Raw genomic sequence first — 53,988 nt, 5'->3', positions numbered from 1 at the left:
CACCTTCGCGATGAACTTCACCTCGTCCATCCCGGGTTCGATGTCGGCAATCCCGTTGACCTCCCCGTCTTTGAGTTCGTGGGCGATGAGCATGGCCGCGGTCTCCTCGTCCGCGAGGCCACCCATCTGCTCGATCTTCTGCTCGACGGCCTCCCGGAACTCCTCCTCGGAGACCTCGTCGGTCTCCAGATCCGCATAGATATCTTCTATCGCGCCCATCTGTCTGTCCAATTGCAGGGCTGGACTCCGTTTAAGCGTTGCCGTCGCCCGCTCACCCCGCTGCTGTCGTGCGTTCTCCGCCGAATCCACGATCTCACCTCTCCGTCCATACCCGGGGCTGGGTCGGTCTCGTATTTAAGGCTACGTCGAGTCCGTGGTCGGAGGTGCCGCGGCGGTCTCGCTGGCATAGGACGCACTCGCAACCGACCGCCCCTCGTGGGTGACCTGTATCTCCGAGGGAAGCTCGCCGTCGACCTCGAAGGTCCCCTCGTAGTCGATGCCGACGAGTGCCTGTGCGGCCATCTCACAGCCCTCGATGTTCGTGGTTTCGACGTCCACGGTCAGCGTCCCCGCCCCCTCGTCGTACTCGACGGAGCCGAGCATGGCGCGCTTGCAGCTGTTGTTCCCGCTGATCGTCCCGTCGACGATCACCTCACCCGCGTCGTCGTCGCGCGTGATGTCGGCCACGTCTCGGTTCTCGCCGGTCTCAGGCCCCTGTGAGGTGAAGGAGAACGTGACGCCGTTCATGCGGCCGCTGCTGCCCCAGGCCTGCGCGCTGCTGCCGTGCCCGTCGGTCGGCGTCTCCTCCTCGGCTCCCGTTCCCTCGTCGGTCGGCGTATCGGAGTCCGGCATCGCCGTTTCGCTCGGATCCTCCGTCCCGTTGCTCGGGTTCTCGGTCCCCTCGGGCTGGCTCCCGGGGCCGTCCTGCGCGCTGGTTTCGGGGTTCGCGTCCGTGCTGTTCTCGCGGTCGCCGGGCTCCTGGACGCAGCCGGCGAGACCGAGTGCGGTCGCGGATGCGGTCACTGTCAGGAAACTGCGTCGTCGCATACCCGTCCCGTCGACCCCCACTAAAAAGGCGATTGCGGAGACTCAAACGGCCGTTTGTCTCACCGGGTGGTGACCGTCCACTCGCCGTCCGCGTCGACCTCGACGACGGCGTCGAACAGCCCGCGAATCGTCGCCAGCGTCTGCTCGTCGTGTGCCTCGGGATCGAGGTGGTAGTGGCCGACGGCACCGGCGGAACTCACCCGCCCGGTGACGACGTGGAGGAACTGGAAGGCCTGCCGCACCTCGACGAACTGCAGGAGGGCGGTCAGCGAGTCGAAACAGAGCCGCTGGCCGCCCGGTCGGTCGGCCGTGAGGTGGTCGCTGAGCGTGACCCCCAGCGCCGTCAGGTCGCCGGCGTGCTCGACGCCCTCCAGCGTCCACTGGCTCGCCTCCGTCTCGACCTCGGACCCCCAGCTACCGACGCTGATCACCGTCCCGTCGGCCGGTGGGGTACCAGTCTCCCGCTCGTAGTCGGCGGCCCACTTCCCCGGCGACTGCGTGTAGGTCACCCCGAGCACTGCCGTCGACGCCGGATCGTCACCGCCCAGCAGGTCCACGCAGACGCCGGCGGCGCCGTCCGGGAACGACGGCGCTAACACCAGAATGTTCGAGGCGTCGGCCACCCGTTCCGAGACCGACACCGCGTCCCGTCCCGCGACCTGTTTGGCCATACCACAATCCCGACTCCCGCTCGCATAAGAATGCTGATTTCCACAAGAAACGGACCTCCGTCCGGCAATCGAGCGAAGGCGATCCGCAACTAAGTGGAGGCGGCCGAATCGTAACCCCTTTATCTGGCACCCCGAAAGAAGAGAGTGAGTCCTGATAGGGTAGTGGACTATCCTCTTGGCTTGCGGAGCCAGGGACCGGAGTTCAAATCTCCGTCAGGACGTTTTCATCGACGCAATAACGGTGAGCGTAGCGAACCGTCCGCGTCGATGAAACGGACGCGCGGAGATTTGAGCAGCGAACGAGCGAAGCGAAGTGAGTGAGTTCAAATCTCCGTCAGAGCGCGTCCGCGCTCTGACGGGCCCCCGCTCGCTGCGTCGCCGGCGCGAAGCGCCGGCTGCTCGAGGGACCGTTGGTCCCTCGGCGCTCGCGGGGACTCCGTCAGGACTCTACTGGCCCTCAGTCACGCGAAATCCCCGATCACGCGGTCGAGACAGCCGCCGTCTTCTTGGAGGTAGGTGTAGTGGTTCCGGACCTTTTCGGTTACGTCGTGGTCGGCGTAGGTGCCGGGGGTCGGACCGCACGCACCGTCGACGCCGAGGGCTGCAGTGCCGAACTCCGCTGGCCGGTAGAGTACAGTTAGCGTACTGTCACCGGCTGTGTGGTAGTTGTAGACGCACTCGGCTCCATCCCGGACTCCGTCTTCCCACCGGCCGCCGTCGGTGACGCTGTCACAGTTGACGGCAGCGCCGAGCAAGGAACACGACTGCACCGTCGCCTCCCGGTCCGCGAGTTCGTCGAGACAGGCGAGCGCGGGTCGGGCACCGAGCGAGTGCGCGACCAGCCGAACGGGGGCGTCCGGGCATTCCGCGCTGAAGGCCTGTACCCAGGCGGCGAGTTCCCGCCCTTTCCGCGCGGCGATCGTCTTGCTCGGGTACCACAGCGGCAGGTTCGCCGGGTACGTGAACCCGACCACCGTGGCGTCGTACCCCAGCGCCTCGACGGCCCCGGCCACGGCGTTGGCCTGTGCGGCCGCGTCGCCGGTCATCCCTTCGAGCCAGCCGTGGACGTACACCACCAGCTCCGACGGGTCCGGCGGGAAGGAGCCGCGAAGCTCCCCGTCGCGTATCATCGGGAACTCCTGCGGTGCGTCCGTCCCCATCGACAGCGCATCGAGCGGTAGCCACGACATGGTCGATCCCCGGGCCGGCGGCCGGAAGCCGCCGTTGTGATACCGTGGGCGACTCGACGTATAGCCCTGTCGCCGCAGAAAAAAGGCTGTCTGAATGCCGGTCAGAACCAGTCGTCGAACTTGTCACCGGGGTCGCCGCCGCCCTGGAACCCCTCCGGGAAGTTCTCGACGACGGTGTCGATACAGCCCCGGTCGGGGTCGTAGTAGAGGCAGTGGCCCCTGACGATTCCGGTCACGTCGATGTCGTTGTAGTTGTCTGGCGTCTCGGCGTCCTCCGGCGCGCCCTTCGCACCGACGGCTTCCGTGCCGAACTCGCCGATCTGGAAGATCTCGTCTAAGATGTTGTCGCCGCTGCTCCAGTAGTTGTTGACCTCCTCGGCCCCGTTGGCCAGCGCATCGCCGAACTCGCCGTCGACGGTCACGGCCTCGCGGGAGATCGCACCCCCGAGGATCTCCAGCGACCGAACCGGCTCCCCACCCATCTCGTTGACGAGTTCGTCCAGCAGTCCGGCACCGGCGCGGGCACCCAGCGAGTGGACGATCAGTCGAACATCGGTGTCCGGGTTCTCCTCCCGATAGCTCTGCAACCACGACGCGAACTCGCGGCCGGACGTCTCCGCGCCGTCCTTCTGGCCCCACCAGTTGGGGCTACTGCTCGGGTAGTTGTACGCGAGCGTCGCGATGTCGGACCCGGCGTCCCGGAGCGCCCGCTGGAGCGTGTACCCCTGATCGGCCGCGCCGCCGGTGAACAACTCCAGCCAGCCGTGGATGTAGACGACGACTTCGTCTTCCCCCTCCGGAACGTCCCCGGTCTCGGACAGGCCGCCGGCACCGATCCCGAGGAATCCCGGATCCCGCTCGACGACCGGGTACTCGTCCGGTGCCTCTTCGAGGTTGAGACCGAACGCACACTGCTCTTCGGCCGCCGACGCGGTTCCGCTCATCGCACCGACACCGACCGCCGCCGTACCGCCCGCGGCGATCCCCCGCAGCACGCTCCGTCTGTCGATCCGTGAACTGCTCCCCCTCTCTCTGTCTGAATGGTCAGACATCACTCCACCCCAGCCACTATCCCCGATTAGTTATTTCCACGTTCATATACGGCAGTTTTTAAGTCTGACTGACGTATTTATAAGCAGGATTCGGTATAAACTGTCCCCCTAACACCTCGGGTATATAAGTAATAGTCACGCCGCGGTCGCCGAGACGACACCGACGCCGATCTCCGCGGGCACCGACCGCCCGAACTGGATCACGAGGGAGACCGGTAGAAGCCCGGTATATTAATTTCGGGCTCTATCTGAGTGTATTTTTACAACCAGCCGTGAATTGTTATAAAAACACGCGTATATCTCACGGCGATTTATATGTGGTGTGCGGGTCACAAACCCTTTCCCCGGAACGGCCCGAGGACCGGGTATGGAGACGGCGCTCCGTGTGGGGATCGCCATCTACAACGCGGGGGACTACCACGAGGCCCACGACGCCTGGGAGGATCACTGGCTCGCGCTCGACACCGGGACCGACGACGAGCGGTTCCTCCACGGCCTCATCCAGTTCACCGCGGCGGTCCACCACGCCACGGAGCGTAACTGGGCGGGCGCGACGGGGCTGGCCGAGAGCGCCGGCGAGTACCTCGCCGACCTCCCGGCCGACTACCGCGGCGTCGACGTGGCCGCCGTCCGGGAGTATCTGCCCGCACTCCGTGCGGATCCCGAACGGATCGAGCGAGGATCCCCGCTCGAACTCACACACGAGGGCGAGGTGGTTCTGCCCGACGATCTGGACTTTCAGGAGAGCGCCACTGCCGCCACGGTCTACGCCGAGGACGGTCCGTTCGACGAGTCGGTCCTCGAACGGGGAATCGAGTACGCTCGAACCGATCTGGACGCGGGCGAGGGCACCAGCCCCTTCGTCACCTTCGTCATGGACTTCGCCCGGGACGGGACGAATCGCGGAATCGTCTACCAGCGGCTCTCGGAACGCGTCGAACGGCGACAGCGGCGAGAAACGGACGTGGACGGGCTCTTCTAGCGCTCGTAGTCGGCGACGTGTTCGTCGCCGTCCCACTCCGCACTGTTGTCCTGTGGGTCGTAGCCCAGCGCTTCCTTCGCTCGCTCCAGCGAGTAGTACTTGCGGTCGTTGTCCGAAATCCCGTAGACGATCTCGAACTCGTAGTCGGCTTCCAGCGTGCGCTCGTGGAGGTGGGCGCAGTCGGGGTAAGAGAGCCACATGGCCTGGCCACGCTCGTAGTCGATCGGCGGGTGGCCCTCGGTGAGGTTGCCGATCCGGACGTTACAGACTTTGATCCCGTGTTCGTCGTGGTAGTACCGGCCGAGGACCTCGCCGGTGGCTTTCGAGACGCCGTAGAGGTTGCCGGGCCGGGGGAGTTCGGTCCCGTCGAGTCGGTAGTCGTCGTGGGGGCGGTACATCTCGGGGGTGCGCTCGTCGGTCTCGAACGCGCCGACGGCGTGGTTCGAGGAGGCGTAGACGAACCGTTCGACGCCGGCCTCGACCGCTGCCTCGTACATCTTCTGGGTCCCGTCGATGTTGTTCGACAGGACGCTCTTCCAGGGTGCGGATGGCCGCGGGTCGCCGGCGAGGTGGATGATCGCCCCCACGCCGTCGACGGCCTCCCGGACCGTCTCCTCGTCGATCACGTCACCGACGAGATACTCGTGGTCGGGCTCTTCGTCCGGCGGATTGTGATAGAGGAGCCGCCAGTCGTAGGCCTCGCCGAGGCCCTGCAGAATCGCCTCGCCGACGCGCCCGCCAGCACCCGTGAGTAAAACCGGGTCGTCCATTCGAGTAAACCTCAGCGACGGCGCGAGTAAGTAAGATGCGGTTCGTTACCTCTCAATACAGTAACTTTTTGTGGCTACTGCTGAAATCTGGATTCGAACTCGTGCCCCGACGAATCGCGCTTCTCGCCGTCGTCGGTTGTGTCCTGCTGGCCGGTTGTGGTGGGGCCGGGAATTCGACGCCGACCGAGCTGACCGACGAGTCGGAACGGGAGCTGGCCATCGATGCGCCGGCGATCACACCGGGCGAGACGGGGACGCTCACGATCGACGTGACGAACGCGAGCACGCTCCGCGTCGAGCCGATCGCCTCTGACTCGGTTAGCATCGACTACGGAAACGCGTCCCACTCGCCGCCACCCGAAACCACGTGGACGACGTACCCCCCGTCCTGGTCGTGGAACGGCACGACCGTCACGACGACACTCCCGGTCGTCGCGAACGCGGACGCTGATCGGGGTACCTACGATATCACGATCCACGCCAGAATCGACGGCGAGCAGCGAAACCGGACGGTGGCCGTAACCGTCGAATAGGTTACTGCACCGGGCGGGCGAAGGCCAGCGTCCCGCTGATGTTGTCGATGTAGACCTGCACCACGTCGCCCTCGCTCGTGCCGGGGACGAAGATGCGGTACTTGCCTTTCTCGGCGACGCCGTCGCCTTTGCGCCCCATCCCGGTGATCTTTACCTGGTAGGTCTCGCCCTCTTCGAGGGTGGCGGTGTTGCTCTGACTCGACGATTTCGTCGAGCGCTTGTCGACCGGGCGGAAGGCACCGCAGGCCTCACACCGGAGCATCTGCGTCCGGTCCTCGGTGGTGAGTTTGGTGTCGGGCAGGCCACACTCCGAACAGATCACGTACTCCTCGGCGTAGGCGTCGAGCACGGCCTCGAAGTCGGCGGCGGAGAAGGTGCCGTTGTAGCGGCTCCGGTCGCCGTCGAAGTCGCCGTTGGTCCCGAACTCCCGCTGGACGTAGCGGTGGACGTGTTCCGGGTCGCGGGACAGTTCGTCCGCGATGGCTTTGAGGTTCGTCAGCCGGGTGAACGCACCGTCCTCCTGGGCGGCGGGGTCGGGGATCTGGAGTCGCTGCTGGGTCGCTGTTCGCTCGGGCAGCGCCTCGTAGGCGCGGTCGAGCGCGACGTCGTAGTCCATACACTCCGGAGTCGGTCGACACCTAAAGGCGTTCCGTGGTGAACCGTAGCGCGCTCCGCGGGGGCGAGCCAGCAGCCCACGCCCCGGAACACACTTGCCCGTGCCGGTCCCGTGGCCGGTATGGATCCGACCGACGCCCAGACCGCCTGTTTCGAGGCGGGCATCAAGTTCGGCTCGCTGTACCACCAGTTCGCGGGCACGCCGCTGAGTCCGGACAGCGCCGACTCACTCGCCCGCGCCATGGAGGAGGCCATCGAGAACCAGCCCCACTGCGAGGCGGTGACCGTCGAGGTACTGACCGAGGAACTCGACCGGGCTCTCGCGGACGATCCCGCCGACTACACCGAACTCACCGGCCGCTTTCTCGACGTGGAGATCGTGATCGACTACGAGGGGACGGTAGTCCGTACCCGGATGGAGATGGAAGACGGGTATCCCCTGATGCGACTCGTCGAGGTCGAGGGCTGAGCGGCCACAGCCGTGGGGCCGACCCGTCGATCCAACACAAAACCGATGTAGCTGGTGGCTGAAATCCCCGGTATGGCCCTCTATGCAGTCGACGATGTCGGTGACGCGCTCGATGCGACCCGTGCATTCCTCTTCCCCGTCGACCGATCCCGGTGGCTCAGGCTCGCGGTCGTCGCCTTTTTCGTCGCTGGCGGGTTCGGCCTGAACGGCCCGGTCAACGGCGGTTCCTCGATGTCGAGTTCCGGCGGTGAGATCTCGGAACTTCCCGAGCCAATTCCGGAGGACGTGCTGGTCCTGCTCGCGCTGGTCGCCGTCGTCGTCGCCGCGTTCGTCCTCGTTCTCGGGGTGATCGGCTCGATCATGGAGTTCGTCTTCGTCGAATCGCTCCGCAGCGATGCGGTCCACGTCAGGCGGTACGCCCGGCGGTACCTGAGCGCTGGCCTCCGGCTGTTCGCCTTCCGGCTCGTGGTCTTCCTGCTCGCCGCGGGAGCGGTCGTCGGCGTGGTCGCCGTCGCCGGCCCGGCCGGTCCCGTCCTATCGTGGTCCGACGCACAGATCCTCTCGGCCGTCCTGCTGGCGCTGCCGCTGATCCTCGTTCTGTTCCCCCTCGTCGCCCTGATCGACGGGTTCACCGTCGACTTCGTCGTCCCCGTCGTCGTCCTGCAGGACCGGTCGATCATCGGCGGCTGGCGGCGCTTCTGGTCGACGCTCCGGACCAACCTCTGGCAGTACGCCACCTACGTTCTCGTGGCCTTCCTGCTCAACATCGTCATCGGACTGGCCGCGGCGACCGTGATCGGCATCGCCGCTGTCGCGCTGGCTATCCCCTTCCTCGTGGTCGGCGTCGCCGCCTTCTTCGTCGGTGGCGGCACGTTCACGACGGCCGTGATTGCCGTGCTGGCCGTCCTCCTGATCGTCTACGTCTCCCTCGTGCTGGCCGCGGTCGCCCTCGTGCAGGTCCCGCTCCAGACGTTCCTGCGCTACTACACGCTGCTGGTGCTCGGCGACACCGACGACGACCTCGACCTGATCCCCGACCAGCGAACTGCCGTCCGGGAGTGATCGTCGTCCGCTTCGATCCGCTCTAACCCGGGCCCTCGCCGTCCTGCGATTACACTTTCACTTTCGGGCGGGTTTTTATACCCTCTCCCGTCGAATTAGACGATATGGGTCAGACGACTCTGGACGACGACGATCTGTTCGACGAGGCGGCTTCCGAGATGCGCGAGGACGTCGAGGAATCGCTCGGGAAGGCCCGCGAGGCGCTGCCCGAGGGCGACGCCATCTGGGACGTCGACGCCGACAACACGCTGGGCGTCCTCAACGGCCTGCGGTCGGCGCTCGACCCCGGCGAGGCCGAGGACCACCTCACCGACGCCAAAAAGTGGTACACGATGGGCGAACGCGCCGACGCCTTCGAGGACGCCGACGACCTCGCCGAGGAGATCGAGACGCTCGACGAGGTCTTCGCCGACATCGAGGACGCCCACGAGCAAGTCAGCGACCTCGCTAGCACCGTCCCGGAACTGCGCGGCGCGCTCGACGACGCCCACGCCGCTGCCGAGGACGACGCGGAGGGAGACGCCGAGGCCGAGGCGGACGCCGAAGCCGAGGAAGCCGAAGCCGCCGATTAGCGGTGGTCCGGCAGTTCGAGATCGCGGTCCGCCACTCGCTCCAGTAGCGCCGACAGCGCCGTCGCCGCGTCGTCGACCAGTCGCTCGCCGAGTTCTGGGTCCCCCTCGCGGGGGTCCCCGACCGTCCCGTTCTCGCTGAACTCCGCGCTGTCGTAGGCCAGATTGACACCACTGTGCCACTCGCCCCAGCCGTCGGCACCGCCCGCGGCAGCCTCGTCCAGTCGATCCTCCCGGACCAGTTCCGGATGAAGATAGGCCAGCGCGCTCGTTTCGAGGGGGCCGCCGTGGCCCATCGTCACCTCGTCGGGATCGACGGCATCGAACCAGGTGAAGGCGGTCGCGTACCCGTCGGTGTGGCGGGTGACGCGAGCGCAGGTCTCCCGGAGCGCGGCGACGTTGCCGCCGTGGCCGTTGACGACGACGACTCGTTGCCAGCCGTGGGACTGCAGGCTCTCGACGGTCTCGCGCACGTAGTCCCGGAAGGTGTCCTCGCTCACCCACAGCGTCCCGGTGAACTGGCGGTGTTCCTCGGCGACGCCCACCGGGATCGGGGGTGCCACCACGACGGACTCGTCGGTCTCGCTCTCGTAGCGGTCCGCGCCACGCTCGGCGACGGCTTCGGCGGTGAGAACGTCCGTCCCAAGCGGTGCGTGGGGGCCGTGCTGTTCGGTGCTGCCGACCGGGAGGACGGCGAGGTCGGCGTCGGCGGCGTCGGCGTCGGTCCAGGTGGCCTCGGCGAGGTGCATTACCGGTGTCCTCGGACGGCGGGCACGTAAGCGCCCCGGCGCGGGCGGGCGCACCGTCGCGAGCCACAAACCTATACCCGCCGGCGCTCGCAGGGGCGCGTATGCAACCACTCTGGATCGGGGGCGGCGTCGCGGCCGTGGTCGTTCTCCTGCTGGTGATCGTCCTCCTCCGGCGGTGGCGCTCGTCCTCGGGCGCACGCGAGTCGAAACGAGCACACGAGGCCGCACAGGAACGGGACCCGCCGGTCGAACTGGGCGAGACCTACGAGTTCGGAATCACCGAGTTCACCGACCACCACTCCGGCGACCGGGTCGCCGTCGGCAAGGTCGAAGGGTTCGTCCTGTTCACCGAGGACGTGCCCGACTCGACCTCGGAGGGTGACGTGATCCGCGCGAAAGTCCTCTCGTTCAACAAGGGGAAGACGTCCGCCGACGCGACGTTCGTCGAGCGAGTCTAGAGGGCCGTTAGTCGTCGTCGGCATCCGTCTTCGCCCGTCGTTCGGTCGCCCGCTCGACGAACTCTTCTGGAAGCTCCTCGATCTCGCCGGCCTGCACCGCCCAGAGGTTGGCGTACAGTCCGTTCTCGCCCAGCAGTTCCTCGTGCGTCCCGCGTTCGACGATCCGGCCGTCCTCGACCACGACGATCCGGTCGGCGTCCTTGATCGTCGAGAGCCGGTGGGCGATGGCGAAGGTCGTGCGATCCTCGGCGAGGCGGTCCAGCGAGCGCTGGATCAACATCTCGGTCTCGGTGTCCACGTCGCTGGTCGCCTCGTCCAGCACGAGTATCTCGGGGTCTTTGAGGATCGCCCGCGCGATGGCGATGCGCTGGCGCTGCCCGCCCGAGAGCTTCACGCCGCGCTCGCCCACCTCGGTGTCGTAGCCCTCCGGCAGGTTCGTGATGAACTCGTGGGCTTCGGCGCGTTTGGCGGCCTCGATCACGTCCTCCCGTTCGGCGTCGAAGGTGCCGTACTGGATGTTCTCGGCGACGGTGCCGTAGAAGAGGAACGTCTCCTGGCTGACGTACCCGATATTCTCCCGAAGGCTCCTGATCGTCACGTCCCGCACGTCCTGGCCGTCGACGCGGATGGTCCCCTCGTCCACGTCGTACATCCGCATCAGGAGCTTGAGGACCGTGGATTTGCCCGCGCCTGTCGGCCCGACCAGCGCGAACGTCTCGCCGCCGTCGACCTCGAAGGACACGTCTTCCAGCACCGGTTTGTCCTCGCTCTCGTAGGCGAAACTCACGTCCTCGTACTCGACGCGGCCCTCGCCGAGTTGGAGGTCCTTGGCGTCGGGTTCCTCGGCGATGCGGGCGGGGGTGTCCATCAGGCCGAAGATGCGCTCGGCGGAGGCGCGGGCCCGCTGGTACATGTTGATGATCTGCCCGAACTGGGCCATCGGCCAGATGAACCGCTGGTTGAGCAGGATGAAGGTGACGAACTCGCCGACGTACAGCGGCCCGGTGAAAAACCAGGGGGCCTGCCCGGTCTGCTCGAACACGAGGACCCAGTAGCCGCCGACGGCGAAGGTCAGGATGAAGCCGATCCCGGAGATGATCCGCAGGCCGGGGAAGAACTTGATCCGGGTGTCGATGGCGTCCCAGTTGGCGTCGAAGTAGTCCCGCGAGACATCCTCGACCCGATCCGACTCGTAGGGCTCGGTGTTTGCGCTCTTGATCACCTGGATCCCGCCGAGGTTGTTCTCGAGGCGGGAGTTGACCTGCCCCACCGAGGAGCGGACCTCGGCGTACTTGGGCTGGATCGTCTTGATGAACCGGTAGGTGAAGAAGGCGATCAGGGGGACGGGGACCAGCGCGATGACGGCGAGTTGCCAGTTGATCCAGAAGAGGATGGCGGCGATGCCGAGGACCATCACCCCGAGCCGGAACGCGGAGTTCATCCCGTCGTTGAGGAAGTTCTCTAACCGATTCACGTCGTTCGAGAGGATCGACATCATCTCGCCGGTCTGCTTGTCGGCGAAGAAATCCATGTCCAGCCGCTGCATCTTGTCGTACGTGTCGGTGCGGATGTCGTGCTGGATCTGCTGGGCGAAGCCGTTCCAGCCCCAGTTGCGCACCCAGTGGAAGGTCGCGCCGATGAAGAACGCGCCGGCGATGAGGCCCACCGTCAGGAGGAGCTGGCCGTCGCGTGTCGCCGGGATCCAGGCGTCGGGGACCAGCAGCAGGGTGAAGGACTTGTCGCCGCGGAAGACCGCGTCGACCGCCAGTCCCAACAACACCGGCGGGAGGAGGTCGAGGACGCGGGCGACGACGCTGCCGAACAGCCCGACGGCGAACCACAGCCGGTTCTCGCGGCCGTACTCGGCGAACAGCCGTCGCATCGGGTTCTCGGCTCGCTCCCGGGCCTCCTCGAACGGGTCGTCCTCGGTCTCGGCAGCACCGATATCCATCACCAGCGTAACGTGCCGGCTCCGCAAAAGCCCCTCGCTTGGCGGCGGCCTGCTCCGGCTCTCAGTCCTCGCTGCCGGGATTCGGCGTCGCGTCCGACGTGGCGATCTCGGCCGGTATCGCGACCGTGTCGCCCACGGTGAGACCGGTGCGGTTGGTGTACCCGCGGTTCACCTCCAGCACGTACTGCCCGTCGCCCGGGTAGTGCGTGAGGTTCTCCTCGGCCACGCCCGGCTCGGTGGCGGCGTGGTGGATGGTCGTGATCGTGCCGTTCGGGGCGACGAAGACGATGTCCAGCGGGAAGTCCATGTCCCGCATGACGTACGCCGCGTTCCGCTGGGGCGAGTCGTAGACGAACAGCATCCCCTCGCTCTCGTTCAACCGCTCGGTCTCGCTGAGACCTGTCCACCGCTCGCTCCCGTTGTCCGCGATGGCGACCGATACGGTCCCCAGCACCGTCCCGTTCGCGTCCCGGAGTTCGACCTGTGGTTCCGTCCCATTTGCCTCGTTGTTCGGGTTCGTCGTCGTGTCGGTCACGTCGGTCGTCTCGGTCGGCGTCGCTCCGCTCGGGCCGCCGGTACAGCCCGCGAGGGCGAGCGTTCCCACCACCGCCACGATCAGCAGGGCGTTCCGGACCACGGCGGACTCTCCACGCGAACCGGAATAAATCGTGCGCTCGTCGGGGTCACTCGATCTCATCGGGAATCTCGACGGTGTCGCCCTCGTCGATCCCGGTCTCGTTCGTGTAGCCGCGCGGGACTTCCAGGACGTACTTCCCGCGGCCCTCGTACTTCGTGAGCTCGTCGCCGCTCTCGCCGGGTTCGGTGGCTGCGTGGTGGATCGTCGTGATCGTGCCGTTCGGGGCGAGAAAGAGGATGTCGAGCGGGACGGACATGTTCCGCATGACGTAGGCGCGGGTGTCGACGCCGTCGTGGACGAACAGCATGCCCTCGCCGGGGTCGAGGCTGGCGGTTTCGCTGAGGCCGACGTAGCGTTTGCGGTCGGTGTCGGCGACGCGGACGTCGACGGTGGCGAGCGTCGTGCCGTTGTCGTCCCGGACGGTGAGCGTGGCGTTCTCGTAGTCGCTCGGGTCCAGCGGTGGCGTGAGGAACCCGAACTGGACGACGAGGGCGACGGCGAGGATCAGGAGCAACCCCGCCGTGATCGCGTTGACGGCCCGGGACGGCATGGTCGAGAGGTGTGGGGTCGACGGGGTAAGGCTGTCGACCGAGAGAGTAAGTGTTATTCTTCGGCGTGGGCTTGGGTCGAGTACGGGTTCGTGGTCTAGTCGGTTATGACGCGGCCTTTACAAGGCCGAGGTCGGTGGTTCGAATCCGCCCGAACCCACTTGCTGCTGCGAACGAACCGTGAGCAGCAGCAAGCGTGAGGGCGGTTCGAACCCTGCCAGTCGCGCGCAACGGATTGAGCAACGGGCTCCGGTTCGAATCCGCTCGAATTCCCGGATTATCACCTCCTCTCGTCTTTGTTCTCCGGGCTCTCACAGTCGGCGCTGATCGGACAGACCAAGCAATTCGGTGACCGAGCGGTACACACCGCGGCGGCGAAGTCGAGCATGGCGTGGAGGAAGTCGCTACTGCGTCCCGGCGGCGTGAGGTCGTCTGCGAGGCCTTGGACGCCGCTTTCGTCGGGATCGATGCCGTAGAACCTGGACAGCAACCGCTCGACGTTCGTGTCCACGGCCGCGACGGGTTCGCCGTGAGAATGGACCGAAACCGACCTCGCGGTGTACTCCCCCACCCCGTGGAGCCGCGATAGATCCGAGCGGACTCGCGGTACCCGACCGGAGTGGCGATCGAGCAGCTGCCCCGATATCCGTTCCAAATAGGCCGCGCGCTTCGAGAGGCCCAGCGGAGCGATGCGGTCGCGTATCTCCCCGGATGGCGCGGCGACCATCGCCTCGGGCGACGGGTACCGGGAAACGACGGGAACGTACGCGCCGGCGACCGCGGTCGCCGTCGTGCGCTGGAGCAGGACTTCCGCGATCAAAACCTCGAACACCGACCGCCCTTCCTCGCGCCACGGGAGGTCGTGACGGCCGTTTTCGTCGTACCACTCGAGTAACCGCTCCTGTAACCCCTTTCGACGACTCGTCGGCATAGGTAGTCTCGCGCGTTATGCTTCAAATACGTGTGGCAGGTGGAGGTGTCGGTGGTACGGACTCTTCCGCGGGCGGGAAAACCCGGAACCGCTCGGTCGGGTGGTATCCGCTGCCGGGGTTCCCCGATTCCCCTTCCAGCGCCGCCATCCGACGTCACTCGGCCATGAGTTCACCTGGTGACGGGATCTCTTCGACGTCCCGATTCAGGACGTCGAGGACGTCCGTGGCCCGGAACTCTCGGTATCGCTCTTTGCCGGTCCGTTCCTCGAGCAGTCCGTCCGCCTCGAGACGGTCGACCGCCTTGTTGGCCGCCGGGTACGACATGTCGATCAGTTCCGCCGCCCGAGAGGCGGTGAAAATCGGTTCGACGAAGGCGACGTCGGCGAGTTCTCGGACGGACGGCGCGGCGTCGCTGTACCGCTCTCGGTACTCCGTCCGCAGCCGGAGGAGGAGCTTCGCGCGGCTGAACGCTTCGTCGGCCTGCTCTCGGATTCCGTCGAGGAAGAATTCGAGCCAGGCGTTCCACTCGCCCTCCTCGTTGACTGCCAACAGGAGGTCGGTGTACTCGTCGCGGTTGCGGCGGATGTAGGAGCTGAGATAGAAGAGCGGGTGGACGAGGATATCCGACGCGATCAGCAGCAAGACGATGAGGAGACGCCCCACGCGTCCGTTCCCGTCGACGAACGGGTGGATGGTCTCGAGCTGATAGTGGAGGAGCCCGATATCGACCAGATCGGGGTACTCACCGTCCGACTGCATGTACTCCTCGAAGTTCTCCATCTTCGACTCCGCGGCGCTCGGCTTCGGCGGGACGAACCGGACGTTGGTTCCGTAGCCGTTCTGATTTTCCTCTTCGATCCAGACGTACCTTGAGCGGAACTCCCCTGGACGGGGATCCTCGTCGTCCGTTCGGCCGGACTCCATGAGCGACTCGTGAAGCGACGTAACGAGGTCGAGGGAGAGGTTCCGACGGCTTCGTCCCTCTCGGAGCAGTTCCCTCGTCGCGGCCCGTAACGCCTCGGCGTAGTTCCGGGCTTCCCGGACGTCCTTCGAGTCGGTTCCCTTCCGCAACATGTCCGAGACGGTCACCTGCGTCCCCTCCACCTGCGACGACTGCTCGGCCTCCTTGTAGACGAACAGCCCGAACGCCGCGTCGGGGTCTTCGATCTCGCTCCAGAACCCGTCGAGCCGACCGAGCGAGTGCATCGCCCGGCCGTTCGCCTCGATGACCGCCGGTGACAGCTCTATCGACGGCGGCAGGTTGTTCGGCAGGTAGAACTTCGACGCGGGAAGCGAAGCGCCGGAATCGGCGGACAGGTACTTTCCCGGCGCCGGTGAATCGACGAGGTACCCGTCTTTCATTAGCTCCGCTTCGCACCGTGTTAGTAAATGCTTTTCGCAGATCGTTTAGTTAGATGGCCGTGTCCGAGGCTGAGTAAACGGAGGGTCGGAGAACCTAGACGACTTTGCGTTAAGTGACGGGTCTCCGAAAACCGTTACTGAACGGTGGCGTAAGCGGTCTGCTGAAACGCTGAGGCAGAGAGCTTGAATACCGTATACGACCGACGACGGGCGTCTCGACAGCGAGTGGATCGGGTAACGGCTACGGGGCTCGAATCTGACGGAACCGCCGCTCAGGGCTTGATCCACCAGAGCAGATCGCGCACCATCTGGCGGGCGGTGTCGACGTGAGAGTCGGCGTCGGGGTCGCCGGTGGTGTCGGCGCGCTGGAGCAGGTCGTCGACCTGCTGGGTGCGGTTGCGCGCGGTCGCCTTCGACGGCGTGCCGGTCGAGAGGTCTCTGGAGATGCTCCGCGCTTCCCGGATCCGGTGATCCTGATTCTCCGGATCCTGCTGTTCGACCATGTCGAGGTGCCAGCTCACGTCCGCCATCGCTCGCTCGGTCCGATCGTCACCGGCCGGGCCGTCGGCCGGTCCCGCGCTCGGACCGACGCCAGCGTCGGCGTCCGGCCCGCGGCGGACGCCGCGGCCCTCGACGGATCGCTCGTGGCGCTTGGCGTTCCTGATCGACCGGTCTCCCCCCGGAGCGTCCCTCCGATCCCTCATTACGGATCACTGTCGTGTCCATCGGCAAAGATCCTTCGCTCGGACTGATTTCGGCCGCTCGCGGTGGTAGTCCGTGGTTGGCTGACCCGAACGTCTCTGACCGGACTTTCGAAATCCTTTTTTCTACCACCCGCAACTGTCGGGATGCGCACGACGGCGCGCCGCCTTAGCTCAGACTGGGAGAGCACTCGACTGAAGATCGAGCTGTCCCCCGTTCAAATCGGGGAGGCGGCATTTTCCCGCGAACTACCGAGGGAGCACCGCGACCGAGTCGTGAGCGGTGAAAATGCTCCCGAATCGATTCGAGCCTGGAAGTCACAGCCCCGGAACGGCGAGCGAAGCGAGCCGCACGCCCGGAACGTCTTCCTCTGTTCAAATCGGGGTGCTGGCACGTTTCTGGGGCTGTGTCACTGCTGAGCCGAGGGCTCGAAAGCGGTCCGAGCCCGGTCAACAGACTCGAAGGCAGGTCAAGTGTTATATCATCGCGCTCGCATGTGGGGCGTACAGATGAAGGCGGGAGTGTTAGGCGTCGTCGACGGGTCGTTCGATGCGGTCGATTCGGTCACCGAGACCGTCAGCGACGGTGACCACGAGCTAGAACGGTGTCTCGAGATCGATCGTGTGTTCTCACTGGACGGGGGTGAGATGGCGTTCGCGGGCCGGGCGGCCGCGGAATCGGTGGTCGACGGGACCACGACGGCGATCGAAGACGACGGGATCACCGTCACCGATCGGGAACGGGTCGAAACCCGATACACGGAGTTCGTCGGGGTGCCCGGCGAGTTCGTCGTCGTCGGGAGCGGCGACGGGACCTTCGCGTTCGACCTCATCGGCGACCAGACCGGGACGGACGTGACGCGCGCCACGGTCGATCTCGACGCGTTCTTCGACGCCCGTGACGGGGCGACCCCCTGGAAGGCCGGGTTCTACGGTACCGGCGAGGATGCGGTCAACGGGACCATCCACGGCGCGGATCTCAGAACGGACCACGATCTCGATGCGCTCCTCGAGGATTCGAACCTGAACCAGCTCGGGCTGTCGTACGCACACGGTGACCGCGAACTGAAGATGTGGGCCGCTCGAAGCGGGTACGTGGAGGTCTATCGACCCTCGGAGTTCGAGTCGGCGCAGTATCTGTCCTACCTCAACGACGAGATCCTACCGCACGTCTGAGTCGGGCCTGTCCGTCAGCCGTCGTCGCCTCGCGCGACCAGTTCACGGGCGACCGCCAGCGCGGCGTCGACGCGTCCGGCGGCCTCGGCGTTGTCGAGGTCGCCAGCGCTCTCCAGCAGACGCACGACCTGTGACGCGCGTTTCGTGACGACGGGGTCGGGGGCGGTGCCGTCGGCCACGTCGGCGGCCGCGGCCTGGGCCTCGCCGAGCCAGCGGTTCGCCGTCGGGTCGATGGGCAACCCCTCGGTCGCCGCGAGGTGGGCGTGGAGCGCGGCAGCGAGTTCGGCGCGGTTCATCTCGGCGGGGTCACCCACGTCGAGTTCGTCGGACACATCTCGCCTCCGGTCGCCAGCTCCGTAGTCCCTCGTGAATCGCGGGCCGGGAGTATCTGGGACGGACCCCTCGTTGACCGCTGCGCCGAGTCCGTCGATGCAGTTTGCTGAAAACTCTCTGTATCGGGTGTCTGAGACGCTACTGATGGAACATTCCCTCGAAGGAGTGTGTCACTTCGCGTCTCACAAGGGTTATATGCACTCCGCGCCTCCGGACAAAGGCAATGGCAAACGGTACGGTTGATTTCTTCAACGACACAGGCGGTTACGGTTTCATCGACACAGAGGATGCGGACGAGGACGTGTTCTTCCACATGGAAGACGTCGGCGGCCCGGACCTCGAAGAAGGACAGGAAGTCGAATTCGACATCGAACAGGCCGACAAGGGTCCGCGGGCGACCAACGTCACCCGCCTGTAATCGGTCGAGTTGCGTTCTTTCATTTATTAGTCTGGTAGCGGCCGCGCTCTCGGTCGCCAGAGCCTACTCTGCTTCCAGTGGCGTCTCCGCCCGGTAGAGCAGTCTCATCGGGAGTCCGGTCGGATCGGTCGGCGGGTCGGCGGGGAGCGTGTGGATCGAACCGGGACCCGGGCGGGCGGTGTAGCCCAGCGCCACGGCGTCGAGTACGTCGGCGACGGTGACGGCGTGGCCGCTCGTGGCCTCGGCCGCGCGCTGGACCACCGGCGGGGCGTCCCGGTCGAAGGTCGCGAGCGCGCGCATCCGCTCGGCGTAGCCCGCGGCCGTGGCGGGATCCTCTTCGAGCGTCGTTCCGGCGAACGCCCGGAAACAGACCTCGGGGTGGGCCTCGGCGATCACGGGTCGGGCCTCCGAGACCTCCTGCAGGAGGTCGTCGAGGGCGACGATGGCGTCGCTGCGTTCGAAGGCTGTCCGGGAGAGGTCCCGTCCGGTCTTGCGTTCGGTGACACGGGCCGCCGCCGGGTATCGTCGCTTCCGCGCGGCTTCCCGAATCGGGGGGTCGGTGATCGCCTCGGCACGGGAACCGAGTACCTCGCGGGCTGCTCGCTCCGGTGGTCGCGGCTCCTCGCCCTCCTCGCGGAGCCCCACGGGCACGTCGACGAGAATCGACTCGGCGACGCCCTCGTACTCGGCCCAGACGTTCCCGACTTCGGGGAACACGTCGGCGTGGTCGAACCCGTCGGCGGCGAACGCGACCGCCAACCACTCGCCGGTGCTGTAGGCGACGCCGACGTACAGGGGCTCGTCGCTCATCACGCGAATCGAGGGACTGCGCGGTCAAAAATTGCGGGGGGTGTCTGACACTCGTCGGTTCGGCCATCGGTCGCCTGCGATCCGGAACCGAAGGCTACTCCGCCCGGGACGCCGACGCCTCGCGCATGGAACGCGTGGACTTCGACGCGGCCGAGACGTACGAACCGGACGAGGGCTGGCGACGGGTCGCGCTCGCGGGGAGCGAGGACGCCAGTCTGGAGTGGTTCGAGAAACCGCCGGGCCACTCCTCGCCGATGCACGACCACGAGAACGGCCAGGTCTGTCTGGTCCTCGCCGGCGAACTCACCGTCTACACCGAGGACGACGAAGCCACACTCGGCCAGTACGACTCCGTCTGGCTCGACCCCTGGGAGTCCCACCGGGTCGAGAACACCGGCGACGAGACCGCCGTGGGACTGGATATCTTCACGCCCGGCCGATCCTTCGACTTCTGGACCGACCGGGAGTGAGTCAGTCGCCTTTCGTCAACTCCGTCAGCGGGACCAGCCGGTGGGTCATCCCGGGTTTCGTGTAGCCCGTCGACTCGCCGTGATCGCCGCCGTACACCTCGACTCTCTGCTGGAGGACGTGGGGCTCGCCCTCCCGATTTTTGATGACGTCGATGGACTGCCATGCCTCCTCCGGCATACTCGGTTCGATACTGTACAGGAACGTTAGCGTTACCCACTGTCCGACGGCTGGCTGACGATCGCCGATCGGCGCTACTCGCTCAGGCGCGCGATCTCGTCGCTGGTCAACTCGATCCCGGACGCGGCGACGTTCTCTTCGAGATGGTCGAGGCTGGACGTGCCGGGGATCGGGAGCGTCACCGGCGAGTGCTGGAGGAGCCACGCCAGCGCGATCTGCATCCGGGAGGCGTCGTAGTCGGCGGCGATATCGTCGATCACGTCGGCTTTCTCGCCGAGGTCGCCGGCACCCAGCGGGAAGTACGGGATGAAGCCGATGCCGTACTCCTCGCAGGCGTCGAGGACGCGGTCGGAGCCGTAATCGCCCTCCGGGTCGGCGAGGTTGTAGCTGTTCTGGACGGTCGCCACGTCGACGATGTCGCGGGCGGTCTCCAGTTGCTCGACGGTGACGTTGCTCAGTCCGACGTGGTCGACCAGTCCCTCGTCTTGCAGTTCGGCGAAGGCCTCGACCGACTCCTCGAAGGGCGTGTCCGGGTCGGGCCGGTGGAACTGGTAGAGGTCGATGGTCTCGACCCCGAGCCGGTCGCGGCTCGCGAGCACCTGGTTGCGGATGTAGTCGGGGTCACCGTGGGGCAGCCAGTCGCCCTCGCGGTTGCGGAGCAGGCCCGCCTTGGTGGCGACGACGGTTTCGTCGGCTACGCCGGCCTCGCGGATGAGCCGCTCGCTCACGCCCGGGCCGTACGAGTCCGCGGTGTCGACGAAGTCGACGCCCAGTTCGACCGCGCGCCGCAGGACATCGCGTGCGGATTCCTCGTCCTCGGGTGGGCCGATTATCTCCTCACCGCAGAGCCGCATCGCGCCGAACCCCAGTCGGTGGACGGTCAACTCGCCGCCGATGTCGAAGGTGTCGCTCTGGTTGTCGACCATACTCCCACTGCGGGCGCGACCTGCAAAGGCCTTGGCCGTCGTCCCCACGAGCCACCCGCCTCGAACGGATAGATACGTTTATATGAAATGAACGACCGTGAAAGAATACGGCGACAGCGGGGTGTGGGGAACACCTGTCCGTCGCCGGGGACGAACATGACACGACGCTACACCGACGCCGAGAACACGGGTGCACCGGTCGTTCCGCTGCTGGCGGAGCGACGTGAGATCATCGGCGACGACCACGACGAGCAGGTGCGCAGCCACCGCACACAGCGCGTATAACGGCGGTCTTCGACAGGGGAGGTGACCGCCACCGCGCCCGCCGGAGCCGGTGGTGCCTATTTGGTTCTGGAGCACGACTACTGGTGACATGCCCGACCCGCTACCGGCGGAACTCGGGGGGCTGTTGGCTTCCGTCGCCGAGGCCGCGGGCGACCGGTCACGGCCAGACTGGCTGGCAACGGCCACCGACGACGCGACGGTTCGGGAGCGCCTCGCGACCGTCGCCGAGGCTGCGGCGGGAGACGATGCCGACGCCTACCAGCGGTCGCTCTCGCCGGATCGCCGCCGGGCCGACGGCCACTTCGTCACCGATCCTGCGGTCGCGACGGCGCTCTGTCGCTGGGCGATCCAGCCCCGACCGGACGACCGGCTGCCACGCGTCCTCGACCCGGCCGTCGGGAGCGGCGTCTTCCCCGTCGCGGCTACGCGACGGCTCGAAACCCTCCATCCGGACTCGGCGCCCGCCGACCGCCTCGCCCGCGTCGTCGGCGTCGACACCGATCCGGTCGCGCTCGCGCTGGCCGCGCACCGGCTACTCGACGCCACCCACCCGGACCCCGACGCCCGGTGTCGCCTCTACGAGTCCGACTTCTTCACCGTCGAGCCCGGACCCGACCGCGACTGTACCGTGGCCGACGCCGGCCTCGTCGCCGGTCGGTTCGACGCCGTCGTCGGCAACCCGCCCTACGTACGCCAGGAGACGACCGACATCGACCGCGCTCGCGCCCACCTCGCCGCGTTCGGTCCCGACGGCGAGCGACCGTATCTGGACGGTGACCGCGCCCTGAGTCGCCGTAGCGACGCCTACGTCTACTTCGTCACGCAGGCGACCCGCTTTCTCCGGGAGGGCGGCCGTCTCGCCGTCGTCGTCCCGAACAAGTGGCTCACCACGCGCTACGGCGAATCGTTCCGGCGATTCCTCTTCGACCACTACCGGCTCGCGGCCGTCGTCGGGTTCGGTGCGCAGGTGTTCGACGACGCCGTCGTCGACGCCGTCTTACTCCTGGCCGAGCGGTGTACCGACCCCGACCGCCGCCGGTCGACGCCCGTCCGATTCTGCCGACTGGACGAACAGGTGTCGGTCGCCCGCCTGCTCGATCTGGTCGACACCGACCGCGCACCGCCGGGGGGTGGCCTCCGGGCTCGCAGCACCGACGCCTGTCGTCGCGTCACGGTCCGGCAGGGCCGACTGGCCGACCGCGACGCCGACAAACTCGCGCCGTACCTCGACGCTCCCGAGCCACTGATCCGCCTGCTCGCGAACCCGTCGCTCGTCACGCTCGGCGAACGCTGTACCGTCTCTCGGGGCGTGATGACCGGCGCGAACGGGTTCTTCTTCCTCGACGCCGACGGCCGGGCCACCGACATCGACGACCGCTTCCTCGCGCCCGCGATCAAGAGCGTCCGTGACGTGGACGGCCGCCTCGTCACCACCGCCGACACCGACCGCTACCTGCTCGACGTGCACGAGTACGTTCGGGAGGTCCAGACCGAACGGGACGCCGACGGCGACCTCGAAGCCGCGGTCCGTCGCGCGCTCGCCTCCGACGGCTACGACGGACTGGTCGAGTACGTCGCGTGGGGCGAACGGCAGGGATTCGACGACCGCCGATCGTGTGCCAGCCGCCGGGTCTGGTTCGACCTCGGGCCGCTGTCGGCTCCGGCGGTGTTCGTCCCGAAGTTCTTCGACCGCGATGTCTCCGTGATCGCCAATCCCGACGGCCTGCTGGCGAGCAACGCCGTCGACTGTCTCTGGATCGACGCCCCCGAGCAGACCCCCGAACCCGCGAACCCGCTCCTCCAGCGGGCCACGCTCGGCGTCCTCAACGCGACGGTGACCGCGGCGATTCTGGAGTGTTGGGGCCGCAGCGAGGGCGGCGGGGCGCTCCAGGTGATGACCTACGAACTCGAATCGCTACCCGTCCCGGACCCGCTGGCGATGTCTCCCGACACTCGTCGCGCGGTCGCCGCGGCCGCCGACGACCTGCTGGCCGGCGACCCGACGGCACGCGACCGACTGGATCGGCTCGTCCTCGGCGCCATCGACGTGGGTCTCGGGGTCGAGGAGTGTCGGCAACTCAGAACGGAGATGGTCGAACGTCGCGTCGGGTCGGGCGACCGCGGGACCGCGCCGCTGTCTCTACGCGAGCGGTAGCAGGTCCTCGGGCGGGCTCCCGGGCAACTCGTCGCGGTCGTGGTCGCCGTCGAAATCCAGCTCTGGCCCGGTCGCGACGATTCCCGAGGGGTTCACGTCCGGGTGGGTCGTGTAGTAGTGTTCCTTGATGTGGTCCATGTTCACCGTCTTCGCCACACCTGGAGTCTGGTACAGGTCCTGCAGGTACGGCCAGAGGTTGTCGTACTCGTGGATGTGCTGGCGGTTGCACATGAAGTGGGTGTGGTACACCTGATCGAACCGGACGAGGGTCGTGAACATGCAGATGTCGGCCTCGGTCAACCGGTCGCCGGCGAGGTACCGCTGGTCGCCGAGCACCTCGTCCCAGTGATCGAGCGCCTCGAACAGTTCCCCGACCGCGTCGTCGTAGGCCGCCTGACTGCTCGCGAAGCCGGCCCGGTAGACGCCGTTGTTGATCGGGTCGTAGATCTCGTCGATGATCCGGTCGACCTCGTCCCGATATCCCTCGGGATAGAGGTCCACGTCTCGCTCGGCCACGTCCTCCATCTCGGTGTCGAGCATCCTGAGGATCTCCTCGGACTCGTTGTTGACGATGGTCTCCTCCTCCTCCTTGTCCCACAGCACGGGCACCGTCACGCGACAGGTCGCGTCGGGGTCGGCCTCGACGTAGGCCTCCCGGAGGTAGTCGAACCCGTTGACCGTGTCCGGGGTGCAGCCCTCCTTCTCGGGGGTGAACTGCCAGCCGCCCTCGTCGCGGTAGGGATCGACCACGTCGACGGTGATCGCGTCCTCGAGGCCCTTCAGCGCCCGCACCAGCAGCGTCCGGTGGGCCCACGGGCAGGCGTAGGAGACGTAGAGGTGGTACCGGCCGGCCTCGGCGGGGAACTGCGCGTCGGGATCGTTTTCGATCTCGTCCCGGAACGTCGTGGTCTGGCGTTCGAACTCGCCGTCCTCGTTGGTCGTCTCGTACGTGTCCGTGCGCCACTCGCCGTCGACGAGTTGATTCATACCTCCGATTGGGTCTCCGGGCGTAAAAACAGGGTAGTGTAGTCGGTGTAACCGGAACTCGCCACCCGACGCACACCGTTATTTGGTGGTCGGCGTGTGACAGTTGGGGTTTTTCTCGGCGACCACGTCGGCCCCGTTCTCACAGCCCGGCACGGGCTGGCCCGCCGGGTTGTGCGCGACGGCTTCCCCTGCCGCTCCGACCGTCAGGAGCACGACGAGCGTGGCCGCGAGCAGGATCGTCCGTGAGTGCTGTGCGACGACGTCGAACGTCACGTCTCTCAGTGTCATACACCTGTCCGGTCTCGCCTTCATTTCTTAAACGAACCGTTCGAACAGAACGTCCGCGAGCGACGACCGTCGTGGCCGTGGCCGGGAGAGCGCCCATCGAGTCCCGGCTCCTGGCCGTAATCGCGGGACCGGTCGTGTTCGCCCTGCTCACGGGAACATCGCGCCCGGTCGCGACGCGGGAGACTCTCCCTGTCGGCCGAATCTCCCGTCGTCGACGGTGGGGGACGGCTCGGCCGCTACTCCAGTTCGACGGGTTTTTGTACGCGCTTGGCTTCGATTCCGCCAAGAGATACCTATGTCGGACAAGCCTGCCTCGATGTACCGGAAAATCGACAAGCCGTCGTACACCCGACGCGAGTACATCACCGGAATCCCCGGCTCGAAGGTCGCACAGCACAAGATGGGGGACAAGACGACCGACGCAGAGGACTACCCCGTCCAGATCAGCCTCATCCTCGAGGAAGAGGTCCAGATCCGCCACGGCTCGCTGGAGGCCTCCCGCCTGTCGGCCAACCGCTACCTGATCCAGGAACTCGGCGAGAACAACTACAAGATGATCCTCCGGAAGTTCCCCCACCAGGTCATCCGGGAGAACAAACAGGCGACCGGGGCCGGTGCGGACCGTGTCTCCGACGGGATGCGCCAGGCCTTCGGGAAGATCGTCGGCACCGCCGCCCGCATCGACAAGGGCGAGCGCCTGTTCACCGCCTACTGCGACGTGGACCAGGCCGAAGAGGTCAAGGAAGCGTTCCGCCGCGCCTACAACAAGATCTCGCCGCCCTGCCGGATCAAGGTCGAACGCGGCGAAGAACTGCTCATCGCCTGATTCCCGGCGGTATTCGCCGCCGCTTTTCACTATCGCTGAGCCGCTGGACCGGTAACAGGGAAGTGTCGGCTCTTGCAGGCTGTCCGCGTCACTGCCCTCACTCCTCGTCGGCGACTCTGACGGTCAGCACGGGCACGTCCGACGACCGAACGATTTTCTCCGTGACGCTGCCCAGCAGGTACCGGTCCAGTCCGCGCCGGCCGTGGGTGCCCATGACGATCATGTCGGCGGCCACCTCGTCGGCGTAGTCGAGAATCTCGCTGTAGGGGTCGCCGTCGCGGACCTCTCCCTCCGCGGCGATACCGGCGTCGACGACGCGGTCGACTGCGTCGTCGACGGCCTGTCGCCCGGTCGACCGGAGCGACTCGATGGCCGTCCCCTCGACTGCACCGCCGCCGGCGTACGTCGTGTTGGCCACGAACAGGACGTGGATCCCTGCCCCGTGTGCCTCGGCCTGCTCGATCGCGTGTTCCAGTGCGACTGCCGCCCCCTCGCTCCCGTCCGTCGGGAAGAGTATCTCGTCGTACACGTTCTACAATCCCGCCGCCGTCCACTTAATGTTGCGCCGACCTCCCGGGTACCGAGAACCGGAGAACTGCCGGTCTACTCGTGGGCTCGCAGTATCGCCTCGTAGTAGGGGACCATCACCGATTTCCCCTGTTCGATGCGCTCTTCCGAGCGGTAATCGTGCAGTTCGACCGCGAGCGCGTACCGGGTCGGCTCCGGGCCGAATCCTGACTGGCCGTACCGGGGCTTGGCTGGATACGCCGCGTCACCCATCGCGACCCGGAGTTCCAGCAACTGGGCGCGCATGATCGGCGTCCAGTAGTCCCCGCCGGTCTTGTGCCGTCGCCAGGCGGTCGTCGACAGGTCTGCGTAGTCTTCGTCGATGCCGAGCAACCGCGCGCGCTCGGCGAAGTTCTCCCGGACCGGACTCCAGTCGGCCGCGTCGAGGGCCTCGCGGTCGAACTCGCCGTCCGTCTCGTGGGCGGCTTCGACCTCGTCTTTCTTCCAGAGGGCGTTGACGAAGGCCACCGCGGCCCGTCGCGCCGTCGCGTCGTCGACGTGCTGGAACTGGGCGCTGTCGACCGCCGCGAACGCCTTCACCGCCGCCATCCGGTCGCGCTCGTCGTGCGCGACGAACCCGTCCCAGACCCGCTCGGCGAGGAACTCGGCGCGTTCGGTCACCGACTCCCGACTTCCCGTCTGCCCCCGCATCGCTAGCGTCGACCCCCACTGTCGCCACACGTCCCTGCCTCCCATTCCCCGCTCGCGCTCTGCCGGCCCCACCGGCACGATATGGTCGAATATCCGATCATACAGGATTGGATACATTCCAATAATATTTAAAAATTCACTACAGGCACATATATCGCGACGCGGGTCACGGTCGTCCCTCGGTCCGCACGCGGTGAACGGCGGCTTTTAGTCCGGTCGGGCCGAGAGCGTGGGTATGCTCCGGCTGGCGGTCGCGACCGAGGCGGAAACCTACGAGCGGATCCGGGATCCCCTCGAAGAGCGGGGGATCGCGGTCCACGCTGTCGCCACGTCCGAACGCACACTGGCGCTGACCGACGCCGACGCGACCGCCGAGTTCGACGACTTCGACGCCGGGTTCGTCTATCCGCCCCGGATCATGGAGGGCGGGGTCGCCGACGCCATGCTCGACGTGCCGTGGGTCAACGACCGCGAGGCGATCCTCACGTCCAGAAACAAGGCCGACGTGATCGCCCGACTCGACCGGGCCGGCGTCCCGGTGCCCGAGACCGTCGCCGTCTCGAACCCGGTCGACCGCGCAGACCTCGTGGCGGCTTTCGAGCGGTTCGATCCCCCGGTCGTGGTCAAACCCAACTCCGCGACCCGCGGCGTCGGCGTCGCGAAGGCCGCCGATCTCGATTCCTTCCTCGGCATCGCCGACTACCTCGATCTGGTCCACGACTACCGCGCGACGGGCGATCAGTCCTTTCTGCTTCAGGAGTACCTCCCGGACGCACGGGACTACCGGGTCATGCTCGTCGACGGCGAGTACGTCGGCGCGGTCGAGCGTCGCCTCCCCGAAGACGCCCTCGAATCCGGCCAGTGGAAACACAACGTCCACCGCGGGGCCGAAGCCACCGGCGTCGACCTCCCCGTGGAACTCCGAGAACTGGCCGAACGCGTCGCCGAGACGCTCGACATCCCGTGGCTCGGCGTCGACCTGCTGGTCACCGACGACCGCGCCGTCGTCACCGAGACCAACGCTCGCCCGACCGTCGACAGCGCGACGAAGTACGAACCCGGATTCTTCGACGATCTGGCCGCGCTGATCCGCGAAACCGTCTGACGCAGGGCACACGACCGTTCGACACGACACCAACGTATATTACCCCGGACATGTAATCACCGGGAAACATGGCCAAAGCCCAGCGGAACGACCTGAGCCGTCCGTTTCTGGCACTCGGGCTCGTCCTCGCCGGTGGCGTGGCGGCCGGGACGGTCTGGTACGCGACGTCGTCGCTCCAGCAGGCGGAGACGCTCGCCTTCGGGTGGTTACTCGTCGCCTTTACCCTGACCTACAGCTACCGGCCGCTCCGGGAGTCGGTGTACGGTCGGCTGGTGAGTTCGCTGTTCGTCATGCTGTTCGCGACGTTTTTCTACCTTCGCGGGAGCCGCGGCCCCCTGCTCCCCTTCGGCCTGTTCGCGCTGGCGCTTGCGGCCTTTTCCTACCAGCTCTACCGCCTCGGTGACGACGATCCGCGGCGGAGCCAGATCTCTTAAAGGTCGATGTCCGCGGAATCGTCGGCGCGGTCGAAGGTGACCTCGAGGACGCCGTTGTTGTAGGTGGCGCTGGCGGAGTGTTCGTCGACGGTGGCGGGGAGGCGGATCCGTTCCTCGTAGTCCCGGCGGTCGGAGGCGGCGGCGACCGTCAACACCTCGCCGTCGCACTTGAGGTCGATGGCGTCTTTCTCGACGCCGGGGAGGTCCGCGACGACGCGCAACTGATCGTCTTCCTCGAACACGTCCAGGTGGAGGTCCGATCCGAAGCCCGCGTTCCCGCCGCGATCGATGTGAACGTCGTCGCCCATCATCTCGTTCATCACCCGCTCGATCTCCCGGAGAATATCGTCGATGGGATCGTGGTCGTCGCGGTCGTCGTTCATACCTGCCGGTAAGAGGTGGTCCCGGGAAAAGGTTTCTGCCCCTGTTACTCCTCGATTCCCGAGGGGTTCGGCTCAGCGACCGAGGCCCATCCCGAGCGCCTCGTTCGTCCGTTCGATGCTCTCGCGGCGGTCGGCGGTCCCCAGCACCGCACGGATGGCGTCGACGTTCTCCGGCACCACGTCGGACTCCTGATGGATCGCCTGGAAGAGGTAGAGTTCGTCGCCGCCTTCGACGGTGATCGACTCGCCCCAGATGGCGTTCTCCCACACGTCGCCGCGGGGCCGCCCCGAATCGAGCGCGAACTCCTTGAGTTTGCCCGAGCCGTCGATACCCATGTGGTCGGGGATGACGAACAGTCGCGACTCGCCCTCCAGAAGCTCCCGAACTTCCTCGGTGTCGGTGTCGTAGGTCAACTCGACGTTGACGCTGTGAGTGTGGGTCAGCGTCGCCGGCACCTTCATCCCGAGCGTGTCGATGTCCAGGTCCGGGAAGATGGTGTTCACGTCCGGGCCGTGGTGGGAGGGGATCGTCACCGGGTCCGGCAGCGTGTCGTTGATCGGGCCGCGCGAGGACTGGGCGGGGTCGCCACCGCGACGGACCAGCGTCGCGCGCACCTTCTCGACGCCGTACTCGTCTTCCAGCGCCGCGATGAGTCGGGAGAGACCGGTCGTGTTACAGGAGACGACGCGGGTGTGATCGGCCCCTTCGGCCTCCGCGAAGTTCGCGCGGGCGTTGAAGCTCACGTCGACCAGGTCGGCGTCCTCCCCGCCCTGGTAGAGCGCGGGCGTGTCGTACTCCTCGTACATCGCCTTGTTCTCCGCGCCGATGCCCGACGGCGTCGTGTCGACGACGATGTCGCTCGCCTGGACCAGTTCCTCGACCTCGCCGGCCAGTTCGATGCCGGCCTCGTCGAACTGGTCGACCCGCTCGGGGACGGCGGCGTACAGCGGGTAGTCGTTGGCGACGGCCTGCTCGGCCTCGAAGTTCGGCCGCGTCTTGGCGACGCCGACGACCGCCATGTCCGGCTGGGCCCGGACGGCGTCCGCGACCCGCTTCCCGATGGTCCCGTATCCGTTGATGCCGACTTCGATTGTCATATACGGGGATGCCGTAGCGACGCGGATAACCGTTTCGAGGTTCCACGGTGGGAATTCACTCGGGAGCGAGTCACCGTTCGCCCGCGGTGGAGGCACAACGACTAATCCGGCGGGCCACCCAGACTCGGGTATGAAACACGAGCGGCTCCGGAATCCGGCCGAGACGGCCGTCCGGAAGTGCATGCGCCTCCAGTCGACCGAGTCCTGTCTGATCGTCACCGACCACGAGCGCCAGCCCATCGGCGAAGCCCTCTACGAGGTGGCCAACGAGCGCACCGACGACGCGAGCATCGTCCGCTACCCGCCCGGCGACCAGCACGGCGAGGAACCGCCCGCGGCCGTCGCCGCCGCCATGCGCAACGCCGACGTGGTGCTCGCGCCGACCAAGAAGAGCCTCACCCACACCAAGGCCCGCTCGGACGCCACCGCGGCCGGCGCTCGCGTCGCCACCCTCCCCGGGATCACCGAGGAGGTGTTCGTCACCGGTCTCGACGCCGATTACGCCGACATCAAGCAACACTGCAAGGAGCTGTACGCCGAAGTCTCCGGGGCCGAGACCGTCCGCGTCACGACCGAACGCGGCACCGACATCGTGTTCCGCCCCGGCGACCGGGAGTGGCGACAGGACACCGGCATCGTCCACGACCCCGGTGCGATGTCCAACCTCCCGGCCGGCGAGGTGTTCATGAGTCCCGAGACTGCCGACGGCACCTTCGTCGTCGACGGGACGATGATGCCCCACGGCCTGCTGGAAGACGGCCACGTCCTCGAGTTCGAGGTCGAGGACGGGTACGTCACCGAGGTCTCAGACGACGGCGTGCGCGAGGAACTGGAGGCCGCTGCCGAGGAGGTAGGCGAGGACGCCTACAACCTCGCGGAACTCGGAATCGGCACCAACGTCGGCGTCACCGAGTTGATCGGCTCCGTCCTCCTGGACGAGAAGGCCGCCGGTACCGTCCACATCGCCATCGGCGACGACCACGCCATCGGCGGCGACGTGGAGGCGCCGATCCACCTGGACGGGATCGTTCGGGAGCCGAAAGTGTACATTGACGGCGACGAGATCGACCTGCCGTCGGGCGTGTAACTGGCATCCCTGGTCCCATCAGAGCAGGGTGTTGGCGAGCCCATATCCCCCAAGCGCCGTCAACAGTACCCCCATACCCAGTAGTGCGTACCCGAGCCCAGTGAAAAATCCACTCGACGCCGGTTCGTTCACCCCGTCCAGTTTGCCGGCCAGCGACTGCCACGCCAGGATACCGAAGCAGACGAGCAACACGCCGTCGAGCCCCATCGAGAGCAAATCGGTGCTCGACAGGGCCGCCTCGGCGACCTGCAGTCCGGAACCGAACGCCATGAGTCCGAATCCGGCTCCGTAGACGTAGCGGAGGTCCATACCGAACCTACCGGTCACCGAAATGAATTGTTCGGGGTCGGGGCAACACTGACCGCCGGATACGCCGGTCAGCGACCTTTTACGTGCGCACCGAGTACGGCCGGGTATGACTACGGAAGCCGGGGACAGGGTCGGTATCGCCTGTCCGGCCTGTTCGCCGCAGTTCGAGACGGTCCACGAGGTCCTGTCGACGGGCGGCGGCGACGCGACGTTGCGATGTACCGAGTGCGAACACGTCCACAAGGAGAGCCTGCCCGAGGAGCAGACCGCCCAGCTCGACGTGGTGATCTCCCAGGACGGGGAATCCTTCTCCGCGCAGGTCGAAGCGCCTGCCGACGCCGACCTCGCCACCGGCGAGGAGTTCGTCGCCGAGACCGATGCTGCGGTGATGACCGTCCGGATCACGAGTCTGGAGATCGACGGCGGCCGGGTCGAGTCGGCACCGGTCACCGACGTCGATACCGTCTGGACCCGCGCGGTCGGGAACGTCTCCGTCAACGTGACCAAACACCCAAAGGACGGCCGCCGGGAGGCCACCGAGTCCACGAAGGTGCAGGTGCCCGGCGACCACGAGTTCGTCGTCGGCGAGACCGAGGAGTTCGGCGACCTCGAATTCACGGTCGAAAGCATCCTCGTCCGCGACGACGCCGCAGGCTACGAGTTCGACAAACTGGACTACGACGGCGACACGGTCGCGGCAAAGGACATCAAACGGCTGTACGCGCGCGACGAAACGTCGACCGCCTGGTCGGCCTGGTAGCATGGACTGGGCGGCCCGACGCGAGTCGATGGTCGACCGGCTCGAATCCGAGGGCCGCGTCGACGATCCGGCCACGCTCGACGCGATGCGGGCGGTCCCGCGCCACGAGTTCGTCCCCGAGCACAAGCGCGACTCGGCCTACGCCGACACGCCGCTGCCCATCGGCGACGGCCAGACCATCAGCGCGCCACACATGGTCGCGATCATGACCGACCTGCTGGATCTGTCGCCGGGCGACGAAGTACTGGAAATCGGGACGGGCTGTGGCTACCACGCCGCCGTCACCGCCGAGATCGTCGGCCCCGAGCACGTCTTCTCCGTCGAATACCACGACTCGCTGGCCGAGCAGGCCCGCGAGCGACTCGATCGACTGGGTTACGGCGCGGTCTCGATCCGGGCCGGCGACGGCAAACGGGGCTGGTCCGAGTACGCTCCCTACAACCGGGCGTATCTCACCTGTGCCGCCCCCGACTTCCCCGAGGCCGTCGTTGACCAGGTCCGTCCGGGCGGGGTGCTGCTCGCGCCGCTCGGGACCGCCCGGCAGACGCTCGTTCGCGCTCGCAAGCGCGAGGACGGGTCGCTCGACCGCGGGGACCACGGCGGCGTGCGGTTCGTCGAGATGCAGTGACTCGACTGGTTGGCGAACCTACCTGCCGTCCGTTCGACAGGCGCGTCATTCAAGAGCCTCCACGCGAACCTCCCTACAATGGACCCCGCGGTACTGCGCGACGACATGGTCGACAGCCTCGAACACGAGAGCAAGGGCTGTGTCCACAGCGACGCCGTCAGCGTCGCCATGCGGGCGGTTCCCCGCCACGAGTTCGTCGCCGACGAGCGCGGTGCCTACGCCGACCGCCCCTTCGAGCGGTTCGGCACCCGCGTGCTCGCCCCCAGCACCGCCGCACGACTGCTCGAAGCCCTCGCACCCGACCCCGACGACTCCGTGCTCGTCGTCGGCGCTGGCGTCGGCTACACCGCCGCCGTGATCGCCGAGATCGTCGGCGATCGAAATGTCCACGCTATCGACATCACTCGCCGGGTCGTCTACGAGGCCCGCGAGAACCTCGCCAGCGCCGGCTACGGCGGCGTCCTCGTCGACTGCCGGGACGGGGCCGACGGCCTCCCCGAGTACGCGCCATACGACCGCATCCTGCTGGAGGCCGCCGCCGTCTCGCCGCCGCGGGCGCTGGTCGACCAGCTCGCCGAGGACGGCCGACTCGTCATGCCGCTGGGGGCCCACGAACAGCATCTCGCCGTCGTCGAGGGCGGCGAGGTCGCCGAACGGCTCGGCGGCGTCGCCTTCGCCCCCATGCTCGTCGAGGGCGAGCAGGCCGACACACCCGAGCGCAACCGGATGCGCCGAGAGGACCGCGAGTACGAGCGCCGGGACGCCCGCCGTCGCCGCGGCTGGGAGCAGTCCTGGATCGACTGGGGCGAGGGCACCGACGCCACCCGCTCCTACGAGGACTGATCCGCGACCACGAGCACCTTCGTGTTCTCCCGGTCGTCGGTGTACCCCCCACCCGCGGGCGGTTTCACGTCCAGCGTGACCGTTCCCTCCTTCTGGTTCGGGCCGAGACTCGGCGAGAGCTGCAGCGTCGCCGTCCCGTTCGGGCCGGTCTTCGCGGGGCGGATCTCCGACAGCGTCGCGGTGCCGTCCTTCGCGACGACGGTGGCGTTCGATACCGCCTCGCCCTCCGGTGTGACCACTGTGACCGTCACCTCGCCGTCGCCCTCGGGGATCACCTCCGGCTGTGGTTTCACGTCGAGTTCGGTGACGCCCAGCGCGGTGAGGCCCCCGATCGTGTTCATCATGACGCTGAGGCTCGCGATCCCAACTACGAGGGCGATGACGAGTCGCACCGGCAGTCCTTCGATCGCCCGTTCGTCGCTCGTGAAGCGCTCGAACATGGGTCAGGCTGGTCCCGGTCTGGGATATAAACGCTCGGCAGAAGTGGGCCCGACGGTGTGGGACGTGTTCGCCCGAAACTTATCGGGATCCGCCGCGATGGGCGCGTATGCGCTTCCAGTTGACCGAGTCACAGCGCACGCTGCGCGACGAGATTCGGGAGCTCGCAGCGACCGAGATCGAACCCGTCGCCGCAGACCTCGACCGAACCGAGACGTATCCCGAGGAGATCCTCGCCGCCCTCGGCGAGCGCGGTATCACCGGCCTGACCCTGCCCGAGAAACGGGGCGGTCGCGGTGAGGGGCTCGTCGAACTCGTCGTCGTGATCGAGGAACTGGCGGCGAACCAGATGGCGCTCGCGAGCGCGGTGGGGCTCAACCTCGGCGTCGCGACCGTGATCGAGCGGTTCGGCTCCGACCGCCAGCGCGAGCGATGGGTCCCGGAGATGGCGCGGTTCGAGACCGTCGGCGCGCTCGGACTCAGCGAGGCCGACGCCGGAAGCGACAAGCTGGCGATGGAGACGACCGCCGAGCGCGAGGGCGAGGAGTGGGTCCTGAACGGCCACAAGCAGTGGGTGACGAACTTCCCCAACGCCGACGTGGTGCTCACCTACGCGAAGACCGGCCCCGAGGCAGACGCGCCCCACAACATCAGTGCGTTCCTCGTCCCGGCCGAGGCGTTCGAGGTCGACCGCGACTGGGACACGCTGGGTGCCAACAGCGTGAAGTCGCCGCGCGTGACGCTCTCGGACGTGCGTGTGCCCGACGACGCGATGGTCGGCGAGCGGGGCGAGGCGTACGTCCAGCGCGGGACCGTCCACACCGGCGTGAACGTCCCGGCGCGAGCGGTCGGCATCGCCCGCGCTGCACTGGAGGACGCAGTGGCCTACACCACTGAACGCGAACAGTTCGACCGCGCCATCGGCGACTTTCAAGGTGTTCGCTGGCGACTGGGCGAGATGGCCGAGCGGGTCGACACGAGTCGTCTGCTCACCCTCCGGGCGGCCGACCGCGCCGACCGCGGACTGTCCGTCGACCGCGCGTTCCCGATGGCGAAGGTCCACGCCACGGAGGCCGCCGTCGAGAACGCCAACGAAGCGATGCAGCTCCACGGCGGTGTCGGGTACACGCGCGAACACGACGTGGAACGGTACCTCCGGGACGCGCGGCTCCTGACCATCGCCGGCGGCCCCAACGAGGGCCACCGGGACGCGCTGGCCGACGCCGTCGTCGACCGCGAAACCGAAACCACCGAGTAGCCGCTCCGAGTCGCTCCGGCTGATGAGCGACGGGACGGCCGCCGACGCCGACGGGTCGACACACGCGCTGGCCCGCCTCGAACCGCTGGCCCTGATCGCCGTCGGGGGGTTCGTCGGGGCGGTCCTCCGTCACGCCGTCGCGCTCGCACTCCCCGCGGGCCCGCTGCCGTGGGGGACGCTCGCCGCCAACGTCGCGGGGAGTTTCGCACTGGGCGTCCTGCTGTACGAGGCCCACCTCGCGGACGCGCTGAGCGCCGAGACGCGACTGGTGCTGGGGACGGGATTTCTCTCCTCCTTCACGACCTACAGCACCTTCGCCGTCGAGACCGCGGGGCTGGACCCCCTGCTTCTGGTCGCAAACGTCGCGGCCAACTACGCCCTCGGCTTTCTGGCCGTCATCGGCGGGCGTTCCGTCGCCCGGGTGATCTCCAGATGACCGACCCGACCCTGCTCGTTGGCGTCGGGGGCGTCCTCGGCGCACTGGCGCGGTACCTGCTGGGCGAGCGCATCGACACCCGGACTGCCGACACGCTCGCGGTGAACGTTCTGGGGAGTTTCGTGCTGGGCCTGCTCGTGGCCGTACCGGTCGACGATTCCCTCCTCCTGGTGTTCGGGACGGGGTTCTGTGGCGCGTTCACCACCTTCTCGACGTTCGCCTTCGAGACGGTGCGGCTGTTCGAGACCGGCGAGCGCCGGCGAGCGGTGGCGACGGCGGTACTGAATCTCGTCGGGGCGCTGGCCGCGGTCGCGTTCGGGGCCGTCGTCGCGGGCCTTCTCTGAGAGGCCAAAGCTATACCTGACCGCCGCACCCGGATGCGAGTATGCGACTCGCCAGTTTCGCGGTCGAGACGCCGGTCGGCCCCGTTCGACGGGTCGGTGTCGACCACGAGGGGGAACTGCTCGACGTGACCGCCGGCTACGCGTACGTCCTCGCGATGGACGGCGAGGCCTCGCCGGTCGACCTCGCCGAGAGCATCGCGCCCGCGGACATGATTTCGTTCCTCCGGCGCGGTCAGCGCGCGTTCGACGCCGTCGAAGAGGTGCTGGAGTGGGTCCCCGACGCCGACGCCGACACCGGCCCCGGCGGCGCGCGTCTCCGGTACGACCCGGCAGAGGTCGATCTGCTGGCTCCCGTGCCGCGCCCGAACTCCCTGCGGGACTACATGGCCTTCGAGGAACACGTCGCGAACACGATGGGCGATATCCCGGACGTGTGGTACGACCGACCGGTGTGCTACAAGGGCAACGCCGATCAGGTGGTCGGTGACGGCGACGTGGTGGAGTGGCCGCCCTACTCGAACCTCTGGGATCTGGAACTGGAGATCGGTGCGGTGATCGGGAAACGGGGGTCCGCGATCGACGCCGACGAGACCGAGGAGTACGTCGCCGGCTACACCCTCTTCAACGACTTCTCGGCCCGCGACGAGCAGGGCGAGGAGATGGACGCCCGACTCGGCCCCGCCCGCGGGAAGGACTTCGCCAACGCCTTCGGCCCCTATCTGGTGACGCCCGACGAACTGGACCTCCCGAACGCCGACTTTTCCGTCGAGGTCACCGACGACGAGGGCGACACGGAAACCTGGTCGGAGGGGACCGTCGGCGAGATGGAACACTCCTGGGGCGAGATCCTCGAACACACCTCGGAAGCCGAGACCCTCTATCCCGGCGACGTGCTCGGGAGCGGCACGGTCGGCACCGGCTGTGGCCTCGAACTCGGGAAATTCCTGAACGACGGCGACACCGTCGCCATCTCGATCGAGGGGCTGGGCACGCTGACCAACACCGTGGTCGAGTCTTGACTACCCGTCGACCGCCATCTGAGGATTCAAACGGCTGGCATCCGAACGGCCGCCATGGACCCGGAGGACCTCCGCGACGAGATTCCCGCCGTCGACGACACCGTCTACCTGAACACCGGTGCGAGCGGTCCGAGCCCGCGCCCGGTGGTCGAAGCCGCGACCGACTTTCTTGAGCGCCACGAGTACGAGGCCCACGCTGCCGGCGACCCCTACTCGATGGCCTACGACGAACTCGGGGCGGCCCGCGAGCATATCGCCGCGTTCGTCGGAGCCGATCCCGACGACCTCGCACTGACCAACAGCACGGCCGACGGCATCTCCCGGATCGCCGCCGCCGTCGACTGGGAACCCGGTGACACGGTGGTCTACACCGACCTCGAACACCCCGCGGGGATCCTCCCGTGGGAGCGGGCCGCCGACGTGGCCGACATCGACACGCGCGTCCTCGATACCGAGCGCGGCCGCGTCGAGATGGACGCGGTGAAGGAGGTCGTCGACGACGCTCGCCTGCTCTGTCTGAGTTCGCTCTCCTGGAACTACGGGACCCGTCTGCCGGTCGCCGAGATCGTCGACGTGGCCCACGACGCCGGGACACGAGTGGTCGTCGACGCGGTCCAGTCGCCCGGCCAGCACCCCGTCGACGTGGCCGAGTGGGGGGCCGACGCGGTCGCGGCCGCCGGCCACAAGTGGCTACTCGGGCTCTGGGGCGCGGGCTTCCTGCACGTCGATCCCGACTTCGCCGCCGAACTGGAGCCGCGACGGGCCAGCTACCGGAGCGTCGACGACCCGAGCGCGGCCGGCTGTGACCTCTCGGCCGGCGCGCACAAACTGGAGATCGGGACCGTCTCGCCCGCGCCACACGTCGCGGCGGCGACCGCAATCGACCGGATCCTGGCTGTGGGTCTCGACACCGTACAGAAGCGGATCGAGCGGCTCACCGACCGGCTCAAATCCGGGCTGGGCGACCGGCTCCTCTCACCACGTGAGTACGAGTCCGGCCTCGTGACCTTCCGCGCCGACGACCCCGAGGAACTGGTCGACCAACTTGGCGAGGACGGGGTCGTTATCCGGTCGTTACCCGACGGGACCGTCCGGGCGTCGATCCACGTCTTCAACACGGCCGACGACGTGGATCGGCTTCTCCGGGCGCTCTGACCGCTCGATCGGAACTGATAATTCGTACCGAATGTTTAATTCCCTCCTGACGCTGGACTAGGTAGAGCTTACCGGCGAGCGACTCGCGGGGGTGTACTCGCCGGGACCGACATTCACTATGGCAACCGATGCGGGGACGGATTCACGCGAGCGGGCACGCACTGCGGTCGCGCTCCTTGCGATCGCCGGATTCGTTCTGGTAGCCGTCGTCCTGCCGGCGGTGGGGGCCGACGCGCCCGGGCGGTCGTTACTGCCCGGTAACGGGTCGAGCGACGGGGCGTCGACCGACGGGAGCGGCGCACTCGGCGAGGTCCTCTCGGGCCGGTCGGGAGACGGAGCCAGTGCCGGCGAGGGCAGCGCCGGCCAGTCGTCGCTGGTCGACGGCCTGATGGGCTCGCTCTCGGGATCCGGCGCGTCGTCCGGGTCGGGGACACAGGGGGCGCAAGGGACCGGAACGGGCGATGGAAGTGGCTTCGGTGCGCTCGACCCCGGCCAGCGAACCGGCGTCGGCTCACAGGGGTCGCCGCTTTCGGAGAGCCTCCGGAGCCAGTCCGCGGAACCGCACTTCGTCGTCCGGAGTTCGGCCGCGACCTACTGGCGGACCGGCGCGTACGCGGACTACACCGGGAGCGGCTGGACTGGACAGGGCGAGACACGTCAGCGCGGCTGGCCACGGAATCCGGGTGTCGCCGGCGGGGACCGCCGGACGATCACCCAGGAGTACCGGCTGCTCCAGCCCGCCTCGGCGCTGCCTGCGGCCTGGAAACCGATCGACGTGAACGGCCCGCAGGCGGAGAACGTGCAGGTGACCGGCGAGGGCGGCCTGCGGTACGGTGAGGGGCGACTTCCGGCGAACGCCACGTACACGGTGACCAGCGCAGCACCGCCCCGGGATCCAGCCCGATTACGCGGGGCCGGGACCGACTACCCAGACGGAATCGAGGAGCGATACACCGCGCTCCCCGACTCGACGTCCGACCGTCTCACCTCCTTCACCGACGACCTGACGAGCGATTCGGAGACGCCATACGATACGGCCGTCGCCATCGAGTCCTGGCTGGAGTCGAACAAGGGCTACTCCCTGAACGCCAGCCACGAGGGCGGGACCGTGGCCGACGAGTTCGTCTTCGAGATGGAGCAGGGCTACTGTGAGTACTTCGCCAGCACGATGGCAGTCATGCTCCGGACTCAGGACATCCCTGCACGCTACGCCGTCGGCTATTCGACGGGCGAACCGCGCGCCAACGGGACGTACCTCGTGCGCGCGATGAACGCCCACGCGTGGGTCGAGGTGTACGTCCCCGACACGGGCTGGGTGCGCTTCGATCCGACGCCCGGTCAGAGCCGACTCGACAGCGAGTTCCGCGCCTACCAGCGCGCCGCCGAGAACGGCAACGCCGAGGCCGCCGCCCGCCGCTTCCTCGAATCCGCCAGCCGCGAGGACGGCGGCAACCCCTTCCAGCCGAACGAGGGCGGTGAATCGACCGGCGACCAGTCCTCGTCAGACGGGCAGTCAGGCGACGGATCCGGCGACGGAGGCAACGGAACCGACGGCAACGCCTCCGAGATCGCCGAGCGATACAACCACACCGAGTCGGGCAGCCCCGGCGAGACCTTCGACGTGGACGGCGAGGGGAGCGCCGAGGTGTCGCTCGTGTCCGATCCCGTCCCGGGCCAGCCCGTCACCGTCCGCGTCGAGCGTGGCGGCGACCCGCTCGCCGGCGCGGTGGTCGCGTTCGACGGCCGGCGGATCGGGACCACGAACGCCTCCGGGAAGGTCACCGGCGAAGTTCCCTTCTCGGCCACACTCGACGTGACCGTCACGGTCCCCGACGGCTCCGACGCGCCCGCGGGCAGCGCGGCGCTCGCACTCCCGAGTATGACGGGGTCGGGTCTCCCACGGGCCGCAGCCAACGGGACCAACACCACCAGATCGTTCGACGTGCCGACGAACGTCGCGGTCGGGATCGAGGACGAACCCGCCCCCGGCGGAACAGTGACGGTCAACGCGACCATCGCCGGCCGACCCGTCCCCGGGGCCAACGTCTCGGTCAACGGGACCGCGGCGGGGAGCACCGACGCCGACGGCCGCCTCGACGTGTCGCTCCCCGCCAGCGAACACGCGGTGGTTCGGGTCGAACGCGGCGAGGCCGTGGGCAACCGGACGCTCGAACTCGCAAATCTCAGCGTCGACGTGTCCGGTTTCGCCCTCCCCGGGCTGTCGGTCACTGTCTCGGTCACCGACGACGGTGAACCGGTCGAGGGCGCGACGGTCGGGGTCGGCGACGCGACGGCGACCACCGGCTCGGACGGGACGGCCACCGTCCCGCTCCCGCTCGCGGCCGGGGCCACGGTCACCGTCGAGACGGCCGCCGGCCTCACCGAGACCGAGCCGGTACAGATGCAGTTCCTGACGGCCGGCGTCCTCGCCGGCCTCGCGCTGGCCGTCCTCGCCGGGGCGTACCTGCTCCGCCGGCGAGCGGTCCAGGCCGGCCGGTCGCTACGCGAACAGGTCCGGGTCGCCCTCCACTGGCTCTCGGGCGCGTTCGTCGCGACGCTGGTCGCACTGGCCGTCCGCGGCGAGGCGGTGCTCGCCGCATTGCCCGAGCACCTGCGACGGGTGCGCGCGGCTCTGGTCTCGCTGGCGCGGGAACTCGCCGCCGCCGTCCGCGCCCGGCAGCTCGACCTCGACAGACTTCCCGGGCCGCGAGCCCTCCTCGCCCGACTGCTGAGCGCACTCGCGGGGCTGTTCGCCGGTGTTCGCGACTCGTTCCCCGGCAGCGATGGAGTGGCCGAGCCCGACGGTTCGATGGCGACGACTGCGGACACGACACCAGACACGCCGGACGCGCGCGAACGGGTCCGGCGCGCCTGGCGGGAGTTCCGCGCGCAGGTGCCCGTCGCCGACCACCGGACGAAAACGCCCGGCGAACTCGCTCGCGAGGGCGTCGACGCCGGCTTCCCTCGATCGGCCGTCCGGACGCTCCGGGACGCCATCCGGGACGTGGAGTACGGCCGGCGCGACCCTGCCGAGTACGTCGACGACGTGGACGACGCCCGGCGAGAACTCACACCCGGCACCGACGGCGGTGAGGAGACAGCAGACGCCCCCGATTCGACCCCACACGCGACCGACGGCGGGGATGCGACCGCGGCGGGTGACCCCGACGGAGGTGACCGGTCGTGACCTCCCGGACGCGGCTGCTGGTGGGCGTCGCGGGAGTCACGTTGCTCACCGCTGCCGGGCTGGCCCTCGCGCCCGGGCTCGTACCCATCCCGCGCTCGCAACTGATGGCCGCGATGGACGCGCTGACCGGGACGGTCGGACTGGCCGGCCTCGCGGTTATCGCCGGACTGACCGCCGTCGTGCAGGGGCTCTGGTCCTCGACGACGCCCTCGCGGCCCCCGCCCCTTCCCGTGGACGGCGACCCCACGGAGCGTGACGTAACGGGGCCCGTCGTCGGCGGGACGTTCGACGAGCGACTGGCGGCGGTCCAGCGGGTCGACAGCCGATCGCCGGAGGGCGAGGCGGTCGTCCGCGAGGACCTCCGGCGGCTGGCGACCGACACCTACCAGCGCACCCACCGGTGTGACTGGGAGACGGCCGCCCGCGCCGTCGAGACGGGGGCCTGGACCGACGATCCGGCCGCCGCGGCTTTCGTCGGCGGCGCAGACGCCCCGGACGTACCGCTCCGGCTCTGGTTCGAGGACATGCTCAGCGAACACGGGGCCTTCCACCGCCAGACGATCCGCACGCTCCGGGCCATCTACGCGCTCGAAGCCGGCGACGACGCCGAGCGGGCGACCGAACGGACCTGGACGGCCGACGGGGAACGGTCCCGCGAGTCCGCCACTCCCGCTGCCCCCGACGGCTCTGACGGCCCGAACGAGGAGGTGACCGACGCGTGATGCGAGTCGCCCGCTGGCACGGTGCGCTGGTCGGCGCGCTGTTCGCCAGCGCCCTCGGGCTGTACGTCGGCGATCACGTCTTCTTCCTGGTGGCGACGATCCCGCTGGCGTACGTCGTCTACGGCCACGTCACCGGGCTCGGACCGCCCTCGCTTTCCGTCGAGCGGACGTTCGAGGACGACCGCGTGGACCCCGGCGAGAGGGTGACGGTGACGCTGACCGTCGAGAACACCGGCGACCGCCCGATTCCCGACCTCCGGCTGGTCGACGGCGTCCCCGAGGCGGTGACGGTCGCCGACGGCTCGCCCGCCGGTGCGGTCGCGCTTCGGCCCGAGGAGTCCGCGACCGTCACGTACGAGGTGTTCCCGCCACGCGGGGCCCACGAGTTCGGGACCGTCGCGGTCCGTGGGCGCAGTCTCGCCGGCACCGTCACGGGCACGACGACGATCGATCCGGCCGGGGACGACACGTTGCGCTGTACGACGCTACTCGACGAGTTCCCGTTGCAGGACCTGACGACCCCCTTCGCCGGTCAGGCACCGACCGACACCGGCGGCGACGGGATCGAGTTCCACTCCGTCCGGGAGTACCGGCGCGGCGACCCGCTCTCACACGTCGACTGGCGGCGCCTGGCCCGCACGGGTGACCTCGCGACCGTCACCTACCGCCAGGAGCGGGCCGCCGCGGTCGTGTTCGTTATCGACGACCGCCCTGCAGCCCGCTTTCAGCCGCCTTCGGGCGGCCCGTCGTCGCTGGATTACGTCGTCTACGCGGCCTCGCGTGGGCTGGTGACCCTCACCGACGCCGGCCACCGGGTCGGCGTCACGACCCTCTCGACCGGGACGGATCGCGACTGGGTCTCGCCGGGCCGGGGTAGCACCACCGAGTCGGCCGCCTCCGACCTCTTCGACCGGGTACAGGGCGACGATGCCGACCCGGCGGCGACCGCGCCCGCCGCGACCGACCCCGCGATCACCCCCGTCGCGACCGACGGTGCCGGGTCGGACGGGAGCGACGAGGGGATCGGGGCCGCCGTAGGGACCGCGGACGGGTCCGACCCCGACGGGACTGCGCTGGGCTTGCGCCTCGCCGGGTGGTTGCCCGCGCACGCGCAGGTGGTCTTCTGTACCCCGCTCGTCGACGACGTGCCGGTCGACGTCGTCGAGACGCTGCTGTCGAATCGCCACACCGTGACCGTTCTCAGCCCGAACGTCACCGGGGCCGGTGACGGCACTCACCCCACGCCGGGCCAGGCGGTGGCCGACGTGCAGCGTCGGCTCAGGCTGACCGACCTCGAACGGCTGGGCGTTTCCGCGACCGACTGGCAACCCGGAACGCCGCTGCAGGTCGCGCTCGCGGACGTGCTCACGACCAAACGAGGGTGGGACCGATGACGGACGACGGTGCGACCGACGGGGGCTCGCACGCCCGCGACGAACCGGTAGTGCCCCGACTCGGATCCGGCGACGGTGTGGTCGCGACCCTCGTGGAGACCGCCGCGGACGTACAGCTCTCGGCGCTGTCCGGCGGCCTCGTCGCCCTCGTGGCCGCCTCGCTCGTCGGCTGGCAGTTGCTCGGCGTTCGGCTCACACTGGTGTCGTCGGTGTCCGGCGTCCTGCTGGCGGCCGGCCTGTACGCGCTCCGGAGCGACCGCGTGGCGGTGCTGTTCGCCGCCGGCGCACTCCTGACTCCGGCGTCGATCGGGCTGGCCATCGCGCTCGGCGTCGGCGTCGCGTTCGGACTCGACGTCGGGCAGGCCACGGGCCACCTCGCGAGCGTGACCGTCTGCCTGCTCGTCGGGAGCGGGTTCGGTGCGGTGCTGACCGCCGTCCCGCTCGACGAGGGCGAGGTCCTGGCCGGCTCGTTCATGCGGTTCGTCGGTATGCTCGTCCCGCTGACCGTGGCACAGGCGATCGTCGTCGCCATCGCCGCCTGGGACTCGCTGGTCGTCTCGTTGGCCCGACTGGTCGTCGACAGCCCCGATCCGTTGCTCGCGCTGGGGCGCTCGCTTCTGGCCCCGACCGGCAGCGCGGCACTGCTTTCCTTCCTGCTGTACGTCCTCCTCCTGCTCTTTCTGTTCCGGTTGGTCCTTCGGGCGATCCCGCTGGTGAAACTGTTCCCGCCACGCCAGCGTCCCATGGTGACGGCCCGACTCGACCGACTCGTGGGCCGTCTCGGACGAGTCTTGTTCCTGGCCGTCGGGGGTGCTATCGTCCTGTTCATCGCTGCCCTCGTCGCCGGTCTGAGCACGCCCGCAGCCCTGTCGGCTCGCTTCGGGGTCGTCGCCGCGCCCGTCGTCTGGGTGCTGACGACCCTCTGGGTCCGTATCCTGTTCGTGCTCGCGATCGGCACGATGGCGGCCATCCTCGCCAGCGAACGGCTCCGGCGGCGCGTGCGCCGCCTCTCCGAAGCCGACCTGCTGCGGCAGGGAACCCCGCCGCTGGGCGCGTTCGCGACCGCACTCCTGTTCGGCGTCATTGCCGACCTGCTGATCGGGAGCGACGAACTCCTCGCACGCGTCCCGGCCACCGTCCGCCCCACCGTCGAGTCGCTGCTGGGCGGGGGCGTCGTCACGGCCGTGCTGGTGGTCGCGTTCGGCGCGCTCATCCTCGCCGGTATCGCCTTCGTCTCCCTCTCCGTGCTGGTGAGCTCGCCGATCCTCCCCGAGCAAGCGCTCGGCCCTACGCTCGCCAGCGCCGCCGTGTTCGCACTCGCCCTCCTGCTCGTCCTCTTCGGCGGGTCGTCGCTCGTGGCCTTCCTCGCCGTCGCGGCCGCACTGGTCGTCTGGGACACCGGCGAGTACGCGACCGGCCTCCGCGAGGAACTGCCCGACGGCGCGGTGACGACGCGGGCCGAACTCGTCCACGTCGGCGCGAGTCTGGCCGTCGGCCTGCTGGCAGTCGTCGGGGCCGTCCTGCTGGCACTGCTGATCGCCAGCGATTTGCTCGTCCCGTCGGTCCCGGACACGACGCTCGCGGCCGGTGCGGTCGTACTCGCGTTCGGAACGACGATGGTACTGCTGTCCTCGCTCCGGGAGTAATCTACTCGTCGACGGTCGGCACTTCCACCCTGTCGAGCACGTCCTCCAGTACTCTCCGCTTCGAGACGGACCGAACGCTCGACTCGGCCGTCAGGACGAGCCGGTGGGCAAAGACCGCGTCGGCCACCTGCTTCACGTCGTCGGGAACGACGTAGTCACGGCCGGCGATGGCCGCGTACGCGCGACCGGCCTCGAACAACCGCTGGATACCCCGCGGTGAGACGCCGACCTCGACGCGCTCGTCCCGCCGCGTCGCTCGCCCGAGGTCGACGACGTACTCGCGGACCTTGCGCTCGACGGTCACCGACTCGGGCACCGCCTGCAGGTCCCGCACCGTCTCCGGATCGACGACCGACCCGACACTGGGAGCCTGCGCGGTGCGACTCGCCCGCCGCTCCAGCAGCTCGAGTTCGCCGTCCCGTTCGGGGTAGCCCATCGAACTCTTGATCATGAACCGGTCGCGCTGGGCCTCCGGCAGCGCGAACGTCCCCTCCTGCTCGACGGGGTTCTGGGTCGCCATCACGAAAAAGGGCTCCGGAAGCTGGTGGGTCACGCCGTCGACGGTGACCTGTCGCTCTTCCATAGCCTCCAGCAGCGCGGCCTGGGTCTTCGGCGGCGCGCGGTTGATCTCGTCGGCCAGCACGACGTTCGCGAAGATCGGTCCCTCGGCGAACTCGAAGCTGCCATCGCCCTCGTCGTAGACGTTCGTGCCCGTCACGTCCGAGGGGAGGAGATCGGGGGTGAACTGGACCCGGGAGAACTCCAGCCCCAGCGCCGTCGCCAGACTGCGCGCGGTGAGCGTCTTTCCCACGCCCGGCACGTCCTCGAACAGGACGTGTCCGCGCGCCAGAATCCCCGTCAACACCCGCTCCAGAAAGCGCCGGTCCGTGATGACCGCCGACTGTACCTCGTCGAGTACCGCCGTGCACTCCTCGGCCGCGTCCGTCACGTCCATGCCTATACGTGTAACCTCCCTCCCATGAAAGTTCGTGCTCGGTCCGTCCCCGTGGGTCAGGGCATCTCGACGTCGTCGTCACGGACCCGTTCCAGTCGACCGATCAGGTCGTCGATCCCCTCGTTGACCTGCGCCAGTCGCTCCCCGATGTCGTCGGCCGGCACCGCCCCCTCCGGCGTCGGCTCGATGAATTCGTCGTTTTCCAGCATCCGCAACGAGTACCGCACCTTGTGTTCCGGCACGTCCGTCCGATCCGATAGCTTGACGATCCCGATGGGCCCCTCCGCGATGACCGCCCGCAGAATCGTTAGATCCCGGCGCTCCTTCTCCACTTGGTTCCTGAGTCGCTCGTCCATACTGGGGTGTCTCCACAGTGGTACCCACCCGCGACATATAACTCTTGTATCTCCCTCGACTCCGGACCGTGGCCGCCTGATACGACGCCGGTCGACCCCGACGCTCACGGCTCACTTCGTACCGCTCACGGACTCCGTCCGTTCGCGTTTCGAGACTCTCCTTCCAGTCGAGTCTCGCTCTCGCCGTTCGCTCGTTCGGAGATTCTCCCTTCGGTCGAATCTCCCTGCTCACGGCTCACTTCGTACCGCTCACGGACTCCGTCCGTTCGCGTTTCGAGGACTCCCTTCGGTCGTCCTCGCTTCGCTCGACCGCCCGCTGCTCACGGGCGCGGAGCGCCCGTTCGCACGTCCGGAGATTCGTCGCTCCGCTCGAATCTCCCTACTCGCGGCTCCATTCGTCACCGCTCGCTCAGTCGGCGATCCTCACTCCGTTCGGATCGCCCGCTACTCGTCCACCGGCGTCCGCCGTAACTCGTCGATCTGATCCCTGAGTGCCCCCAGCTCCGACTCCAACTCCTCACGGCGGTCGATCAGCGCACTCAACTCCTCGGTGTTCACGGGTTGATCGTTCTCCAGCGCCACGTCCAGCGCGTCGGTCGTCGCCCGCACCATGAAGTGAGCGACCTGCAAAATCTCCTCCGGCGACTCCCGGCCCTCGTACAGTTCCATCTCCCCCGACAGCGGCGTGTACTCGACCAGCGGCACCTCCTCGTCGCTCTGGTAGGTCGTCGCGGTGCTCAGGCTCGTCACCGGGTTGTGTCGGTCCTTGGTCTGCTCCGAGCGGACGATGCTGAACTCGTCGGCCAGGTTCCCGTAGGTCTCCTTCAGATCCCGGAGCTTCCCACCTGTCTCGACGTCCATCTGGGCCTCCACGTCCGCGAAGAACTGCGCCGACCCACCCAGGCTCAACGCGACGGCGAAGAAGGCTCCCTGGGAGTGCTCGGCGAACTCCCGCAACCGATCGCGGACCGTCGCCCGTCGCCCCTCGGCGGCCAGTTTCTGCAGATCGTCGAGAAACGCACGCGTCCCCGCCTCCTGTTCGAGGTAGTCCTCGACCAGCGCCTTGGGCATCTCCCGGGGCGCGTCGTCTCGGCTGCTCATACCCGCAGTAGCAGCCCCCGCCACAATACCCTTTGGCCCGCGTTCTCAGTCGTGGGAACCGTGGTAGGTGCTCGACGACGGCTGCCTTCTCTCCGTCACGGGAGCGCGGACTCGAACCTGAACGACGCGGCATCGTTGACGCTCGGATGATCGATATCCGCTTCCTCGACTCTGAGATAGGTGTTCTTTCGCCCCGCTTTCGATTCCGGTACCCAGTACAGCTGGTTGGTGTCCTTACATCGGACGGCGAACGCGTCGACGGAATCGCCGTAGTCCCTCGCCACAGTGTCACCGTCGACGGTCGTCTTGCTGGCCGTTTTGAACCGAACGCGGCCGTCTTCGCGCCACCCCGTTTTGCACTGGACTCGGTAGAGCGTCGACTCCGCATCTACGATCAGGTCGTAGCTGTCGTTGTCCCCGAACGGGATCGAGACGCTGTATCCCCGAGCGATCAGCGCGTGGATGATTCTCGCCTCTGTCGTGTCTCCCGTGTCTTTCGTGTTCCCCATCCGGTAGCGGTTGCTTCGGTCTCCGATTTCAATTCTCGTACCGCTGCGCGGTTCTCGGCGAGTTGTTCGCAGTAGAAGCGCCCGGAGCGGGATTTGAACCCCGGTCACAGCAAAGCTGTTCCCTGCTTCAAATCTCGTTGGACCTTTCGCCGACGCCGATGTTCGGACCGCTAACGCGGTCGCTCACGAATTGGCGTCGGCAGAAAGCGCCCGGAGCGGGATTTGAACCCGCGTCACGACCGTGACAGGGTCGTATGATGGGCCACTACACCATCCGGGCGAACGCATCTCATCGTATCCGGGTGGCAGTATTAAGACTTTCCAATGCGACCCGCGTCGTCACCCGTTCCCACGACCCACTGTCCCCCGCCGATTTCGACCCGCCGACGCGACCGTCGGGCGTGTCAATGGGACCCAGTAACCCAAACTCCTATGTGCGCAGTTCTCGTACTGTCTGGTGAACACGCCTGTCTCGTCCCCGGCAACGGGGGTCGCGTAGCGCCGCTCGGCGGGTTTTGACAAGTCTTAAATGGCCTGCGGCGCAAGGACGCTGTAGTATCTCGTGACAGCAACCTTCTCCAGCCAGCCAGGCCACACATGGTAGACGTAAGCGAACACGAACTCGTACCGGAACACAACGTTCTCGACGACGAGGACCTCGAGGACGTGCTTCAGGAGTACAACATCGATCGAACAGACCTGCCGAAGATCAAGCGTGCGGATCCGGCCCTCCCCGACGAGGCCGACGTGGGCGACGTCATCGAGATCGTCCGCGACTCCCGCACGACGGATCAGGCGGTCGTATACCGGCTCGTGGTGGAATAAATGAGGATGGACGACAGACGCGCGATTTCGCGCGAGTACTTTTCGAGGGAACGGCTCGCAGAACACCACTTCCGCTCGTTCAACGCGTTCCTCGACCGGGGAATGCAGGAAGTGGTCGACGAGAAAGAGACGATCGAGACCGACATCGGCGACAAGGAGGGCGAAGAGCCCGTCTACGTCGAACTCGGCGACGTGCGCGTCGTCACGCCCCGCGTTCGGGAGGCCGACGGCTCCGAGGAACTGCTCTACCCGCAGGAAGCCCGCCTCCGGAACATCACCTACGCTGCGCCGGTGTTCATGGAGATGCGGATCATCAAGGGCGGGAAGGAAGAAGAGGAACACGTCGTCGACCAGACCGAGACCAAGATCGGCCGCATGCCGATCATGGTCGGGTCGAACAAGTGTAACATCTCCGGGTTCACCGACAACGAACTGATCGACATCGGCGAGGACCCCGCCGACCCCGGTGGCTACTTCTGTGTCAACGGGTCCGAGCGAGTCCTGATGACCAGCGAGGACCTCGCACCCAACAAGATCCTCGCGGAGTACGACACCAAGTACGGCGACGAGATCCAGGTCGCCAAGACCTTCTCCCAGCGCCGTGGCTACCGCGCCCTCGTGCTCTGTGAGCGGACCCGCGACGGCATCCTCGAAGTCTCGTTCCCGTCGGTCTCGGGGAGCATCAACTTCGTCACGCTCGTGCGCGCGCTCGGCCTGGAGTCTGACGAGGAGATCGTCCACCGGGTCAGCGACGACCCCGAGATCGTGAAGTTCATGCTCGAAAATCTGGAGGCCGCCGAGGTCCAGACGACCGAGGAGGCAATCGAGACGCTCGGGAAACGCGTCGCCTCCGGCCAGGGCAAGAACTACCAGCTCAAGCGCGCGAACTACGTCATCGACCGGTACCTGCTCCCGCACCTCCACGAGGACGGGGTCGACGAGGAGGAGGTCCGGATCAACAAGGCGTACTACCTCTGCCGGATGGCCGAGGCCTGCTTCGAGCTTGCGCTGGGCCGCCGTGAATCCGACGACAAGGACCACTACGCCAACAAGCGCCTCAAGGTCAGCGGCGACCTGATGAAGGACCTGTTCCGGACGGCGCTGAACAAGCTGGCACGGGACGTGAAGTACCAGCTCGAACGCGCGAACATGCGCAACCGGCAGCTGTCGGTGTCGACGGTCGTGCGCTCGGACGTGCTGACCGAGCGGCTGGAACACCCGATCGCGACGGGCAACTGGGTGGGCGGCCGCTCCGGTGTGTCCCAGCTCGTGGACCGGACGGACTACATGGGGGTTCTCTCCCACCTGCGCCGTCTCCGCTCGCCGCTCTCGCGCAGTCAGCCCCACTTCGAGGCGCGTGACCTGCACGCGACCCAGTGGGGGCGGATCTGTCCCTCCGAGACGCCGGAGGGCCCCAACTGTGGGCTGGTGAAGAACTTCGCGCAGGCGATGGAGCTGTCACAGAACATCGAGGACGAACAGGAACTGAAACACGAACTCGCGTCGATGGGCGTCTCCGGAATCCCGGGCATCGAGTCCATCGATCAGCAGCAGCCAGCGGACGACTAACACATGAGTCAGGGAAGAGACGCCAAAGTATACGTCAACGGCAGTCTGGTCGGGACACATCCCGAACCGGAGAAGCTCGCAGAAGACATCCGACAGGCCCGACGACGGGGCGACGTCAGCGAGATGGTCAACGTCTCGGTGAAGGATCGCACCGACGAGGTCATCGTCAACGCCGACGCCGGCCGGGCGCGCCGCCCGCTGATCGTCGTCGAGGACGGTGAGCCCCTCATCTCCGAGGAGGAGGTCGCCGCGGTCAAGGCCGGCGAACTGGAGTTCGACGAACTGGTCGACCGGGGCTACGTCGAGTTCATCGACGCCGAGGAGGAAGAGGACATCCTCGTCGCCGTCGACGAGGACGACGTGACCGAGGACCACACGCACCTCGAAGTCGACCCGCAGCTGATCTTCGGGATCGGTGCGGGGATGATCCCGTACCCGGAACACAACGCCAGTCCCCGGATTACGATGGGGTCGGGGATGATCAAGCAGTCGCTGGGACTGCCGAGCGCGAACTACCGGATTCGCCCGGACACGCGCCAGCACCTCCTGCACTACCCGCAGCTCTCGATGGTCAAGACCCAGACCACCGAGCAGATCGGGTACGACGACCGACCGGCGGCCCAGAACTTCGTCGTCGCCGTGATGAGCTACGAGGGGTTCAACATCGAGGACGCACTCGTGCTCAACGGTGGCTCGGTCGATCGGGCGCTCGCGCGCTCCCATTTCTTCCGGACCTACGAGGGCGAGGAACGCCGCTACCCCGGCGGCCAGGAGGACCGCTTCGAGGTCCCCGACGACGACGTGCGCGGGGCCCGCGGCGAGGAAGCGTACACCCACCTCGACGAGGACGGTCTCGTCAACCCCGAGACCGAGGTCGGCGAGAACGACGTCCTGCTGGGGAAGACCTCCCCACCCCGATTTTTGGAAGAACCGGACGACATGGGCGGCCTCTCACCCCAGAAACGCCGGGAGACCTCTGTCACGATGCGCTCCGGCGAAAGTGGTGTGGTCGACACCGTCACGCTCATGGAAGGTGAGGACGGCTCGAAGCTCTCGAAGGTCAAGGTGCGCGACGAGCGGATCCCCGAACTCGGGGACAAGTTCGCCAGCCGCCACGGCCAGAAGGGTGTGGTGGGCCACATCGCACCCCAGGAGGACATGCCCTTCACCGAGGAGGGCGTCGTGCCGGACCTGATCCTCAACCCGCACGCCCTGCCCTCGCGGATGACGGTGGGCCACGTGCTGGAGATGCTGGGCGGCAAGGTCGGCTCCCTCGAAGGACGCCGCGTCGACGGGACGCCCTTCACCGGCGAGGACGAGGAGGAACTCCGCGACTCGCTGGAGGAGCACGGCTTCCAGTCCAGCGGCAAGGAGATCATGTATTCGGGCGTCACCGGGGAACAGATCGAGGCCGACATCTTCGTCGGGACGATCTTCTACCAGAAGCTCTACCACATGGTCTCGAACAAGCTGCACGCCCGTTCGCGCGGGCCGGTGCAGGTGCTGACCCGCCAGCCCACCGAAGGGCGTGCCCGCGAGGGTGGCCTGCGTATCGGTGAGATGGAACGGGACGTGTTCATCGGGCACGGCGCGGCCATGACGCTGAAGGAGCGCCTGCTCGACGAGTCCGACCGCGAGTGGATCTACGTCTGTGCCGAGTGTGGCATGGCCGCGGTCGAGAACGTCGAGCAACGCCGCGTCTACTGTCCCAACTGTGAGGAGGAGACGGACATCCACGAGATCGAGATGTCCTACGCGTTCAAGCTCCTGCTCGACGAGATGAAAGCGCTCGGGATCGCACCCCGGATCGAACTGGAGGACGCAGTCTAATGAGCCAGCACGCACCCAAAGAGATCGGCGAACTCAGCTTCGGGCTGATGGACCCCGAGGAGTATCGGGACATGAGCGCCACGAAGGTCATCACGGCCGACACCTACGACGACGACGGGTTCCCCATCGACATGGGCCTGATGGACCCGCGACTCGGCGTGATCGACCCCGGACTGGAGTGTAAGACCTGCGGGAAACACTCCGGGTCCTGTAACGGCCACTTCGGCCACATCGAACTCGCGGCCCCCGTCATCCACGTGGGCTTCGCGAAGCTCATCCGGCGGCTCCTGCGCGGGACCTGTCGTGAGTGTTCGCGGCTCTGTCTCAACGACGAGGAACGCGAGGAGTTCACGAGCCGACTCCGCCGCACTCGCGAACTCGGAAACGACCTCAACGACGTGACCAAGGCCGCCATCCGGCAGGCCCGCAAGAAGGACCACTGCCCGTTCTGCGGCGAACAGCAGTACGACATCAACCACGAGAAGCCGACGACCTACTACGAGGTCCAGCAGGTCCTCTCCGCCGAGTACCCGGACCTGATCGCGGAAGCGATGGAACCGGATCCCGACGACGAGGACGACCGCGGGACCTCCCCGGTCGAACTCGCCGACGACACCGGGATCGACCAGAGCCGGATCCAGGAGATCCTCTCCGGCGAGTTCCGCCCGCGCGAGGAGGACCGCAAGGCAATCGAGCGCGCGCTGGACGTGGACCTCACCGAGGAGGACATGAACAAGCTGATGCCCTCCGACATCCGGGACTGGTTCGAGGCCATCCCGGACGAGGACATCGAGGTGCTCGGCATCAACGCCGAGCGCTCCCGGCCCGAGTGGATGATCCTCACCGTGTTGCCGGTACCGCCGGTCACGGCCCGGCCCTCGATCACGCTGGACAACGGCCAGCGCTCCGAGGACGACCTCACGCACAAGCTGGTCGACATCATCCGGATCAACCAGCGGTTCATGGAGAACCGCGAGGCCGGTGCCCCCCAGCTGATCATCGAGGACCTCTGGGAACTGCTCCAGTACCACGTCACCACCTTCATGGACAACGAGATCAGCGGGACGCCGCCGGCCCGACACCGTTCCGGCCGGCCGCTCAAGACCCTCTCCCAGCGGCTGAAGGGCAAGGAGGGTCGCTTCCGCGGCTCGCTGTCCGGGAAGCGGGTCAACTTCTCGGCTCGTACGGTGATCTCGCCGGACCCGACCCTCTCACTGAACGAGGTCGGTGTGCCCGACCGGGTCGCGACCGAGATGACCCAGACGATGAACGTCAACGAGCGCAACCTGGAGGAGGCACGGCGCTACGTCTCCAACGGACCGGAAGCCCATCCGGGCGCGAACTACGTCAAACGGCCGGACGGCCGTCGCCTCAAGGTGACCGAGAAGAACTGCGAGGAACTGGCGGAGAAGGTCGAACCCGAGTGGGAAGTCTCCCGACACCTGGTCGACGGGGACATCATCATCTTCAACCGGCAGCCGTCGCTGCACCGGATGTCGATCATGGCACACGAGGTCGTCGTGATGCCGTACAAGACGTTCCGGCTGAACACGACGGTGTGCCCGCCGTACAACGCGGACTTCGACGGCGACGAGATGAACATGCACGCCCTCCAGAACGAGGAGGCCCGTGCGGAGGCCCGCGTCCTGATGCGCGTGCAGGAACAGATGCTCTCGCCGCGGTTCGGTGAGAACATCATCGGGGCGATCCAGGACCACATCAGCGGGACCTACCTGCTGACCAACCAGAACCCGCAGTTCAACGAGACCCAGGCGCTGGACCTGCTCCGGGCGACCCGGATCGACGAACTGCCCGAACCCGACGGTACCGACGAGGCCGGCAACGAGTACTGGACCGGCCGGACGGTGTTCTCGGAGCTGCTGCCCGACGAACTCAATCTGGAGTTCGTCTCCTCGGCCGGCGACGACGTCGTCATCGAGGAGGGCCAGCTCGTCGAGGGGACGATCGACGAGGACGCGGTCGGCGCGTTCGGCGGGGAGATCGTCGACACCATCGCCAAGGTGTACTCGAAGACCCGCGCACGGATCTTCGTCAACGAGGTCGCCTCCCTGGCGATGCGCTCGATCATGCACTTCGGGTTCTCGATCGGGATCGACGACGAATCGATCTCGCCGGCGGCCGAAGAGCAGATCGACGAGGCGATCGAGAACGCCTACGCCCGCGTCCAGGAACTCATCGACACCTACGATCGGGGCGAACTCGAATCGC

General features: G+C 67.5%; 61 protein-coding genes and 4 tRNA genes (2 of these 65 running past the window's edge). 34 read left to right on the top strand and 31 right to left on the bottom strand.

From position 1 onward, the window contains the following. The 3 genes from BV210_RS06990 to BV210_RS06980 all read right to left on the bottom strand — a co-directional run. Positions 1-219: the 5' end (the start) of a single-stranded DNA binding protein gene (locus BV210_RS06990; RefSeq protein WP_077205938.1), read on the bottom strand. Its footprint begins 1,245 nt before the window's first position; 219 of the gene's 1,464 nt are visible here — the first part of the coding sequence; the start codon lies at positions 217-219; its stop codon lies off the left edge, out of view. Positions 220-360: 141 nt separating this feature from the next. After that, the gene (locus BV210_RS06985; protein WP_077205937.1) at positions 361-1,047 is read right to left on the bottom strand and encodes a hypothetical protein; all 687 of its coding nucleotides are present in this window, start codon (positions 1,045-1,047) and stop codon (positions 361-363) included. Between the two features lie 59 nt (positions 1,048-1,106). After that, positions 1,107-1,718 (bottom strand): hypothetical protein, encoded by a 612-nt coding sequence (locus BV210_RS06980; protein WP_084802593.1) that lies wholly within the window; start codon positions 1,716-1,718, stop codon positions 1,107-1,109. A gap of 148 nt (positions 1,719-1,866) precedes the next feature. Here BV210_RS06980 and BV210_RS06975 point away from each other — a divergent pair. Further along, positions 1,867-1,939 (top strand) — tRNA-Arg (locus tag BV210_RS06975). A gap of 240 nt (positions 1,940-2,179) precedes the next feature. On the opposite strand, the gene BV210_RS06970 is transcribed toward BV210_RS06975, so the two are convergent. After that, positions 2,180-2,908: a DUF726 domain-containing protein gene (locus BV210_RS06970; RefSeq protein ID WP_077205936.1), complete on the bottom strand. Its 729-nt coding sequence runs from the start codon at positions 2,906-2,908 to the stop codon at positions 2,180-2,182. Positions 2,909-3,009: 101 nt separating this feature from the next. Next, a complete protein-coding gene (locus tag BV210_RS06965; RefSeq protein WP_084802592.1) occupies positions 3,010-3,960 on the bottom strand; it encodes an alpha/beta hydrolase in 951 nt (316 codons plus the stop codon). A 367-nt stretch (positions 3,961-4,327) separates the two neighbouring features. Between BV210_RS06965 and BV210_RS06960 the strand changes: the two genes are divergently transcribed. After that, on the top strand, positions 4,328-4,942 hold the full coding sequence (locus tag BV210_RS06960; RefSeq protein ID WP_077205934.1) for a DUF309 domain-containing protein: 615 nt from the start codon (positions 4,328-4,330) through the stop codon (positions 4,940-4,942). Here the strand turns inward: BV210_RS06960 and azf are convergent. Further along, complete coding sequence (azf, locus tag BV210_RS06955; protein WP_077205933.1) at positions 4,939-5,712, bottom strand: NAD-dependent glucose-6-phosphate dehydrogenase Azf; 774 nt, start codon at positions 5,710-5,712, stop codon at positions 4,939-4,941. The genes BV210_RS06960 and azf overlap by 4 nt on opposite strands. A 101-nt stretch (positions 5,713-5,813) precedes the next feature. On the opposite strand from azf, the gene BV210_RS06950 reads away from it, so the two are divergent. Further along, the gene (locus tag BV210_RS06950; protein ID WP_077205932.1) at positions 5,814-6,245 is read left to right on the top strand and encodes a hypothetical protein; all 432 of its coding nucleotides are present in this window, start codon (positions 5,814-5,816) and stop codon (positions 6,243-6,245) included. Position 6,246: 1 nt separating this feature from the next. Here the strand turns inward: BV210_RS06950 and BV210_RS06945 are convergent, their stop codons facing one another. After that, complete coding sequence (locus tag BV210_RS06945) at positions 6,247-6,861, bottom strand: translation initiation factor IF-2 subunit beta (RefSeq protein WP_077205931.1); 615 nt, start codon at positions 6,859-6,861, stop codon at positions 6,247-6,249. Between the two features lie 120 nt (positions 6,862-6,981). Here BV210_RS06945 and BV210_RS06940 point away from each other — a divergent pair, with 120 nt between their 5' ends. The 3 genes from BV210_RS06940 to BV210_RS06930 all read left to right on the top strand — a co-directional run bounded on the left by BV210_RS06940 (position 6,982) and on the right by BV210_RS06930 (position 8,963). Next, positions 6,982-7,329 (top strand): dihydroneopterin aldolase family protein, encoded by a 348-nt coding sequence (locus BV210_RS06940; RefSeq protein WP_077205930.1) that lies wholly within the window; start codon positions 6,982-6,984, stop codon positions 7,327-7,329. 72 nt (positions 7,330-7,401) lie between these two features. Beyond that, entirely contained in the window at positions 7,402-8,391 is a 990-nt protein-coding gene (locus BV210_RS06935; protein WP_077205929.1) for a hypothetical protein, read from the top strand. A gap of 104 nt (positions 8,392-8,495) precedes the next feature. Continuing rightward, positions 8,496-8,963: a DUF5790 family protein gene (locus BV210_RS06930; protein WP_077205928.1), complete on the top strand. Its 468-nt coding sequence runs from the start codon at positions 8,496-8,498 to the stop codon at positions 8,961-8,963. Here the strand turns inward: BV210_RS06930 and BV210_RS06925 are convergent. Further along, complete coding sequence (locus BV210_RS06925; RefSeq protein WP_077205927.1) at positions 8,960-9,709, bottom strand: creatininase family protein; 750 nt, start codon at positions 9,707-9,709, stop codon at positions 8,960-8,962. The two genes, BV210_RS06930 and BV210_RS06925, sit on opposite strands and share 4 nt — an antisense overlap. Positions 9,710-9,810: 101 nt before the next feature. Between BV210_RS06925 and BV210_RS06920 the strand changes: the two genes are divergently transcribed. Continuing rightward, positions 9,811-10,167 (top strand): TRAM domain-containing protein, encoded by a 357-nt coding sequence (locus tag BV210_RS06920; RefSeq protein WP_077205926.1) that lies wholly within the window; start codon positions 9,811-9,813, stop codon positions 10,165-10,167. 7 nt (positions 10,168-10,174) lie between these two features. Here BV210_RS06920 and BV210_RS06915 read toward each other — a convergent pair whose 3' ends face one another. The 3 genes from BV210_RS06915 to BV210_RS06905 all read right to left on the bottom strand — a co-directional run bounded on the left by BV210_RS06915 (position 10,175) and on the right by BV210_RS06905 (position 13,305). After that, entirely contained in the window at positions 10,175-12,118 is a 1,944-nt protein-coding gene (locus tag BV210_RS06915; RefSeq protein ID WP_077205925.1) for an ABC transporter ATP-binding protein, read from the bottom strand. Between the two features lie 61 nt (positions 12,119-12,179). After that, positions 12,180-12,755 (bottom strand): DUF192 domain-containing protein, encoded by a 576-nt coding sequence (locus BV210_RS06910; RefSeq protein ID WP_077205924.1) that lies wholly within the window; start codon positions 12,753-12,755, stop codon positions 12,180-12,182. A gap of 46 nt (positions 12,756-12,801) precedes the next feature. Continuing rightward, complete coding sequence (locus BV210_RS06905; RefSeq protein WP_077205923.1) at positions 12,802-13,305, bottom strand: DUF192 domain-containing protein; 504 nt, start codon at positions 13,303-13,305, stop codon at positions 12,802-12,804. Between the two features lie 84 nt (positions 13,306-13,389). Here BV210_RS06905 and BV210_RS06900 point away from each other — a divergent pair. Beyond that, positions 13,390-13,463: transfer RNA gene (locus BV210_RS06900), tRNA-Val, on the top strand. A gap of 120 nt (positions 13,464-13,583) precedes the next feature. On the opposite strand, the gene BV210_RS06895 is transcribed toward BV210_RS06900, so the two are convergent. The 3 genes from BV210_RS06895 to BV210_RS06885 form a co-directional block, all read right to left on the bottom strand. Further along, on the bottom strand, positions 13,584-14,234 hold the full coding sequence (locus tag BV210_RS06895; RefSeq protein WP_077205922.1) for an A/G-specific adenine glycosylase: 651 nt from the start codon (positions 14,232-14,234) through the stop codon (positions 13,584-13,586). Positions 14,235-14,388: 154 nt separating this feature from the next. Then, positions 14,389-15,597 carry a Fic family protein gene (locus BV210_RS06890; RefSeq protein WP_077205921.1) on the bottom strand — a complete coding sequence of 403 codons (1,209 nt, stop codon included), beginning with the start codon at positions 15,595-15,597 and terminating at the stop codon, positions 14,389-14,391. Positions 15,598-15,869: 272 nt separating this feature from the next. Further along, a complete protein-coding gene (locus BV210_RS06885) occupies positions 15,870-16,301 on the bottom strand; it encodes a hypothetical protein (protein ID WP_077205920.1) in 432 nt (143 codons plus the stop codon). Positions 16,302-16,461: 160 nt separating this feature from the next. On the opposite strand from BV210_RS06885, the gene BV210_RS06880 reads away from it, so the two are divergent. Both BV210_RS06880 and BV210_RS06875 read left to right on the top strand, forming a co-directional pair. Continuing rightward, a tRNA-Phe gene (locus BV210_RS06880) sits at positions 16,462-16,535 on the top strand. Positions 16,536-16,808: 273 nt separating this feature from the next. Then, positions 16,809-17,474, top strand: a complete 666-nt coding sequence (locus tag BV210_RS06875; protein WP_077205919.1) for a hypothetical protein — start codon at positions 16,809-16,811, stop codon at positions 17,472-17,474. 14 nt (positions 17,475-17,488) lie between these two features. On the opposite strand, the gene BV210_RS06870 is transcribed toward BV210_RS06875, so the two are convergent. Next, entirely contained in the window at positions 17,489-17,806 is a 318-nt protein-coding gene (locus BV210_RS06870) for a hypothetical protein (RefSeq protein ID WP_084802590.1), read from the bottom strand. A 224-nt stretch (positions 17,807-18,030) separates the two neighbouring features. Between BV210_RS06870 and BV210_RS06865 the strand changes: the two genes are divergently transcribed. Further along, on the top strand, positions 18,031-18,225 hold the full coding sequence (locus tag BV210_RS06865; protein ID WP_077205918.1) for a cold-shock protein: 195 nt from the start codon (positions 18,031-18,033) through the stop codon (positions 18,223-18,225). Between the two features lie 63 nt (positions 18,226-18,288). On the opposite strand, the gene BV210_RS06860 is transcribed toward BV210_RS06865, so the two are convergent. Further along, positions 18,289-19,035, bottom strand: coding sequence for a DUF429 domain-containing protein (locus tag BV210_RS06860; RefSeq protein ID WP_077205917.1), 747 nt, complete (start codon positions 19,033-19,035; stop codon positions 18,289-18,291). Positions 19,036-19,160: 125 nt separating this feature from the next. On the opposite strand from BV210_RS06860, the gene BV210_RS06855 reads away from it, so the two are divergent. Next, positions 19,161-19,505, top strand: coding sequence for a cupin domain-containing protein (locus BV210_RS06855; protein ID WP_077205916.1), 345 nt, complete (start codon positions 19,161-19,163; stop codon positions 19,503-19,505). A gap of 1 nt (position 19,506) precedes the next feature. On the opposite strand, the gene BV210_RS20245 is transcribed toward BV210_RS06855, so the two are convergent. Next, positions 19,507-19,683 carry a hypothetical protein gene (locus tag BV210_RS20245; RefSeq protein WP_172824883.1) on the bottom strand — a complete coding sequence of 59 codons (177 nt, stop codon included), beginning with the start codon at positions 19,681-19,683 and terminating at the stop codon, positions 19,507-19,509. Between the two features lie 74 nt (positions 19,684-19,757). Further along, positions 19,758-20,609 (bottom strand): aldo/keto reductase, encoded by an 852-nt coding sequence (locus tag BV210_RS06850; protein ID WP_077205915.1) that lies wholly within the window; start codon positions 20,607-20,609, stop codon positions 19,758-19,760. Between the two features lie 156 nt (positions 20,610-20,765). Between BV210_RS06850 and BV210_RS20750 the strand changes: the two genes are divergently transcribed. Both BV210_RS20750 and BV210_RS06840 read left to right on the top strand, forming a co-directional pair. After that, entirely contained in the window at positions 20,766-20,894 is a 129-nt protein-coding gene (locus BV210_RS20750) for a hypothetical protein (RefSeq protein ID WP_256385562.1), read from the top strand. Between the two features lie 88 nt (positions 20,895-20,982). Further along, entirely contained in the window at positions 20,983-23,049 is a 2,067-nt protein-coding gene (locus BV210_RS06840; protein ID WP_077205913.1) for an Eco57I restriction-modification methylase domain-containing protein, read from the top strand. Here the strand turns inward: BV210_RS06840 and BV210_RS06835 are convergent. Together BV210_RS06835 and BV210_RS06830 are read right to left on the bottom strand one after the other, a co-directional pair. Continuing rightward, entirely contained in the window at positions 23,035-24,036 is a 1,002-nt protein-coding gene (locus tag BV210_RS06835) for a glutathione S-transferase family protein (RefSeq protein WP_077205912.1), read from the bottom strand. The two genes, BV210_RS06840 and BV210_RS06835, sit on opposite strands and share 15 nt — an antisense overlap. 78 nt (positions 24,037-24,114) lie before the next feature. Further along, entirely contained in the window at positions 24,115-24,324 is a 210-nt protein-coding gene (locus tag BV210_RS06830) for a hypothetical protein (RefSeq protein WP_077205911.1), read from the bottom strand. 295 nt (positions 24,325-24,619) lie between these two features. On the opposite strand from BV210_RS06830, the gene BV210_RS06825 reads away from it, so the two are divergent. Further along, positions 24,620-25,150 (top strand): 50S ribosomal protein L16, encoded by a 531-nt coding sequence (locus BV210_RS06825; RefSeq protein ID WP_077205910.1) that lies wholly within the window; start codon positions 24,620-24,622, stop codon positions 25,148-25,150. Between the two features lie 97 nt (positions 25,151-25,247). Here the strand turns inward: BV210_RS06825 and BV210_RS06820 are convergent, their stop codons facing one another. Further along, a complete protein-coding gene (locus tag BV210_RS06820) occupies positions 25,248-25,679 on the bottom strand; it encodes a universal stress protein (RefSeq protein WP_077205909.1) in 432 nt (143 codons plus the stop codon). A 74-nt stretch (positions 25,680-25,753) separates the two neighbouring features. After that, complete coding sequence (locus tag BV210_RS06815; protein WP_157525914.1) at positions 25,754-26,413, bottom strand: hypothetical protein; 660 nt, start codon at positions 26,411-26,413, stop codon at positions 25,754-25,756. Between the two features lie 190 nt (positions 26,414-26,603). Between BV210_RS06815 and BV210_RS06810 the strand changes: the two genes are divergently transcribed. Both BV210_RS06810 and BV210_RS06805 read left to right on the top strand, forming a co-directional pair. Beyond that, a complete protein-coding gene (locus BV210_RS06810; protein ID WP_077205907.1) occupies positions 26,604-27,473 on the top strand; it encodes a RimK family alpha-L-glutamate ligase in 870 nt (289 codons plus the stop codon). Between the two features lie 68 nt (positions 27,474-27,541). After that, positions 27,542-27,907, top strand: coding sequence for a hypothetical protein (locus BV210_RS06805; protein WP_077205906.1), 366 nt, complete (start codon positions 27,542-27,544; stop codon positions 27,905-27,907). Here the strand turns inward: BV210_RS06805 and BV210_RS06800 are convergent. Together BV210_RS06800 and BV210_RS06795 are read right to left on the bottom strand one after the other, a co-directional pair. Next, positions 27,904-28,290, bottom strand: a complete 387-nt coding sequence (locus BV210_RS06800) for an Hsp20/alpha crystallin family protein (protein ID WP_077205905.1) — start codon at positions 28,288-28,290, stop codon at positions 27,904-27,906. The genes BV210_RS06805 and BV210_RS06800 overlap by 4 nt on opposite strands. 72 nt (positions 28,291-28,362) lie before the next feature. After that, a complete protein-coding gene (locus BV210_RS06795) occupies positions 28,363-29,388 on the bottom strand; it encodes a type II glyceraldehyde-3-phosphate dehydrogenase (protein WP_077205904.1) in 1,026 nt (341 codons plus the stop codon). 130 nt (positions 29,389-29,518) lie between these two features. Here BV210_RS06795 and BV210_RS06790 point away from each other — a divergent pair, with 130 nt between their 5' ends. Further along, a complete protein-coding gene (locus tag BV210_RS06790) occupies positions 29,519-30,475 on the top strand; it encodes an aminopeptidase (RefSeq protein ID WP_077205903.1) in 957 nt (318 codons plus the stop codon). Between the two features lie 18 nt (positions 30,476-30,493). Here the strand turns inward: BV210_RS06790 and BV210_RS06785 are convergent, their stop codons facing one another. Further along, positions 30,494-30,784: a hypothetical protein gene (locus tag BV210_RS06785; protein ID WP_157525913.1), complete on the bottom strand. Its 291-nt coding sequence runs from the start codon at positions 30,782-30,784 to the stop codon at positions 30,494-30,496. A 106-nt stretch (positions 30,785-30,890) separates the two neighbouring features. Here BV210_RS06785 and BV210_RS06780 point away from each other — a divergent pair, with 106 nt between their 5' ends. From BV210_RS06780 to BV210_RS06770, 3 genes are all read left to right on the top strand, one after another. Further along, positions 30,891-31,544 (top strand): HVO_0476 family zinc finger protein, encoded by a 654-nt coding sequence (locus BV210_RS06780; RefSeq protein ID WP_077205901.1) that lies wholly within the window; start codon positions 30,891-30,893, stop codon positions 31,542-31,544. A gap of 1 nt (position 31,545) precedes the next feature. Beyond that, positions 31,546-32,172 carry a protein-L-isoaspartate(D-aspartate) O-methyltransferase gene (locus tag BV210_RS06775; RefSeq protein WP_077205900.1) on the top strand — a complete coding sequence of 209 codons (627 nt, stop codon included), beginning with the start codon at positions 31,546-31,548 and terminating at the stop codon, positions 32,170-32,172. 78 nt (positions 32,173-32,250) lie between these two features. Beyond that, positions 32,251-33,015 (top strand): protein-L-isoaspartate O-methyltransferase, encoded by a 765-nt coding sequence (locus BV210_RS06770; protein ID WP_077205899.1) that lies wholly within the window; start codon positions 32,251-32,253, stop codon positions 33,013-33,015. Here the strand turns inward: BV210_RS06770 and BV210_RS06765 are convergent. Continuing rightward, positions 33,003-33,455 (bottom strand): Ig domain-containing protein group 1 domain-containing protein, encoded by a 453-nt coding sequence (locus BV210_RS06765; RefSeq protein ID WP_077205898.1) that lies wholly within the window; start codon positions 33,453-33,455, stop codon positions 33,003-33,005. The genes BV210_RS06770 and BV210_RS06765 overlap by 13 nt on opposite strands. Before the next feature lie 107 nt (positions 33,456-33,562). Between BV210_RS06765 and BV210_RS06760 the strand changes: the two genes are divergently transcribed. From BV210_RS06760 to BV210_RS06720, 9 genes are all read left to right on the top strand, one after another. After that, the gene (locus BV210_RS06760) at positions 33,563-34,711 is read left to right on the top strand and encodes an acyl-CoA dehydrogenase family protein (protein ID WP_077205897.1); all 1,149 of its coding nucleotides are present in this window, start codon (positions 33,563-33,565) and stop codon (positions 34,709-34,711) included. Between the two features lie 22 nt (positions 34,712-34,733). Further along, positions 34,734-35,147 carry a CrcB family protein gene (locus BV210_RS06755; RefSeq protein WP_077205896.1) on the top strand — a complete coding sequence of 138 codons (414 nt, stop codon included), beginning with the start codon at positions 34,734-34,736 and terminating at the stop codon, positions 35,145-35,147. Further along, positions 35,144-35,491 carry a fluoride efflux transporter CrcB gene (crcB, locus tag BV210_RS06750; protein ID WP_077205895.1) on the top strand — a complete coding sequence of 116 codons (348 nt, stop codon included), beginning with the start codon at positions 35,144-35,146 and terminating at the stop codon, positions 35,489-35,491. Before BV210_RS06755 ends, crcB begins: the two co-directional genes overlap by 4 nt. A 41-nt stretch (positions 35,492-35,532) precedes the next feature. Further along, complete coding sequence (locus tag BV210_RS06745; RefSeq protein ID WP_077205894.1) at positions 35,533-36,510, top strand: fumarylacetoacetate hydrolase family protein; 978 nt, start codon at positions 35,533-35,535, stop codon at positions 36,508-36,510. Positions 36,511-36,564: 54 nt separating this feature from the next. After that, positions 36,565-37,665, top strand: coding sequence for an aminotransferase class V-fold PLP-dependent enzyme (locus BV210_RS06740; protein ID WP_077205893.1), 1,101 nt, complete (start codon positions 36,565-36,567; stop codon positions 37,663-37,665). A gap of 118 nt (positions 37,666-37,783) precedes the next feature. Beyond that, positions 37,784-40,852 carry a transglutaminase domain-containing protein gene (locus tag BV210_RS06735; RefSeq protein ID WP_084802588.1) on the top strand — a complete coding sequence of 1,023 codons (3,069 nt, stop codon included), beginning with the start codon at positions 37,784-37,786 and terminating at the stop codon, positions 40,850-40,852. Beyond that, positions 40,849-41,574 carry a hypothetical protein gene (locus BV210_RS06730; protein WP_077205892.1) on the top strand — a complete coding sequence of 242 codons (726 nt, stop codon included), beginning with the start codon at positions 40,849-40,851 and terminating at the stop codon, positions 41,572-41,574. The genes BV210_RS06735 and BV210_RS06730 overlap by 4 nt, the downstream gene beginning before the upstream one ends. Beyond that, positions 41,574-42,968: a DUF58 domain-containing protein gene (locus BV210_RS06725; protein WP_077205891.1), complete on the top strand. Its 1,395-nt coding sequence runs from the start codon at positions 41,574-41,576 to the stop codon at positions 42,966-42,968. The genes BV210_RS06730 and BV210_RS06725 overlap by 1 nt, the downstream gene beginning before the upstream one ends. Beyond that, positions 42,965-44,614, top strand: a complete 1,650-nt coding sequence (locus tag BV210_RS06720; RefSeq protein WP_077205890.1) for a hypothetical protein — start codon at positions 42,965-42,967, stop codon at positions 44,612-44,614. Before BV210_RS06725 ends, BV210_RS06720 begins: the two co-directional genes overlap by 4 nt. A 1-nt stretch (position 44,615) precedes the next feature. Here BV210_RS06720 and BV210_RS06715 read toward each other — a convergent pair whose 3' ends face one another. The 5 genes from BV210_RS06715 to BV210_RS06695 form a co-directional block, all read right to left on the bottom strand. Then, positions 44,616-45,569 (bottom strand): MoxR family ATPase, encoded by a 954-nt coding sequence (locus tag BV210_RS06715; protein ID WP_077205889.1) that lies wholly within the window; start codon positions 45,567-45,569, stop codon positions 44,616-44,618. Positions 45,570-45,625: 56 nt separating this feature from the next. Next, positions 45,626-45,925 (bottom strand): winged helix-turn-helix transcriptional regulator, encoded by a 300-nt coding sequence (locus BV210_RS06710; protein WP_077205888.1) that lies wholly within the window; start codon positions 45,923-45,925, stop codon positions 45,626-45,628. Between the two features lie 444 nt (positions 45,926-46,369). Then, complete coding sequence (locus BV210_RS06705) at positions 46,370-47,026, bottom strand: hypothetical protein (RefSeq protein WP_077205887.1); 657 nt, start codon at positions 47,024-47,026, stop codon at positions 46,370-46,372. A gap of 95 nt (positions 47,027-47,121) precedes the next feature. Further along, a complete protein-coding gene (locus BV210_RS06700; RefSeq protein WP_077205886.1) occupies positions 47,122-47,535 on the bottom strand; it encodes a group I intron-associated PD-(D/E)XK endonuclease in 414 nt (137 codons plus the stop codon). Between the two features lie 207 nt (positions 47,536-47,742). Then, a tRNA-Asp gene (locus BV210_RS06695) sits at positions 47,743-47,815 on the bottom strand. Positions 47,816-48,132: 317 nt separating this feature from the next. Between BV210_RS06695 and BV210_RS06690 the strand changes: the two genes are divergently transcribed. The 4 genes in view from BV210_RS06690 to BV210_RS06675 are tightly spaced (at most 3 nt apart) and all read left to right on the top strand, a layout consistent with a single transcriptional unit that may run on beyond the window. Beyond that, positions 48,133-48,360: a DNA-directed RNA polymerase subunit H gene (locus BV210_RS06690; protein WP_077205885.1), complete on the top strand. Its 228-nt coding sequence runs from the start codon at positions 48,133-48,135 to the stop codon at positions 48,358-48,360. Next, complete coding sequence (locus tag BV210_RS06685; protein WP_077205884.1) at positions 48,361-49,929, top strand: DNA-directed RNA polymerase subunit B''; 1,569 nt, start codon at positions 48,361-48,363, stop codon at positions 49,927-49,929. It begins immediately after the preceding gene. Between the two features lie 3 nt (positions 49,930-49,932). Then, positions 49,933-51,759 (top strand): DNA-directed RNA polymerase subunit B, encoded by a 1,827-nt coding sequence (gene rpoB, locus BV210_RS06680; RefSeq protein WP_077205883.1) that lies wholly within the window; start codon positions 49,933-49,935, stop codon positions 51,757-51,759. Further along, positions 51,759-53,988, top strand: the 5' portion of a protein-coding gene (locus BV210_RS06675; RefSeq protein WP_077205882.1) for a DNA-directed RNA polymerase subunit A'. Its footprint extends 689 nt past the window's final position; only the first 2,230 of its 2,919 coding nucleotides appear in the window; its start codon is at positions 51,759-51,761; the stop codon falls past the right edge of the window. The genes rpoB and BV210_RS06675 overlap by 1 nt, the downstream gene beginning before the upstream one ends.

It is taken from the genome of Halorientalis sp. IM1011 (assembly GCF_001989615.1).
Classification (GTDB): Archaea; Halobacteriota; Halobacteria; order Halobacteriales; family Haloarculaceae; genus Halorientalis.
Note: the sequence above shows the minus strand (reverse complement) of the source record. Positions and strands in the feature narration are given on the sequence as shown.

Bases quoted from the DNA above. Each gene is read 5' to 3' on its own strand.
- crcB (WP_077205895.1), top strand. From the start codon at position 35,144: ATGACCGACCCGACCCTGCTCGTTGGCGTCGGGGGCGTCCTCGGCGCA.
- BV210_RS06855 (WP_077205916.1), top strand. From the start codon at position 19,161: ATGGAACGCGTGGACTTCGACGCGGCCGAGACGTACGAACCGGACGAG.
- BV210_RS06705 (WP_077205887.1), bottom strand. From the start codon at position 47,026: ATGAGCAGCCGAGACGACGCGCCCCGGGAGATGCCCAAGGCGCTGGTC.
- BV210_RS06940 (WP_077205930.1), top strand. From the start codon at position 6,982: ATGGATCCGACCGACGCCCAGACCGCCTGTTTCGAGGCGGGCATCAAG.
- BV210_RS06920 (WP_077205926.1), top strand. From the start codon at position 9,811: ATGCAACCACTCTGGATCGGGGGCGGCGTCGCGGCCGTGGTCGTTCTC.
- BV210_RS06790 (WP_077205903.1), top strand. From the start codon at position 29,519: ATGAAACACGAGCGGCTCCGGAATCCGGCCGAGACGGCCGTCCGGAAG.
- BV210_RS06925 (WP_077205927.1), bottom strand. From the start codon at position 9,709: ATGCACCTCGCCGAGGCCACCTGGACCGACGCCGACGCCGCCGACGCC.
- BV210_RS06720 (WP_077205890.1), top strand. From the start codon at position 42,965: ATGACGGACGACGGTGCGACCGACGGGGGCTCGCACGCCCGCGACGAA.
- BV210_RS06825 (WP_077205910.1), top strand. From the start codon at position 24,620: ATGTCGGACAAGCCTGCCTCGATGTACCGGAAAATCGACAAGCCGTCG.
- BV210_RS06985 (WP_077205937.1), bottom strand. From the start codon at position 1,047: ATGCGACGACGCAGTTTCCTGACAGTGACCGCATCCGCGACCGCACTC.
- BV210_RS06760 (WP_077205897.1), top strand. From the start codon at position 33,563: ATGCGCTTCCAGTTGACCGAGTCACAGCGCACGCTGCGCGACGAGATT.
- BV210_RS06715 (WP_077205889.1), bottom strand. From the start codon at position 45,569: ATGGACGTGACGGACGCGGCCGAGGAGTGCACGGCGGTACTCGACGAG.
- BV210_RS06905 (WP_077205923.1), bottom strand. From the start codon at position 13,305: ATGCCGTCCCGGGCCGTCAACGCGATCACGGCGGGGTTGCTCCTGATC.
- BV210_RS06765 (WP_077205898.1), bottom strand. From the start codon at position 33,455: ATGTTCGAGCGCTTCACGAGCGACGAACGGGCGATCGAAGGACTGCCG.
- BV210_RS06700 (WP_077205886.1), bottom strand. From the start codon at position 47,535: ATGGGGAACACGAAAGACACGGGAGACACGACAGAGGCGAGAATCATC.
- BV210_RS06735 (WP_084802588.1), top strand. From the start codon at position 37,784: ATGGCAACCGATGCGGGGACGGATTCACGCGAGCGGGCACGCACTGCG.
- BV210_RS06830 (WP_077205911.1), bottom strand. From the start codon at position 24,324: ATGACACTGAGAGACGTGACGTTCGACGTCGTCGCACAGCACTCACGG.
- BV210_RS06945 (WP_077205931.1), bottom strand. From the start codon at position 6,861: ATGGACTACGACGTCGCGCTCGACCGCGCCTACGAGGCGCTGCCCGAG.
- BV210_RS06835 (WP_077205912.1), bottom strand. From the start codon at position 24,036: ATGAATCAACTCGTCGACGGCGAGTGGCGCACGGACACGTACGAGACG.
- BV210_RS06895 (WP_077205922.1), bottom strand. From the start codon at position 14,234: ATGCCGACGAGTCGTCGAAAGGGGTTACAGGAGCGGTTACTCGAGTGG.
- BV210_RS06885 (WP_077205920.1), bottom strand. From the start codon at position 16,301: ATGAGGGATCGGAGGGACGCTCCGGGGGGAGACCGGTCGATCAGGAAC.
- BV210_RS06860 (WP_077205917.1), bottom strand. From the start codon at position 19,035: ATGAGCGACGAGCCCCTGTACGTCGGCGTCGCCTACAGCACCGGCGAG.
- rpoB (WP_077205883.1), top strand. From the start codon at position 49,933: ATGAGTCAGGGAAGAGACGCCAAAGTATACGTCAACGGCAGTCTGGTC.
- BV210_RS06915 (WP_077205925.1), bottom strand. From the start codon at position 12,118: ATGGATATCGGTGCTGCCGAGACCGAGGACGACCCGTTCGAGGAGGCC.
- BV210_RS06890 (WP_077205921.1), bottom strand. From the start codon at position 15,597: ATGAAAGACGGGTACCTCGTCGATTCACCGGCGCCGGGAAAGTACCTG.
- BV210_RS20750 (WP_256385562.1), top strand. From the start codon at position 20,766: ATGACACGACGCTACACCGACGCCGAGAACACGGGTGCACCGGTCGTT.
- BV210_RS06710 (WP_077205888.1), bottom strand. From the start codon at position 45,925: ATGGACGAGCGACTCAGGAACCAAGTGGAGAAGGAGCGCCGGGATCTA.
- BV210_RS06930 (WP_077205928.1), top strand. From the start codon at position 8,496: ATGGGTCAGACGACTCTGGACGACGACGATCTGTTCGACGAGGCGGCT.
- BV210_RS06770 (WP_077205899.1), top strand. From the start codon at position 32,251: ATGGACCCCGCGGTACTGCGCGACGACATGGTCGACAGCCTCGAACAC.
- BV210_RS06980 (WP_084802593.1), bottom strand. From the start codon at position 1,718: ATGGCCAAACAGGTCGCGGGACGGGACGCGGTGTCGGTCTCGGAACGG.
- BV210_RS06970 (WP_077205936.1), bottom strand. From the start codon at position 2,908: ATGTCGTGGCTACCGCTCGATGCGCTGTCGATGGGGACGGACGCACCG.
- BV210_RS06965 (WP_084802592.1), bottom strand. From the start codon at position 3,960: ATGTCTGACCATTCAGACAGAGAGAGGGGGAGCAGTTCACGGATCGAC.
- BV210_RS06850 (WP_077205915.1), bottom strand. From the start codon at position 20,609: ATGGTCGACAACCAGAGCGACACCTTCGACATCGGCGGCGAGTTGACC.
- BV210_RS06805 (WP_077205906.1), top strand. From the start codon at position 27,542: ATGGCCAAAGCCCAGCGGAACGACCTGAGCCGTCCGTTTCTGGCACTC.
- BV210_RS06740 (WP_077205893.1), top strand. From the start codon at position 36,565: ATGGACCCGGAGGACCTCCGCGACGAGATTCCCGCCGTCGACGACACC.
- BV210_RS06815 (WP_157525914.1), bottom strand. From the start codon at position 26,413: ATGGGAGGCAGGGACGTGTGGCGACAGTGGGGGTCGACGCTAGCGATG.
- BV210_RS06960 (WP_077205934.1), top strand. From the start codon at position 4,328: ATGGAGACGGCGCTCCGTGTGGGGATCGCCATCTACAACGCGGGGGAC.
- BV210_RS06875 (WP_077205919.1), top strand. From the start codon at position 16,809: ATGAAGGCGGGAGTGTTAGGCGTCGTCGACGGGTCGTTCGATGCGGTC.
- BV210_RS06935 (WP_077205929.1), top strand. From the start codon at position 7,402: ATGGCCCTCTATGCAGTCGACGATGTCGGTGACGCGCTCGATGCGACC.
- BV210_RS20245 (WP_172824883.1), bottom strand. From the start codon at position 19,683: ATGCCGGAGGAGGCATGGCAGTCCATCGACGTCATCAAAAATCGGGAG.
- BV210_RS06685 (WP_077205884.1), top strand. From the start codon at position 48,361: ATGAGGATGGACGACAGACGCGCGATTTCGCGCGAGTACTTTTCGAGG.
- BV210_RS06840 (WP_077205913.1), top strand. From the start codon at position 20,983: ATGCCCGACCCGCTACCGGCGGAACTCGGGGGGCTGTTGGCTTCCGTC.
- azf (WP_077205933.1), bottom strand. From the start codon at position 5,712: ATGGACGACCCGGTTTTACTCACGGGTGCTGGCGGGCGCGTCGGCGAG.
- BV210_RS06690 (WP_077205885.1), top strand. From the start codon at position 48,133: ATGGTAGACGTAAGCGAACACGAACTCGTACCGGAACACAACGTTCTC.
- BV210_RS06745 (WP_077205894.1), top strand. From the start codon at position 35,533: ATGCGACTCGCCAGTTTCGCGGTCGAGACGCCGGTCGGCCCCGTTCGA.
- BV210_RS06775 (WP_077205900.1), top strand. From the start codon at position 31,546: ATGGACTGGGCGGCCCGACGCGAGTCGATGGTCGACCGGCTCGAATCC.
- BV210_RS06810 (WP_077205907.1), top strand. From the start codon at position 26,604: ATGCTCCGGCTGGCGGTCGCGACCGAGGCGGAAACCTACGAGCGGATC.
- BV210_RS06795 (WP_077205904.1), bottom strand. From the start codon at position 29,388: ATGACAATCGAAGTCGGCATCAACGGATACGGGACCATCGGGAAGCGG.
- BV210_RS06865 (WP_077205918.1), top strand. From the start codon at position 18,031: ATGGCAAACGGTACGGTTGATTTCTTCAACGACACAGGCGGTTACGGT.
- BV210_RS06725 (WP_077205891.1), top strand. From the start codon at position 41,574: ATGCGAGTCGCCCGCTGGCACGGTGCGCTGGTCGGCGCGCTGTTCGCC.
- BV210_RS06785 (WP_157525913.1), bottom strand. From the start codon at position 30,784: ATGGACCTCCGCTACGTCTACGGAGCCGGATTCGGACTCATGGCGTTC.
- BV210_RS06800 (WP_077205905.1), bottom strand. From the start codon at position 28,290: ATGAACGACGACCGCGACGACCACGATCCCATCGACGATATTCTCCGG.
- BV210_RS06780 (WP_077205901.1), top strand. From the start codon at position 30,891: ATGACTACGGAAGCCGGGGACAGGGTCGGTATCGCCTGTCCGGCCTGT.
- BV210_RS06755 (WP_077205896.1), top strand. From the start codon at position 34,734: ATGAGCGACGGGACGGCCGCCGACGCCGACGGGTCGACACACGCGCTG.